Below are 57,671 nucleotides of genomic sequence, written 5' to 3'. Positions count from 1 at the left end.
GAATAGCCGAATGTCGTATGTGCCGAGACGATTTCGCGCGCTTCTTCGCGTGTGAGGCGAATCGGTTGTGGCGTAATGTTCGCATATAAGCCGTGATCGAGTACACATCGAATCATGACAGCACGTTCGCGATGAAAGTCGAGCGTTGACCGTTCACCGACGCGATACCCGTCGACGAGACGCTCCACCGTAACACGAATTTCGTCTCGCTCTTCTCCTTCCGTCACACTCACCGTGCGAAGTTCAATCAGACCGATGAGTTCGTGAAGGAGAGCTTCTGCTCGGTCTGCCCACTGTGCCCAGTCATCTACGGAAATGCTCGTGTCCTCTGTAACGTACGTGTACGACTCATTAAACGTCCCGTCCGGTTCCACAAAAGGCATCCCTTCTAATGCATCGTAAATGAGATGATACGTTCCATCTCCTCCGACATATTGCTCATCGCCTTCAAAACGAGCGTAACGGAGCGGAAGAGAAAGTGCTTGGAGATATCTTTCTTTCACTTCCTCTACTGAATACGTATAGTCAATCGTTTCAAACGAATACGTACCGCTCGGAGCGATGACATGGCTGATCGTTCCCGTTTCATATAAACCGACACTCCACTCATAACGAACGAGCGGCTTGCCTGTTTGTTCATCGATCGGTGTTACCGTCACCATATGTTCGTCCCCGATGGCACTGCGTGACAGCTCATAATGAGCCGGCCACACTTCGTGAAAAACATCTCGTAAAATTGCTTCCCCTTTCGCATAAAGCTCACTTTTCGATAAGGAAGGACCGCTAAACGGATTAGCATAACAAATGTACCGCTGAAACTGGCCACATTCGCTTTCCATATACGCGATTTCTTCCCCGTCTTGTTCATATGTCACGATATTTCCTTCTACTTTTTCAACGATATCGGACGGAAGCTCTTTCCTAATCCATCGTGTCATGCGCTCTGTCATCGAATCAATCCCTCCTGTAAAAAACGTTTTTTCGGATGAACGATTCGTCCTGTTTGTCCATCGATCGCAATCGGCGGTACAATGGACCAATCTCGAACGAGCGCATCCTCATCTCCATACTTCCAAGTCAACTTCACACGCGTCGCTCTCTCCAATTTTTCGCGAATATCGCTTTCTGGCAATAGCGACGCCGTTGACAAACTACCGGCCGACATATAGACCGCTTCATCAATTGTCGCTTCTTGTACGACCGCATCTCGTCGATTCACTTCGACTTCAATATGTCCGATGACGGGATAGCCATCGACAAGACGTACGAACATCCACTGTTCATATTGCTCACTCACCCAAACATCCTCTACCGCAAACGTCGCCTCTGGTAAAAGCGTCTGCAATAAATGACGCGCAACGGCCTCGTGCTCGCCTTTCTGCTCGTCTTCAAACTCATGCCACGGCTCACTCCATTGAATCTCTCCCGCATCGACGAGCGGTACATCTGTCAAATCGTACCCGACGCACGCCTGTCCTTCCACTGTGACGATGCGCGGTAAAAGAGGAACCTCTTCTACGTACAGCCGCTTCACTTCATCTGCTGTAAGGGGTGGCGCCGTTTCATCCAATATTGCCGAATCTGGGCAATCGAGTTGTTCAATCAAACCGTCCGCATTGAAATGAATCATGAAACAAACCGGCTTAACCGGAATCCCACAACGGACCGGCATATATTGCACGAACCATCCTCCTTCGTAACGCGTCTCAATCGTCCGATACGTGAACGTCTCATCAAGCAAAGGTAAAAGACTCGTCTCGAACAGACGCAATCGCTCCAACAATTGATTGAACGAAATCACCTGCTCGCTCTCTATTGATTCCCGCGTATAACTCGCGACCGAACCATCCTCACGTCGAAACAATACTCCCGCTTCTACAAAGCGTACCGTCGACGGCTCTTCTATAATCTCGCCCTCTCCTGAAGGAAAAACAAACGCCTTCCACAACTGCCAATCCATCGCATTCACTCCTTTTCGTATAATCTGTATACGCTTCATGAAAGAAAAAGATTCTCAAAAACATCATTTTATTCTATGTATCTTGCGAATTTGGCTAAAATGAAGGATTTTATATGATAGTATAGTAACAAGATATTGTATCATTCATCTCATTTTAGTAGAAGTTCGGAGGGATCAATCGATGGTTTTTCGATTTTTTAAAAAAGAAGACAAAGAACAACAAACACATTCCACTTCCTTAACCCATATTTTCCAACCGGAAGGGAGTGCTCAAACAGATGCCAAACTCGTTCAAATTATCGCTCATTTAGACGAATGCAAATCAAATGACTTTAATTATCTCGTAGAGAAACTCGTGCAACGATTAGGATTCGATACACAAATTATCGACGGAATTCATGATAGCGGCATCGATATTATCGGATTCCAACAACAGAAGAAAGTTCTGGCGGTTCAATGCAAAGCGTGGAATCCAAAAAGAAATACGAATCCTTTAGACAAAAAAGAAGTGCTTGCGTTCAAAGGAAAAACAATGTCAGATGGGTATGAAAATAGCCTGTTTGTCACGACGCATTACTTTACAAAGCCCGCGTTAGATGAAGCAAGTGACAATTTCTTTTTAATCGATCGACGCATTTTACATGATTTGCTCGCTACATATTTCCCGAAAGAATTTTCGGAAGCGTTTTACTACGAAACGTTAAAAGAATTAAAAGCATGTCCGACATGTCAAAAAGGAAAACTTATTCGCTTGTACAGCAAAAACAAAAGAACGTATTATACGCTTTGCGAAAGATGCCAAGGATACCACCCTTGCTCTTAAAATAAAAACCCGAAAAACTTACACGACGTAAAGTTTTTCGGGTTTCTTAGTTTAATTAAATGAATTACATCGCGAAATAGAAATTTGCATTTCATCGCCCCTCCATCACCTTAAATTTTTAAGATTTAAGGTCACTTAATTAAAAATGGTCGATGCAAAGGAATAGCATGGAAGCGATGAAGTGTAAACCTAGCTGTCGGTGGTTGTACTTTATTTACAATACAACAAAAAGCTTAAGAAGTATGGTAACATATAAAAAATGGGAAATATTTGAAGGTTTAAAGTGAGTAATTCAAGGAGGATAGAATATGAGTGTTAAGGATGAAATAAGTTCAATACTACCAAGAAAGATTATTTCTGCTTCAATTTCTAGTTTTCTATTTGCGATATTGTTAGCTTTATTTATACCTGATCCTTTTGATGCAGGCATTAAATATATTGGTGAATATATCAAAACTTTCATGCTGGCAGTTCCTGGATATTTGATGTATAGTTTTCCCGTTATTTTGCTATACGGTACAATCACTTCGATAATAAGTGAGTATCTCGCTCGTTTTATTGCCAATCGCACTAAAAAAAGTATGGAATTTTATCTTTCATTCGGATTCCACATGCTTTTTGGTTTAGTCTTCCTTTGGTTGAGTTTATTAGCAGCTTTATTATACTTTGTAACTGATTATATATTAAAGAAGAAAAATATTTATAATGGGAAGCAAGCGTTCATGAGCTTAGGGATTCCGTTTTTAGTTTTCATTATATTTATGGGGACTATAAGCATCGTAGAAATGTTTAGATAAACATTTGAATCAACGTGATACAATATATGATAGAATGATATCGCTTTCAAATAAAAGATTGGAGAGGAGAAATTATATGGAACGAAGAGATTATTTAGTAAAAACTTTTTCAAGAACGAAACGTAAAGAGTTCTTTACCTCTATTATAAAATAAAACAGCGCCTCAACAAGAGACACTGTTTTATTCATACTTCGCCCTCAAACAACGACTATTTTCTCTGATTTGGAGCAGTTGCAGTGTGAATCAATTCAAAACGTTCACAAACAAGGAGCATGTCTTCAGAGAATTCACGTCCAATTGTTTTCAACTCATTTTTAAAGAAATGCTCATGTGCGTCCCACCAATACTGGTATGTTCTATCGCCTTCTCCTTCAGCAATTGCAAATTCTTCGCTGACTTCATTCATCGGCACAATCGTTACTTCTACCGTTTTCGTAATCGCTACGGGTTGATCCTCACTATTTAGGATAATGTTGTAATCTTCCGTTGTTGGAAGAGGTTCATTTTCAATTTCATAAAAAAGATGTCCTGAACAAGTTGCGGTTTTAATGCCATCCACGACTAATTGTGCAAGATAGTCAGGCTCACCTCCAAATTGCCACGCACTGACTGATTGCGGCTTGTCTTTATTCTTCCAATAGTCATTCCAGAAAATTTCACTTGCTTGATTCATTATTTATCTCCCCTTGTTGATAGCATCCATTCCAAACCGCTTCTCTTGTCAAATGAGGTTACAGATTTAAAATTTCTTCAATTATTTTTGAGCTATTCGGCGATAATAAGAAAATTGATACAGCGATCAAACCTCCACCCATCACGAGTGGAACAAACCCTGTAAGTCCCCTTCTCGTCTTAATTTGAATGACTCCAACAATAAAAACGACAAGACCTAGAAGTAGTAAAAGTAAATACCAAAACCCATCCAATCACCCTTTCTATCCATTTTGCATCAAGCTGTCTCCATTGTATTTTCTGGAAACCGTTGTAATGAAAGACAGATGAAAAGGTATGCATGTTCCCTACTTTCTTTCCAATGGGAAAGGCGTGTCATGTAGAAAGTTGACGAAAGAAGTAGGTAGTTCAATCGTTATTTCAAATTAGTTTTGGGCTACTTTATCTCAATAATTTTCGAGACGGGTATTTGAATAGTTGTTCCCACTACATCATCAGGATCCAAGGAAATATCAGCAATGGCTTTAATGCGATAGATGCCTTTTTTAAGATGAAGTTCCTTTAAATGATTAAATGCTACCTGATGAGGTTCATTTCGAATAAGTGTTGTTGTTAACAAGGGTTGATTCATTGCCCCTACATATTCAAAGTCACCATCTTCTTGATGAATATTAAAGTAAAAAATACTTCCGCCGTGATAAATATCAATTTCGTTCGCATCGCCCACATAAGTAATTATAGCATACACATTAAGCTCATCATCATGAGTGATGGATACTTGGAAATCATTGACTTGTTCGGATTCTTTTACATGTTTAGCCTGGTGTTCATCTTTGTTAGCTGTTTGCTGTTCACAGCCAAACATGATGATGAATACTGTGCTCATCAAAATCAATAACCGCTTCACTTGCATCGCCTCCTATCGAAGTAGACGTTCAGTGGGGATATTCGTTACCATACGTTTTGAAATGCATTACTTATCTTCTATCGCAGCATCCAATCCTCTTATATGCATGACTTTTTCGATTTCATTGTGATTGGGGAATAGATAACACTCTCTTTCATGACTACTTGTGGCTAACCATACTTCACCCTTTTTCAGTACATTGAATCGTGGTTCAATCTGAAACGGATTCATGGGCTGTACCTCCTGTATCCAGCATATTGACATAGAACCACATAATGGTAATATTTAAAGGATAAAAACGAACTTAACAAAATTTTAATTTGAGTTTGATTACTCTACATGGAAAGAGGTAAATCATTTGAAGAAGTTAGGAATTGGCCTCTTACTCTCTTGTATTTTATTTGTTTTATATTTTATCGTATATTCTAGTTTCTATAAGATAGAGAACAATAATGAAGCACTCATAAGCTATATCAATGATGTGAATTTTGAAGCGAAAGCTCCGTTTACTCCTATTAAAGATATTGTTTCATTGACCAATATTGGAAACTCTAATAAGTGGGTGGCTAAATTTGAATATGAAGACGGTACTTTTGGCTCCGCAAATTTTAGCAGGGGCTGGAATAAGAAATTTAAGGGTATCGATGTTAGTAATCAACCTCCAATGACTTATTCAATCATTGAAACGAACAAAGGAACATTTGGAATTGTTTCTGGCCTAAATACGGATGGGGAAATTTCAAAAATTAAAATTCTCACAGCCGATCAAACCGAGTACTCCATTGATGTGTCTGAAGAGATACTATTTATGCATATCGAAAAACTTTCAAATGATCCATACGGGATGCAGCCAATTAAATATGTATTTTATGATAGAGATAATGATGTCATATTTAGTTCAAGTTAAGTATTTCATTTCCACTTAATTATTGAGGATGAGTGTATAAAGAAGTAAGGAACTCTAATGGAAGCAAGCGTTCATGAGCTTAAGGAATCCGTTTTTAGTATTCATCCCCGTGAACTTAGAAAAGTTTCATCGATTATAATTGCTTAAAGTTTTGCTAGATTTGTCGTAATATCAATCGAAAAAGGCGATGAGATGAAATACTTGGTCTCATTGCCTTTATTCGTTTAGAATGATGTCATTTCGTTATTTCTTCTTTCCAACAAGGAAGTAGGCGATTGGGCCGAAGAAGTTGATGAATAGGACGATCGGTAACCAGAGCGCTTTGGAGCCTTTGTTGAATTCTTTTTGGCGTGATACGTCGAAGGCGCTGTATAAAGCAAGTGCGATTTGGATGGCGCCGAGTGGCTTTGCCCAAGCTGGCATTTCTTTTTTGTTCATTCGTCTCTCTCCTTTCCGATGCGAGCGAACTGAATGCGCTCGCTCAATTGTCGTTTCCATGAAGCTTTGTCCCACTGAGTGAAAGCAGGGTGCTGCAGTGTCGTTTCGATGCTATCCCAAATGGCCGCTTCCGTACGAGGCGGTGCTGCTCCGAGGTCGAGCGCTTCTTCTAACCATTCGTCTAACGTATCGAAATACGCATCTCCTCGTAAACGAACAGGAAATAAATGAGTTGTGACGACATCGACGAATTGAGTAAGGGCGGACGCGACTTGCTGTTCCGCTTCCCGCCTCGCCGCGTCCATCGCTTTCATGAAGTACCATTGCGCGACACTGTTCGGATGAAGGCGATCGAGTTGCCATGTCGCGATGAGCGTTTCTGCGCGATTAATCGTGTCATCCTGTTTTTCCTGTTCGTGCCATAACATTTTCGTCAAACGTGCAAGCAACTCTAACACGTGTTGATACATCGAGACGTGAAGCAATTGACGCATCTCCGTCGTCCGTCCGAGCGCTTCATACGCTTCGATCAACAGCCCTTCTTCTCCGACATTCGGCTGCATCGCTTGTGCCGTTCGGTCGATTACCTTCTCCGGATGGCCGGTAAATAACGCTAAAACTGCAAGCAGTGCATTCGCTTGACGAAGGCGCCACACGTCCGTTTCGATCCGTTCGACTTGTTCGAGCCATTCCGCCACTGTTTCATACACGTTGGATGCATCATCACTTTGTGGCGCATAGTTCATGAGCAATGTCGCATATTGCAACAATAGAAATGAATCACTGTAATGAAGGCGCGCCTCTTGGACGATGACGTCGTACACATCGGAAAACGGTTCATGTTGGAAGCGGGTTGCATACGCTACGTAAGACGTGCGCACTTCCTCTTTCGACCGCTTCGCTTCATAGCCGATTAAAGTATCAACCGTCGTACCGAAACGTGACGCGAGGAGCGGGAGAAGTTCGACATCGGGCGTACTCAACCCATTTTCCCACTTCGACACCGTCGCCTTCGTCACATAACAAAACGCCGCCACCTCTTGTTGGGTTAAGCGATACTTCTCTCGATACTTCCGTAACTGCGTCGCTAACTGAATCATCTCATCACCTCTACTTATAGTGTACCCTCTTTACTCGTTGATTCAATCAACGTTTACGATACTTTGAAGAGCGATAATCAACAGATTTTTATTAAAATATACTCCACTGCAACGAAATTTATTTTACTTCAAATAGAAAAAAGAGCAGCAACCGCTACCCTCTTCATGTCGTCGATCGCATTCAAATAATAAGCATAGAGCGTAGGTAAGTCGTCAAAGTTTAGTAAATCTCCGATACGAAATCCATGATGTGAAAAAATGCTTCTCTCTATCTCAAGCAAACTGTCATGCATATCGTGATGTTCCTGCTCTTTCACAACAGCTAATCATTGTTGATGGCTCTCTCCACCGATATACAAATGCGAATGCATCATCAATGCGTTTAATCCTTGCATTAGTGTACTCTCTTTTCAGACAAAAAGAGAGCCACCCTGCGCCGTAGGAAGCATAAGGGTGGCTCTCGAAAGACTAAATAAGTTGTTTGATAACCAGCGCCCTAACGGCTGTGGCTGCGTAGAGTAGAATTCATGCTCTTCTCTCTTTTTATTATCTATATCCATTCTAACTGAAACGTATGCTTGTTTCAACGCTCCATCATATCGTTTCGTAATGGAGTATGTATAACTTTTTCTTTGGCTAAATGATGAATAAGACCTTTAATTTTTCTCGCTGAAGTCATATCAACCACTCCAAATATGATTGTAAAATACGGTGGACACGTAATGAAAGTGAATTCATATTCTCACCCCTTTCTCATTCGTGCTTATATTACATAAAAGATAAGTACAGATGTAAAAATAGCGCTTTTAAGCTTAGTAAAATCTGATGCAATTTTTTTCTTTTTATAATAAATTACTTTACATCTCGATTTATCTGTGTCATTATAAAGGTGACAGATTCTGAACCACCTAAACGGTTACAGATTGGAGGAGATCATATGTTCATTCGATTGTATGAGGAGGACGAACGGGATTTGTACGTGCAATTGACCGATGAAATCATTCGACTCATGGCAGAAGGTACGTTGAAAGATGGCGATGAGTTGCCGTCGATTCGGTCGCTCGCCAGCAGCTTACAAGTGAATGTCAAAACCGTGCAAGCGAGTTATCAAAAGCTCGCCGATGAAGGGTATATCGTGCAACGCAAAAAAGCCCGAGCCGTCGTTGATCGTTCGCATTTTGATCAAGCTGCTTGGGAGGCAAAATGGCGCCGTTTGCTTCGTCAATTTCAACACGAATGTCGCGCGACGGGGCAATCCGAGCACGACACATTACAACGCTTACAACGAGACGTCCAAAAGGAGGAAAACTTATGATTGATTTGCTATTTTTCTTCACATTTATTCCAATTTATATCATCCAGATGGCGATGCCCCATATTCAACGCAAAACGCGCGTCTTTGGCGTATCGATTCCAGAACCTTTCATCGATGACGACCAGTTGCGTACATTTAAATGGGACTATACGAAATCAGTTGCGGTCATTCAACTCATCGTCATCCTCGCGACATTTTTCATTTTACGCCCCCTCTCCGAAATGGCCCAAAGCATCGGCGTCATGATCGGTTTAACCGTTTATTTAATCGTTAGTTTGTTGTTATACATTCGGTTTTATGTACGGACGAAACAGTATAAAGAAGCACAGCGATGGACGACACAAGTAGAAGTCGTACGTGTGTCAGCCTTTGAAACAAAGTTTAAAGAACGCGGTGCTTTTCCGCACTTTCTCTTTATTCCACCGCTTCTTATCACAGCGGTACTCATCGGTTGGATCATTTCCATTTATCCGCAACTGCCAGAAACAATCCCGACCCATTGGAACATCCAAGGTGAGCCCGATGCGTGGAGTGATAAATCGATTGGTTCGGTCTTTATGCTGTCGTTTGTTTTAATCGGAATGCAAGTTATGATGTACGCCATCGCGTACGGAATTTTCAATTCAGCTATTCAAGTGAAAGCCCAACAATCGGACATGAGCTTACAGCGCGAACTCGAAGTACGCAAACTGAACGCATCACTTCTCGGCTTCATCAACATCATCACGGTTCTCTTCATCGGAAGCTTGGACGTCGTATCGTTTTGGAACATATTGCGACAAGATGAAACACTAGGAGGCGCTAGTTCGACGATTGTGTACATGGTAGCCATTTTCGGAAGTCTCGCCTACTACATGCGCCGCATGTACACATTGAACGCACAATTTAAAGAAGAAGGCACACCATTTAGCGAGCCAGATCAAGACAAGTATTGGAAAGGTGGGCTGTTCTACTTCAATAAAGACGACCATAACGTATTCGTCGAAAAAAACGTCGGCGTCGGCTGGACGATCAACTTCGCCCGCCCCGCTGCCTGGTTCTTCATTCTTTTCATCCTCTTCACCTCCCTCCTCCCGCTCTTCTTCCTCTAACAAAAACCCCGCCCTTGTCGAACGTGTCGACGAGGAGCGGGGAATTTTTTAAATTTGAACGAAATATTCTTTTGAAAAATAATGAATGGCTTATTAATGTATCAGATGATAAATTGGCATTCGATCTACACTCATTATCGATTGTGTCGACGAGGATCAGGATTTTACGAAATCCTAGCTAAATGTATATTTAAAAATAAATTCAATTCCTCAGAATTTAATTCTAATACTTCTTCTGGCAACTCTCCTTCCTCTATTAGAATACTTATATTTAAATCATATTTTCTCCTGTTAATTTCTAAAGGATTCTTTAAATATTCTAATATTTTACTATAAAAATAATTTAAATCTGTTGCTGGAGAAGGATGTAAAAAATTATACGTTTGAAGTTCATTTATCTCCATTTTCTCTAGATTTGAACGGATCTCTTCTATTACTTTTGTCAAACCTAGAAAATACATCATTGCTTCAACCTTAAAAGATAAATTAGAGTGATATCCCTTTAATAAGTGATTCATTTTTTTAACTCCATATGATAACCATATTTCCCATAGCGCTTTTTATTTTCTTCTAGTAAAATTTGCACTTCTTCATTTAACGTTTTTCCTTTTCTTATTTCAATATTCTTTTTTTCTGCTCTAAAATCTTTATACCTTTTATTTATCTCAACTATAATTTTTTCTAACAATCGATATCTTTTTTCTGTATAAGCAAATAACTCTTCAATTTCAATATTCATCTCATAACTTTCAATCTCTAAAGAGTTTGAATACATAATTACAGTAAAATCCTTTCCCATTTTATCAGTAGACCAACTAGCATAATATTTTATCTCACTAGAAGGATTTAAATCTTTTAAATTAACTGGATGTGTACCAAAAGCAGCTCTAATATGTTTAAAATATATATCATCTGACCATTCCGTCTGAAATATTTCTTTATTATTTGTATATAAGTATTTTATTTGAAACACTCGACATAACTGCTTAATCCCTTCAATAATTATATCTAACGCACAAATAAATTGCATTACATTAAGCGAACGCATATGTTGAGATGGGTGTTTAAAATCTATATATTGAATCCCATTAACCGAAACTTCTATCCAATCCATTGCTGAACAAATAACATTCCACTTATTTTTCCCTTCATGATTTTTATACATATTAATTACATAAGAGTTATTGCCTAACATTACATTTCTAAATCGAGTTATCAAATTAGAATCTAAATACATTTGTTATCCACCTCTCTTCAAAAAGATGAAAATCGATTAAATATCGAAAATATCTAGTTGTATATCCACTTTTTCTGCACCGATTGTTTTTAATTTTTCGCCTATTTTCGTGACGAGGGCGTTGACGCTCTATTAAAAGACTGTCCTTTCAATCCCCGTGCATATTCATAAATTGAGTTTTTATCTGTTTTATCGTAAAGCATAAGACAACACCCTCCTCATTTGGAATGTTTTGAATAATAAGGTACACTTCTTTTACATGATTCTATTATACCATGACTTGAAAAGGAGGAATTTTTTTGACTAACCTTTCACCATTTCGGAAAATTTATGCTAAAGAAGAAATTTTTAAAGAAACCCGTCAACGATTCGAACGAGAACTTGAACAGTTTGAACAATATGCAGACTATTTAACAGTAAAACGGGGACAAGCTCAGAAGAAAAGTGGAAAAGCTCGGTCTTATGCTAGTTACATCGTGCGAGGAATTATTTTTTATGAGGAAACTTTCGCCACTCCTTTCCCTCCATTACATACGCGTGAAGCATTTATCGGGCTCGATCGATTAAGACAACTACCCAATTATGCTGAGTTTAATCAAACGGAATCTCGCTTTCCCAATGCAGCTATTAACTGTTTAGACTCTTACACTGTACATCTCTCAACATTACAAGATCATGAAATTGATCAAGCAATCGATACGTATGATGAACTCTCACGATCTCCTATTCTGTATCAAGATAATGTGATACAGAATGCACGTCCACGTCCTGAAAAAGTGAGTTTTAAAGGGAGCGAAGTGTATCCACGTAATGTCTCGGAGAGCCTACGTGCAAAAGAGCAAAATCATTGGCAATGTGAAATCGATTCGAGCCATCGCACATTTACCGATTTAAAAGGTATGCCCTATGTTGAAGGTCACCATCTCGTCCCGATGGCAACTCAAGATTTATTTGAATATACGATTGATTTTTCGGCAAATATCGCCTGTCTCTGTCCTACGTGTCATCGACAAATCCACTTTGCCGTTCCGGAAGAAAAATTACCACTCGTTGAAACATTGTATGACAAACGACGTAACGTTTATTCCGATTATGGCATCGACATGAACAAAGATCGTTTAATGCAATGGTACGGCATTTTTTAAATGTCCTGAAGCTGCCGCACATTCTTTTTATTCATTTTTTATAATGGGGAAAAGGAGGTGTGAAGTATGTTATTGCACGATGATATCTTGTGGATTCAACACGTTTTGCGTAAGGCAATTCAAAGCGATGTTTTAAGCGACGACGAAAAACAACGTGTCGCTCCTCTCTTGGATCAATTGCATTACGCTACGTATGAAGGATGGATCATGTCAGAAATCGAAGAATGGTTAGACCGACACGACCTTCCATTGCCAGACCAAACTACGATGGACGGGTGGGTCAGAAGAGTTCAGGAGCAATACAGTGGGGCAGAAATCGAGAATTGCATTAGTCAGACAATGCCTTAAACGAAACATCGCGTAGTGCTCATGATAGACACTACGCGATTCGTCCTTAAATTACTGCATATCACATCACACATCTTATTTAAACGATGTTTATAATATTTAAAACACCTTTACTAGACTATCTGCTAACGATTCTACACGTTGATCAATCACGTAAGGAGTCCACTGTTCATTTTGGGCAATTTCTTGATTTTGTGGAATTTGACTCTTTGCTAAAATTACCCTTTTTTCGTCGAACTCTTTATTTCCAATTGATGAGTTCGCTTTACTTAAGACGAGAGTCATATTCCCTAAACTTCCGACATAATTCTCAATAGTTTCTTGTAAGAAAAGATCTTTCCAAAGGCTATCTTCTCTTGGATTTTGAGGTAAAATATGCTCTAAATTGACGTGCATCGAATTATCATTAATTAAAATTTCTTCACTATTTTCATACGTGTAAATTTGCTGTAGTAAATAACGAACTCTTTTCACTTCAGTCTTTTTAAATATTCGTTCTTGTAGAGCCGCTTTTACAGATTGATCAGAGAGTGTCATTTCTTGAATTTTATGAATAATATTTTGAGATTCATACGCTTTAGCCATAATTTCTTGTGCTATTCGAGGGAAAAATGCTTCAACTGTATTATTTTTCCGCTCTCCTATAAAGAAGTTACGCACTTGCAAATGTAGAATCGATTCTAAAACATTATTCACCTCTTCTAACGTATAAGCATTTGTTACTTCCATTGCCATGATGACAGGGCGATATTGTGTCGCTTTAAACAATTGTACAGCCTCTATTAAATCACCGAATCGCTTTTGTTCTTTTACACTTTCTTCTTTTCCTTGATTACGACGCTGTGCAGGTTGATGTAATGTTAGGAAAGTAAAAGATGCTTCTACCATATGCTTCAACATCTTCTCTACTGCTTCGGGTGTTTTAAAATGTCCGTGTAATTCCAAGGCGTCTATTGTTTTAGCATCACTTGTTTTACCATTATACAATGAAACAAACTGAGTGAAGAATTGATTTTTATTTAAGCCGTCTGTGTTTTGTTCGATTTCTTCCCAATACTTCGATGTCTTTTCTTCCCCAATCATTTTTACACAGTTATTTTTCAATACATAAAAGTTGGCAAGTTTTTTTCCAGTGTTATTCAATGTTTCAAACATTTGATTTGCCACTTCTTCATTAATCGTTTGTAACACTATTATGTGCATATTATTTAAAATTTGAGATAAATAACGACGTATTTCTTTTACATCAAGATTTTGTTCAACTATGTATCTTCTTAATTCTTTCGCAATCCAATCATAATTTTGCTTAATATGTTTTTCATGATCAGTCATTTGAAATTCTGCTAGTTGCTCACGGTCAATCACATATTGCTCAAAAAATATCGTCGTATCTTCATTATCAAACACTAAGTTTGGTTCTTCTTTTTTATCAATTTCCCAGCCTTCCTTACGTAAAAATTCAGATCGAATCTTAGAAGCAGAATTATCGCTGCCTTCCATTTCATCGATTAGTTCAACAAACGCAGCCACTATTAAAAATAATGTGACGGTACGTTGTTGACCATCATAAATATTACGATAAGATTGACCATCTATTTCTTCTTTATATATAGTTACGAAATTTAAAATATGTTGATGATTTTTACGTTCTGCTACGCCCATTGCGTCATAAAACAATCGACTTACTTGCTTTTTAGTCCATTCATAAGGTCTTTGCGTAAAAGGTATACGAAAACGACCGTCTACTACGTTTAAATACTTTTGCACTGTAATACTATCAGCTTTCAATAAGTTTTCCATCGATATCTACTCCTTTTTACCCTTATATAGATCTTAACTGACAAATATCATCTAGATCAACTATAAAGTAAAGACTTCCTCTTTGTTACGTTGCAATTTTTATCTTTATTTATCGTTCTAAATTGTGCGATGGATTGGTCGGAGCTCTAGCCATTTCAATCTACTCCCTCTATGCAAAAGAAGACTGCGAGGGGGGGGAGTTGACTCCCTCAATTACTACATATTTCGCCGCATCTCTTATTTTATTTCAAGTTCCTTTTCGTTTTTATTTTTTCTTCCCAAAAGCAAGAAGTAGTGTTTGACTACGTTTCGCTTCTTCTTATCAAGTATTTACATTTCAATATATTCGTATAACGCTTTATCTAACTCTTCGATATAGCGTGAAGGTTCTCCGTCGTATACGATGTAGAGGCGGCCTCTCGCTCGTGTCATCGAAACGTAGAGTAAACGTCGATCCGTTTCAACTCGATTTTCCTCTTCTCCTTCAACGACTCCCCACATCATTGGGAATCGTTTGTTTAATTCTGTGACGATGACGACGTCAAATTCTAATCCTTTCGCTCCGTGCATCGTGACTATTTTAACACCTGACTTTAAAACGTCTCCTAATTTTCTCACAACTAACTCCGTATCTCGTTAAATTCGTATGGCATTTTTCAAAATGCCCTTAAACTGCCGCACATTCTCATTGTTCTTTTTTTATAATGGGGAAAAGGAGGTGTGGTGTATGTTATTGCACGATGATATCTTGTGGATTCAACACGTTTTGCGTAAGGCAATTCAAAGCGATGTTTTAAGTGACGACGAAAAACAACGTGTCGCCCCCCTCTTGGATCAATTGCATTATGCTACATACGAAGGATGGATCATTTCAGAGATCGAAGAATGGTTAGACCGACACGACCTTTCGTTGCCAGATCAAACTACGATGGACGGGTGGGTCAGAAGAGTTCAGGAGGGATACAGTGGTGCAGAAATCGAGAATTGCATTAGTCAGACAAAACCTTAAGCAGTGCATCGCTTAATCACTCTTATGAGTATTATGCGATGCATCGCTTAGAAAAAATTCGTGTGAACATCATTCTAATAACTTATCATAAATTGCTTTTATAAAAGCTTCTGCTAATAATACTGGAACAGCGTTTCCAATTTGTAAAGCTATTTTAGTTTTAGAGCCATAATTAGGTTCACTGTGCAAATCTCCAACAAAAATATAATCTGGTGGAAAGGTTTGTATTAAAGCGGCCTCTCTTAAGCTAATTGCTCGGTTTTCTGTAGGATGTCCAAATCGACCTTTACTATAGCTATTACAACCTCCAGTAATAGTGGGCGCATAATCTTGAAAATTCATTCTCCCATATACATCTCCATACCCTACATTTTTTCTTTTGTGACATTCTAGCATCAGTGATTCATCCCAGTCTAATCTACTCCCTCCATTATGTGGCGTAGCCATTATTCTTCGTAAATTCAATTGATTTAAATCGCTAGCTACATGTAAAGGGTCTAGACTACAACGCTCACCCGCTGTGATAGAAGTAAGGTTATAATGACTTAAAAATTCCCCTAAAAATGGAGCTTTTTTCATTAGAGGGTTTAACCCAATAGAGTGACGATAGACTGGAACTTCTCTTTTAATTGTTGATAAGTAATCATCTTGAGATGTTAAACCATCTATTCTTTCCCCAATCAATATTAATCTTTTTCGTTTTTGAGGTACATTGTAATCAGAAACAGAAACTACTTTAAAATTAATACGGTATGAAGGCTTGTTCAAATTTTTTCTTTCTCCACTTGCTTTCAAGTTATTCAAATCTCTCACCATTTTATGGAATACCTTAAAATAAATAATCCCTGGAACATTTTCAAAAAATATATACCTTGGCTTGATTATATGAGCAAATTTTACTGTTTCTAAAATCAAGTTATTTCTCTCATCTGTAACATCATTGATAGCTTTTCTCGTATGCCTTGAAAAGCCTTGACATGGTGGTGTTGAAACCAACAAATCTATATTTTTCAGATTATAAACCTTTAAGTCATTTATATTTATTTTAGTGGCATCTTTAACGCAAAGATGTTTTTTTCCATGATTCAAAGAATACGTTCGGGCATGTACCGGATCAAATTCAATAGCAAGTTTAATTTCAAAATATTTTTTTAACGCTTCACTTACTCCTCCAGCCCCGCTGAAAAGATCAACTGCTTTAAATTTTATCATTTGATTTTATCCATCCTTATTCAATAATTACTTATAATATACATTTTTTCTTAATTATAGTATATAATTAATTTGAGGTGATAAATTTATGGATATTATAAATAGTATTCAGAAGAAAAAAGAAGCCAATAAATTTGATAATTACATTAACTATCTAGTATTTCCTTTTTACAAAAATTTTGAAAAAGGTACAAAAATTACTTTTGACTTTCCTATAACTGCTTTAGTAGGTCTTAACGGAACTGGAAAAACTTCTATTCTTCATGCTCTGCGCGGAGCAGTAAAAGGAAAAACCCCAGAGCGCTATTGGTTTGACACTCCAGTTGATACTATTAAAGAAAAAGACGCTGGGATAAGGCAAATGTTTTTTTATGAGTATACTAATAATAAAGGGGAAAAGCTAGAAGTTGCTAAAGCACGTCGTCACCGAGATAATAACCCCGATTATTGGGAAACTACTAAACCAGCGGTTACCTTAGGTATGAAGGCTAAACCACGTAATACTCCAGTTGATAAAGAAGTACTCTATTTAGATTTTAAAAGTCAATTGAGTGCTTTTGATAATTACCTTCTTTATAATACTGAGTTTGGTGAACATGGGACAAAAGCTTTTCAGCTCAAAAAAACTTATATTCGGAATAAAAGTAAGCAATTAAAAAATATTATAGATTCTAAAGACTCTAAAAAAATAAATAATCAAGGAGGATCACCTCAAAATAAAGAAATAGAATTATTATCTCAAGATGAATTGGATGATATTTCTTACATACTATATAAAAACACTTCTACTCCATACACCTTTGGAGCTTTATTAAACCATAAATTTTTCAAAAATTGGGGTGATTCCGTTTTCTTAAGTACTGATTTCCATAGTTATTCAGATGCTATGGCTGGAAGTGGAGAAATTGCAGTGACGACACTTGTACATACTATTCATAACGCTAAAAATAATAGTTTAATTCTTCTGGATGAACCAGAAATATCGCTTCACCCAGGGGCTCAAATTAGGTTACAAGAATTTTTGCTTAGAAAGTGTTTGGAAAAAAGTTTACAAATAGTGATTTCTACTCATTCTAAGTATATTTTGAATAGTTTACCAAAAGAAGCAATAAAAAAACTTGTTGTAAATCCCAGCAATGGAAAGATTTCATGCGATACTTTAGAAACAAATGAAGAGGCTTTCAATCTATTAGAGATTCCTGTTGAAAACAAAGTTAACATACATGTAGAAGACTCATTAGCTAAAAAAATTATAGATTCTGTAATCAGTCATTCACTTCCCTCACTTCAAGAACACATAAATGTGATATCTCATCAAGGTGGAGCTCAGACAATGTTCCAACAGTTAGTTCCAGGAATTATGAAAACTAGTAGCACAACAAACTTTATAATTTTTGATGGGGATCAGAATGTATTAAATAATGAAGAATATAAAACCATTGAAGATTTCACCAATAATGAAAGTAAGAATTTAAGTTTTATAGAAAAACAATTCTTAATTCGAACAAATATTAAAGCGAATAATATGAATTGGATGATTGATGGCCATAAAGGGAAAAGCAACAGTGAAAACAAAAAAGAAGCTATACTAGAATATTTATCTTTTTATGAGAAATATATCTATTTTCTTCCAGGTGAAACTCCAGAAGATTTAATTTGGAATGAAAGAGTTTTAGAGAAACTCTATCCTAATATAAAATATATTACTGATAACCGCTCTAACAAAAAAGATATTATAAAAGAAGTTGCTCAAAGTATGAACACTCTTGTTACAAGTGATGAAAAACTAAAATCACAAATTGAGTTTATTGAAAATACACTAATAGAAAATTATGGATATAGTCAAACAGAAAATTTCGAAAAAATAAAAAAATTAATAACTTCAATTTGGGAAAAATCAAAACATTATGTTTAAACATTTGAACTTTATATTTTAAATTTCTACATCTGATTTTTAAATATCCTATTAGGATTTTAATAGATTTTCTAAAGTTTCAGGTGTCTATATCAGCTACTCAAATGTAAGTTGAATCGGTGACTTTTTCTGTTATTGCATCCATAACTAATAACAACAATCTAATGTTTTGGTTCAGTGAAACAACCTTACAAGATTTGTATAAATAATCTCTTCTGACAAGTCGTAAAATACTTCCATACAAAACATCGCGTAGTGCTCATGATAGCAACTACGCGATGTTTCATTTCAAAACCACTCCCTCTATGCAGAGGGAGACTGCGAGGGGTTGTATTTAACTCCCTCAATTACTACATATTGTGCCTCATTTCCCTTTTTCTTTCAAGTTACCTCTTTCAACAATGCTTATCGTAACGTACATCTTGTTTCATATATTCATTACAATCTTTTAATCTTTTTATTTAATATTGCAGTGAGATATATTTTGTTTCTACGTATTCCATTAAGCCTTCCTTTCCTCCCTCACGTCCCATGCCACTTTCTTTAAATCCTCCAAAAGGAGCTTGAGCTGTGGAAGGTTGGCTATCATTTAGACCGACAATTCCATATTCCAAACGATCAGAGATTGTAATGGCTTGACTAAGATTTTGGGTGTATACGTAAGCAGCTAAGCCATAAATAGAATCGTTCGCTTTTTCTACTACTTCATCCATCGTTTCAAATGTTGCGACAGGTATAATCGGTCCGAACGTTTCTTCTGTCATGCAAGACATCGTGTCGTCTGTATGAATTAATAAGGTAGGAGCATAGTAAAAGCCTTCACGTTGCATCGTTTTTCCACCTGTTACTAGTTGAGCTCCTTTCTCTAAAGCATCTTCGAGTTGATGTTGCATCCAATCAATGGCAGATTGATTGATTAAAGGACCTACTTCTGTGTCACTTTCTAATCCATTCCCAACTTTTAATTGTTCTATTCTTTCTCTCAATAAGTTAGTAAATTTCTCCGCTATCGTATGTTGCACGTATACTCGGTTTGTACAAATACACGTTTGACCCGCATTTCTAAATTTAGATTGGACTACTCCTTCTACAGCTTTTTCTAGCTGAGCATCGTCGAAAATGATAAACGGAGCATGTCCCCCTAATTCAAGCGAGACCTTTTTAACCGTTTGAGCGATATCACGCATTAACGTTTTACCAACAGCTGTCGATCCGGTGAATGTCAATTTTCTTACTCTAGCATCGTCTGTCCAAACTTTAACAATTTCTCGACTAGTGCCTGTCAAAACATTAATGACTCCTTTTGGTATACCTGCTTCGTCTGCTAATTCTACCAATTTTAGAGCAGTCAATGGTGTCAATTCTGAAGGCTTCAACAAGACTGTACATCCTGCTGCCAAAGCAGGCGCTACTTTTCTTGTAATCATTGCAGCGGGGAAATTCCAAGGGGTAATAGCAGCTACGACACCAACCGCTTCATACTGTACAATTAATTTCTTATCGTCTACAGATGCCGGAATCGTTTGTCCATATAATCGCTTCGCTTCTTCTGCATACCAAAGTACGTAACTGTTAGCATAATGAATTTCGGCTAATGCTTCTTGTATCGGTTTCCCTTGTTCTAGTGTCATAGTTCTAGCTAATTGTTCTGCATCCCGTTTAATTAAAGTATGCCATTGATATAAATAAGCACTTCTTTGTTTTGCATTCATAAATTTCCATGTCTTTAAAGCTTGATGTGCATGTTCTACAGTTATTGTTGCTTCTGTCTTCCCGTGTCGCGGTACATGCCCTACTTTTTCTCCAGTTGCTGGATTGATGACATCGATTTGTTCTTTCGAATGATCAATCCATTGTCCATTGATATAATTTTTGTACACTTCCACTCTTTTCACACCTTTAAAATTATACGTTGACTAAATTATATGGTTTTTTTCCTTGATGATATTGAATAATAGTATCGGCTAAAATTTGTGCAGATACCATTTTTGATTGTTCAGTTACTCCAGCAATATGGGGTGTTAATATGATGCGTTCATTTGTCCTTAACTCTTCTCTATATGATGGTTCATTTTCTGAAACATCTAGTACAGCCTGCGATATGATATCTTTATCGATTGCTCGTAATAATGCTTCTTCGTCTACTACTCCCCCACGACTTGCATGGATTAAAACTGCGCCTTTTTTAAAGTGATTAAACTCTTGATCGGACAATAGGTGATGAGTTTGTTCAGTAAGGGGGACATGGATTGAAACATAATCCATGTCCGCTAACACTTCATGTATTTGATTCACACGCTTTACATTGTAAAAAGACATTTTCGCTTCACTTACGTAAGGGTCAAAAGCATATACCTGCAGATGGAACAAGAACAATTTCTCAGCAAGCTTCTGTGCAATATTACCAAATCCAATAAGTAGTATTTTTTTGTTGGCTACTTCTTCTGTTAATTGAATATCTCTTTGTTGCCATTGCTTTGTTCTTACATTTTTATCATGTTGTATCGCTTTTTTAGCTGTTAAGAAAATCGCTCCTAATACATATTCGACTACTGCATTAATATTCCCATCTGGCACATTTAAAATATCAATTCCGTATTCAGCTGCTAAAGGTGAAATGTTATCAATTCCAATACCATTTTTAGCAATGACTTTTAATGTCGATGTGTCGGTAATCATTCGATCTGTTACAACTTCCATTCTTGTAATGATAGTTGTAATATTATGCTCATTTATATAATCAATCACTTGCTGTTCATTTACGTAATCGATAAAGTGCAAAGTAGCATATTTTTTTAATTGTGTAATCCCTGCTAAATGGATAGAAGGATTAAACAATAATATTTGCTCCATATCCTATGTCTCCTTGCTTTTAAATCACAATGTTATACTTTTCAATAAGTTGATTTAATTTTTGCTTAGAATCCTCGCTAATTTCAAGTAATGGTAATTTCGTTGGTCCAACATCTAATCCAACCTCATTCATGACATATTTCAATGGTCCTGGATTACTTTCAATAAAGATATCTTGATACAGCGGGAAGTATTCCGCATTTTTTTGACGTGCCTCTTCTAATTTTCCTTCTTTCACTAACTGTAATAGCTTCACCCAATGTTCTGGAACGACGTTAGAGCTTGCCATGACGGCCCCTTTAACTCCTAGAGCAAACGCTGCAAAAGCACTGTATTCCTCTCCAGCCATTACTGTAATTCGCTCACCCACTCGAGCAATGAGTTCCGTTACTTGGCCTACATCATACGTACACTCTTTAATTCCAATTACATTCGGCACATCATTCACCAACTTCTCTACTGTTTCTGGCAAAATATTAGAATTTGTCTTGCTCGGATAATTGTAGAGCAACATTGGCATATCGACTTTTCGATCTAGCTCCTTATAATAATCGATAAATCCTTGTTGACTCACTGTTAAATAATAAGGAGTTACCGGTAAAATAACGTCCGCTCCTGATTCTTTAGCGTATTTAGCAATTTTTATATTGTCTTCTATTCCTGGAGAAATTAATCCTACGACAACTGGAACTCTTTTGTTCGTATGCTGAACAGCGACGTCAATAACTTCTTTACGTTGCTCATCAGAAAAAGCTAAATATTCACCTGTTCCCCCTAACACTAAAATAGAACCGATGCCCTTTTTAATCTGCACATCAATTAACTTTTTTAACGCCCCATGGTTTACCGTATAATCTGCATTCAATGGCGTAATTAACGCAGACATTACATTTTCTAATTGTTCTTTTTTCATTCGTCTTCTTCCTTTCTATTTAACACATTCAGATTTATTAAGTTTCTCGGTATTTTATTTTGAAAATAATCTTTTATATTTTCAAAAACAAAATGTGCACATCTTACTTTCGCTTCTCTTGTATCTCCCGCTACATGTGGAGATAACAATGCTTTTTCGTTTTTTAAAATAGGATCATCTATCGCAGGTGGCTCGCTTTCTAATACATCGAGGGCTGCACCAGCAATTTTCCCTTGCTTGAGTGCTTGATCTATTTCATTTTGATCGACTACTCCTCCTCTAGAGGTGTTCACAATAATTGCTGATTCCTTTAAGGAGTCCAAAAATGTCCGATTGATAAAGTGATGAGTATGCTCGGTCAAGGGTAAATGGACTGAAATAATATCAAATGCCTTTAGTTCCGAATATTCAATCTTCTTTAAGTGTGAAACACCTTCCGCTTGTACAAATGAAGATAATAAATAAGGATCATACGCTGTAACGTGAATCCCCAATATTTTAAACATACGTGCTACCGTTTGACCGATTTGCCCATATCCTAAAATCAACGCTCGTTGATTAACTACTTCTGTGCCAACAATTCTTTCTCTCACATCATAATCATCATGTTTCATCGCTTGATGATATGGTAAAAATTTCTTATTCAAGACTAACACACTCATGACAACTTGTTCTGCAACTGCCGTATAATTAGAATTAGGTACATTTAATACTTGTACACCATATTTCGTTGCAGCATCCACATCAATATTGTCAACTCCTACCCCATTTTGTGCTATAAACTTCAAACTAGGGGTAGAAGCTAATAACTTCTCGGTAATCTTTTCTGTTCTTGTCACTATTCCTACAATTTGATGACGATTAATTGCATCAATTACTGGATTTTCTGAGAACGCACCGAGCTCAATGACATGAAAATGGCTTTTAATTAAGTCTAAACCACTCTTTTCGATACTAGGTTGAAAAGTCAAAATACTTCCCATATTATTCTCCTCAATTAATTAAACAAATTTGGTAAAAACATAACGAGCGAAGGTACATACGTAATTAAAAACAGTACCGCAATCGACACTAATAAAAATGGAAATGCTTCTTTAACGATAGTTGACAACTTAGAGTCACTTATAGCTGCTGCTAAATATAAAGCCATACCATAAGGTGGTGTAATCATACTAATCATAACGTTAACTACCATCACCACTCCGAAATGTACGGGATCCACACCCATTCCTGCAAAGATTGGTGTAAAAATTGGAGCGAATAATAATAATTGCGCTACATCAGATATCCACATTCCATTCAACAAGAAAAATATATTGACAATAAACAACAAAAGATAAGGTGATACATTAGAAGCTACGACTAGATCATTAATCAAAGAAGGAATACGTTCAATTGCTAAAATATAGCTAATGACAGACGTAAATCCAATGATTAAATAAATACTGGCACTCAATCTAATAGTGTTATTCAATGCCCTCATCGTAGCTCTTAAGTCAATTTTTTTCATAGTGACAGCATTAATAATAAATGCATATGCCACTGCTATTGCAGCTGCCTCTGTAGGTGTGAAAAACCCACCTAAAATTCCACCAATAATGATAACTGGCAACATTAAAGCAGTTATGGCAGATGAGGTTACTTTAATAATATTTTTTAAAGTAAAATCTTGTTTTTCTTTCGGAAAACCTTTTCTCTTAGCCATAATAACGATTAAAATCATTTGAGCTAATCCAATTAAAATTCCTGGAATAATACCACCTAAAAATAAAGCTCCGACAGAAACGTTTGTTAGTCCCGCAAAGATGACCAATGGGATACTCGGTGGAATAATTGGCCCTTGAATAGCCGATGTAGCCGTTAAAGCAGCTGCGAATTCTTTTTTATATCCTGCTTTGTGCATCATTTTTACTTGAATTGGTCCTAACGCTGAGACGTCCGCCAATCCAGACCCTGATACTCCTCCGAACAACATACTTCCAAAAACGTTGACATGGGCTAATCCACCACGAAATCGGCCAACAATTAACTGAGAAAACTGCACAAGTTGATCCATCATTTTTCCTTGTGATAACAATTCACCAACTAGTATAAATAGAGGAATTGCTAAGAAAACAAAGCTGTCCATCCCTGTGTAAAACTTATGCACATACATCGTTAAAGATCCTAGCATGTCGGGTTTAATTAAAAAATAACTAATTCCCGCAGTAGCAATCGCTAACACAACTGGTGATCCTAAAACTAACATGGCTATTAAAATAACTAACACAGCAATTAGAGCACTAGACATCCTCTATCACCTCATTCTTTTTATTGAAGACTTGTAAAATTTTCAGTAAATACTGTAAAAGAATGAGTGCCATACCTACTGGAATAGCTAAATAAGGAATCAACCAAGAAATCTGCAATCCAGCTGTTTTAATATGCACGCTCTCCATTGCTTGCTTCCATCCTGTCCAGAACAACAGGGCAAGAATGAATAAAAAGACTACTTGATAAATAACATCTCTCCATTTTACAAATCGTTCTGGCCAAAAATGATCAAAAAAATCAACCGCAATCAATTCATCATTTCGGACAACTGCATTTGATACAATTAAAACTGCCCAAATGACTACATATCTTGCAAATTCATCAGCCCAAGCAATCCCACCATCGAAAAAAACTCTCAGTAGAACTTGAGTTAATAGTACAATGACAACACTTCCAAAAAGTATCGATGCGATTACTTCTGATACTCTAGCGATTCGTTCACCAATAGAATGAAGCATTTACTATCACCTCAGTTCATGTCTATTTTACTCAGCAATAAGTCAATCCATTTTTGATCAACTTCTTTTTCTAAAAGTTCTAGTACTGCTGGCATACTTAAGTTTTTGAACTTTTCTCGTTCTTCCTTCGTCAACTCGGTAATTTGAATACCACGTTCTTTAAACGTTTCTAAATCTTCTTCTGTTCTTTTATCTAAAATATCAATCATTGTAGTTTGCGCTTCAAGAGCCGCATCCATAATAATTTCTTGTAACTCGGAATCCAAGCTATTCAATACATCATGATTCATCATAATTGTTGCAGTATTTACAAGATGACCGTCCATCGTATAGTAATCTTGCACTTCATGTAGATTCGAGTTAATCATCGTGTAAGGTGCATTCTCTTGACCATCCGCGACTCCCGTTTGTAATGCAGAATAAACTTCTTCAAATGGGATGGCAGTAGGGTTGGCTCCTAACGATCGCACCATCGCCTGGTGTACTGGTATTTCTTGTGTGCGGATTTTCATACCTTTCATGTCGTCTGGAGTTCGAATTTCATGTTTACTATTACTAAAATGTCTTAAAGCAGTAGGCAAGTAAGATAAAACATGTAAGTTACTCTTGTCTACAATTTCTTCTGTCAATTCATCTCCTAATTCTCCATTAAGAAGTTCGACAACTTCATGATGAGAATTGAAAGCATAAGGAACAGATAAAATGTCAACAGCTTTTGTATAAGATGAAAGTAAACCTACATCTGCACCGCCAACGATGTCTAGCTCGCCCCTTGCAGCTTGTTCAACCATCGATCGTAAATCACCTAGTTGAGAATTCGGATACAAATCTACTTTTACTTTCCCATCTGTTCGTTCTTCAACTAACTTTTTAAATGTATCAGCGTATGCATGGTAAGGGTTTTGAGTATAGCTCACTTCAGCATCATGATGTCCAAACTTAAGAGTAATAACATCCCCCTGTTCAGTCGACGTTTCCCCTTCCTCACTTCCGCATGCCACTAACACCAATGCCATTAACATTACCAAAGCAAATCGCATAATCGATTTCATACATTTCCCTCCACTTTTCCTTTATAATTATTTGGTTCAGTAACCCTCAAAATGCAGAGCTATCAAACCTCCCTTTCGTTACTCTTAAGCGTACCATCGAATGCAAAAAAAAATGATATTTTATGATAAGGGGGTAATTCAATTGAAAGTTAAAGTTAAGATAAAAGAATTGCTTATACAACACAACATTAGTTTGCGAGAATTATCTAGATTAACAGACATACGTCACGCAGCCTTATCAGAACTCTCGAATCAAAAAAGAGAAAATATCAATTTTTCACATATTGAGCGCATCGCACAAGCTCTCCATATAACAGACATCCGAGAAATCATTGATCTTGTGGAAATCAATGATTGATTGGTACGCTTATAAGTAACACTAGAAACAACTTAAATGATTCCGCTTTCATTGTCAAGTGGTTTTTCGAATTTTCTATTTATTTTAGTGGAAGTGTGTGTAAGGAGACAGAAGACAGTAAACAACAATCGCATAGCTGCTCCATAAAAAATTGATTGAGGAGGAGAGATAAGCGAATAATTATATACCAGCTATAATTACAGCATCAATGGCCTTGTTTGCAGCAGTTGGAGCTCAATTTTTATCGCATTACCTTCAGAGTCGAAGAATAAAAAAAGAAGAATATAATTCGATCTACCAAGAACTAGTCTTTCCTTTTCTACCAGAGGTATTAATTTATTATGAAACTCATACTAATTTTAGAAAAGGTCATGATGTTACTAAAGATTTAAATGCTGATGAATTAATAGAAAGTATTAGAAAAAAGAGTCAACTCGGAAATATTAAATTATTAATCCGATATAATGAATTAATAAGAACAGATTATTTTTATGATGGACGCGGAGATGCCAAAAACATAGGAGTTTTGAGATTTTTTTATGAATATTTATCTGACGTTTTAATGATTTTGAAAAGAATGAAAAAAGATAACGATTTAACTAAGAGTGTTGAAATGATCCATAAAAAATACGGGATTTGGATTCTAGTTTCTGAAGAAATGGGGTATGAGGATGCAACAAATGTAATGAGTTACGATTTTTTACTAGATGATAACTTCTACAAAGAAATTTCACAAAGGAAATTGAACAATCTTATTGCAGATTCTACAGATTCTACAGATTCTACAGAATCTCATTCCAAAAATCGAAAAGTCATACTTAAAATACTTTTAAATGAATTTTCTAAGGATGGAGAGTTGGATGTTGAAGTCATCCGTAAATTGAAAGAAAGTTTAGTAAGTAATAGCGAATACTAAGTAAAGTAAAATAAAACAAGACAGAAAATACTTTTAGTACTTTTCGTCTTGTTTTATTTTACTATATTTGACTTTTTTAATTACAATCTACTCCCTCTATGTAGAGGGAGACATTTAGCGCATCCAATCAGCACAACAAGAGAGTTATTTCAATCCACTCCCTCTCTGCAGAGGGAGACCCTGAGATTCCAAAAGATAAAGATTTGGTATTTTTATTTCAATCCACTCCCTCTATGTAGAGGGAGACCTGTCGCTGCATCGAATGCTTTATCTAAAAGCGCATTTCAATCCACTCCCTCTATGTAGAGGGAGACAATCGTTTTTCAAAACAAACTGTCGCATTGTTCCATTTCAATCCACTCCCTCTATGTAGAGGGAGACTTCAGACGGATGAAATGCACATGGAGGAGACGAGTATTTCAATCCACTCCCTCTATGTAGAGGGAGACCTAAATGTCATCTGATCTACCTCTAACCTAATTTCATTTCAATCCACTCCCTCTATGTAGAGGGAGACCATCACTCACCTTCTTTTCTTCGAAATATAATTTATTTCAATCCACTCCCTCTATGTAGAGGGAGACACATCGAGTCATGCGAATGGTGTGAGGGATAACATATTTCAATCCACTCCCTCTATGTAGAGGGAGACTCCAATACAATGGACTAGGAACGGAAGACATCATCGTGATTTCAATCCACTCCCTCTATGTAGAGGGAGACTATTTTAGGAAGTGAAGACCGCGCCGAGTTTGTTATTTCAATCCACTCCCTCTATGTAGAGGGAGACTATGATTTTCAATTCGACGTGAGATTCGTTTCTATTTCAATCCACTCCCTCTATGTAGAGGGAGACTAGCAAGTGGACGTTTATAAGATTCCAGATTTTTTATTTCAATCCACTCCCTCTATGTAGAGGGAGACCGTTTTTATGACCGTCTTTCGCACGTCGATCTACATATTTCAATCCACTCCCTCTATGTAGAGGGAGACTGCGAGGGGTTGTGTTTACATCCCTCGATTACTACATATTGTGCCTCATTTCCCTTTTTCTTTCAAGCAATGTTTATAACTTCACGAAAACTTCATAAAAGGTTCCGTTTTCTTTGCGAAGGTCCTGGGGTTTTCATGGGCACTTCAGGTTCGCAGCTATTTTTACCCTTCCAGACCATTGAACATTTGAGCGTATGCGTAATGTGGAAACAGTGGCGGGTTGTTAATGAGCATCAATAACTGATTCAATTTCAAATTGAGCGATAAAATGGACACTTCTTCCCCGCCATAATTCACCGATAAGTCTTCCACCATTCTTTCTTCGACTCCACTTGCATGGTCTCTTTCACGACGCGAGCCTCCGTGATTCAACGCTCGATAATAATCATCTAATGTCCGTCGATCTGTATTCATTCGCACGTGTAGTTTTTCTTTTGGCTTTTCAGATGCGTGAATTTCCATGTCAAAATATTCACGAACGCTTCCACTAACTGCACCGTCCAAATGACAGTAGATTAAAATAGGACGAAGTGCTGTTTGAGTAGGCGCCGCTCCTGCGCCTGGAACAATATGTGTATGCATTCTTGCAATACCTTCATGGCTCATTTGAAGGTCAGTAATTGAGTTGGCCCAATCTTCCAATCCTTCTTTTGTAGCCGACGTACTTTTGCATTCAATCGCTGCACTTACCGCTTCAATCGGAACGAATTTCAATTGATCTTGTTGAAAAATGTACGGTGTGTACATTTGATCGATTATTGCTAAGTCCACTTCATTCGAAACATCTCCCTCTGAATCGACGATAAAAATCGATCGTTCGACGACAAATTTTTTCGGTACGACTGATTCAAACAATTTTTTCCATACATTTTCACGAAACGTGCCGATCGTTGTTCCATGAGGATCGTATTGGAAATACAATTGTTGGACGATTGATTTTTCTTTCTGTTGATAATTCGTTAATATGTTCTGAAATGCTTTCGTCTTATTCATAATGTTGCCCCACTCTTTTCTTTGAACTTCACTTTTCCTAATCCATACCCGATCGATGTTTTTGCACCGATGCCGTACTCTTCAAATGCGAGGCGGATAAGGTTTTGTAATGTTTTGGTCTGTTCTTTCGTTAATGCGTCACTCATTACAATGGAAAATTGCACGCTCACCTTTTTTAACGAACTCATTTGGATGATGTTTGGAGATTGATCGTCCGTTGGTGCGTTTTTCCCAAACTTAGTATAGTAATCCACATAGTGAGGGGTAATGACGTCTTTGTGCACGTTGCTGCCTTCGATCACACCATCTAAAAAGATGAGCGATCCTTGTTGGCCTGTCTCTTTAATTGTACCGCTCCCGATTCCGAACCAGTCGACGTAACATTGACGCGTTTCAGCAGATACGTTCTTTAAAACCGCCTCGACAAATTGTTCATCCGTTTGCGGTTCGTCCTTTTTTTCCTGCATCACTTTCGCTAATGCTTCTCCACACATTTCATGTAAAAAGACGTGCCGCAACAATCCTTTGATCGATGGACTCGGAACGTAAGGAACGCCATACAAAGGATGCAATGTCATCCCTACATTACTGCTGTATGCTTGATGGCCACCTGTCCCGATGACGAGTTTATCATACATCTTTACAGACACGTCTAGAGCGAAAGGATATCCCTTTCGGACAATCGAAAGGTTGTTCTTCAAACATTGATTCGCTTTAGCATGGAGGAATGGTTGTTGAAAAGGACCAAATGTTTGATCTCGTTTACCATATTGGTAAAAAGCTAAGTAGGCATTATCTATCCTTTTTTCTATCAAATCAGCTGTTTCTATCGGAATGCACATCTTCTTCAACCTTAATCATCCCCTCTGCCAGTTCTTTCATCCAGATCGCCAGTTCGATTACTTCTTCTGTTGCTAATCGGTACATCGGTGTCGGCAAGGTGAAAAGGTGTTCTAAAGAAGTTTCGGCTATTATGCCTTGCTTCTTCATCCATTGCATCATTGTCATGTAAAGGGATCGATGCGAAGCGGAATTTTTAGAATGTAAAAAAGTGAGCGCATTCCCTAACCCTTGCGTTTGAACGAGTGCTGGAAATTTAATGACGATCGTTCGGTACTCTTTCACCTGTTCTTTTTTCTTTTCACAAAATGTCTGAATGCTTTGAAGTGCAAAGGACGCTCGCTCATTATGTACTGTGCTCATCGTGACTCCTCCCCTTTAATCACTTGCAACATCCCTTTTCCGAGCGTTGCATTCCCGCCGACTTGAACGATTGGTTCAATATGATCTAAAAGTTCTGCACCATTTAACAAAGCCGTATAGAAAAAGGCTTCAACCGGAACGTACTCCTCTGTAAATAAAGCACCGTCTTCTACCGTTCCCGTCTCTGCTGAAATGCGAATGCGTGTTGAAATTTCGGTCGAATGTTTGACGAAATAGGTGAAATCGTCATTCGGTACACAAATGACGCGCCCCTTTACTTCTTCTTGAATCGTCTGGGGCAACAATGTTAACCAATCTTTGAAATCTTTCTGTTTCGTCACTTCGTACCTTAATTCTTCTAACACGACGAAATGCTTGTTATCTTTTGAAAACACTAAGTGAGAATCCTCAGTGACTACCGCTTGATTTTGTATTTCTTGTAAGTTGAGCTGTTTTTTCTCCGCTCCTCCTATCGCGCGATAATCACGGTAATAACGCTCCATCACAAACGGACATGTCACGTATGCAAAAATTCCTTGCGGTGACCGGACGGGGAAAAATAAAATGCGAGCGTCGGTAAACACGACTTCCCCTTTCTTCCCACCAGCCTCCTCTCCATTCGTTTCTTTTCCTTTTTCCTCACCGAACCAAGTGGCAATATCAGTTTCTGAAGCACCCTTCTTGTTTTTCCATACGTGATGACGCAAACTCCCTTTCAAACTCGATGCCTCAATTTTAGGAAATTGTGTCGGTTTCTCACGTTGAATCGGTAAGTCAACGATGCTTCGCTCAAAACTTCCGCCAACGTGTAAAGGAGTAATTGTTTTTAAATGAATCAGTTGCTGATTAGTCATACTTCTCACCTTTCTCTTTTTGTAATTGTTGTACTTGTTCTGCAGATAACGCTGCTACGTAACTATGACCGAACCCTCTATCACAATACGTCGTTCGCTTATACCATGGGTAGTCATAGCCGAGACGCTCTCGATAGTCACTCATATTCTTCTCATGCATTAAATAAACTGCATCTTCAAATGTTCCTTCCAACAGCTTAAAATAGATGACCGATCCAGCAGGCACTGCCAATTGTGGAGCAACTGGTCGATTTTCTTTCGGATTAAAACTACCGATGACTTCAGGTTTTCCAATGGCCGCAGCGATTGCTTCCACTCTTATTTTCCGTTTTTTATAACTAAAAGTACCGGTTAACGTTGCTGGGTCAATCCAACGTGGCAAAGTGCCATGTTTCCATATCGCAGGGGTAGCGAGATACAGTTTAAAATAGTTTGTTCCTTCTGCTTTTTGCACTTGCTTTTTATCATACTTACTTAACTTCGCGCGTCGTTGATCGCCACCGATTTTAACGATGACCGGAGATTGCTTTTTAAAGCCTTTCGTTACTTCGACACCTAACAACAACTGCTCTTCTTTCTGTTTAGGTGCTCCACCTAAGGGCACTTGTTCGTTAAGGACGACACTTTCACGTGTGTACCACTTTCCTGTTTCCGTCACTCCATCGGCGAGGTCTACACTAATGCCTGTCTGTTGCTCAAAAGTAATGCTCTCATTAAACGTCGTTAAAGCCAATGCTTCTCCTGTCGCACGGACATAATCGCTGAACGTCTTTTGGTCTAACCCGTTCCAACTTCCCGCCTTCCGTTTCAACCGCTTCCGTTCTTCACTTTCTACTTGTCTCGTAGGCGGCGCCGTTAAAACATATGGGAACGGCAAGTTGTTAGAGGGATCACGCTTCAACTGAAGAAGAACGAGTTGCAACGATTCTTCTCCATTCGAGTGTTCTGCTACTAACATCGTATCGAGAGGTGCAGGATAAATCGGTTTATTGTTTAACAAAATCCCGCTCCAACCGATTGAAAGTTCCCGTGCATCGACGTTCCAAAGCTCTCGAAACATCCCTGCATATGTAGAAGGATACGGCGGAAAAATCGTTGACGTATGAAAGTTAATTCCGGCATCGCTCGGAGAAGCTCCTTTGAAAAACAAACGATCCAATGGTTTCAGTTTATACATTTGCTGTTTCATCATTGTTTACCGCTCCTATCTTTTGCATGAATGCAATAACGTTCAATTGGTCGACGAGATGAACGACCTTCCCTTCATTCGATGATGAATCATTGAACAAATCTAAAATAAGTTCGGTCATTTCTTGTTGTTCATCGCTCGCATGACCTTCTAACGAACGGTGCCCTACTCTTCGAATTAAAGCATGAATGATGGCACTGTCGTATGAATCGTCGAGAGGATTCAATGTCTCTAATAAATTCGCGATGTACGAGCGACTGAACGGCTCTCGTCCTAACTGTTCTAGCAACTGTTCGAACGTATCGAGTTTCTCAAATTTATCGCGGTAGATCACTTGCTTCCCACCACGATGTTGGACTTCGATCGCATACGCATCTTTTCCTGGCATATCTTTCGCATATCCTTCAAGCTCTTCTACGCGTTCCAATAATGGAGCAAGCGGAGACATTAAATGCGCAAATACAATTCCTGCAGACAAAGTAAAGGGGTTACCTGCTTCATCTTTTATTTTCTCTTGAAACAGTGCTCGCAGTTTCTTCAAGAGTGGCATCGTTTGATCAATCGGCGCAAATGCGAGAACGTCTTCGCCACCTGCGAAAATACAAATCCCGCCATCTTCTGTCACCATCTTGTCCGCTTCGTTAGCGAATGTAGCAATCGATTCACTTAACCGTTCGTGAACATCGAATCGACCACTTTTTTGATATTCACTTCCGACACCATCACCGTCTAACTTAATCAATGCGTAATAAGGCGATGGTTTTTTCAAAGGACCCGCATGGGTGTTTTTCAACTCACGGAACTCCTCGAGAACACCTTGAGGATAGATGTCTTCAATCGGATGACCATTCATCCAATCGTGCAGCACTTCGGACCCTTCGTCCTCTAGCTCCTCGTAACGCTTCCAATCGCCAATGTGTCGATTGGCATGTTTCAATAACATCATCGCCACTGAACGAAACGATTTTTGGTTACCTTTATCTTTGAGTTTTAACAAAGAAGGATCGAACAGGCGTTTAAACATTGCGATGCCGCTTAAACACTCGCCTTCTTTCAAAAGAGGCTGATTTACCTCCTTGAGGTCTGAAGCAAAAGGTGGGAATCTATCGTTTCGCTTTCTTCCGTAAAGCGCTCGATACGCTGGAAACAATGAACAACGGCGCCCTTCACCGAGAGGAAGTTGTTCAAACATCCTCGTGTTTTTCACATCGTGCATCGCTTGAACGACTTCGTTATAACTTTTTCCATAGTCTCCACCGTAAGGAACAAACGTCCAATGAATCGATAAAAAGTGAGACAACTGTGCTTTCGCTTCATCCGTTAATTCGATTTTCTCCTTCTCAAAAGTTTTTTCTACTATTTCAAGCCACGTTCGTTTCAAATCACTTTCGATTGATTCACAATACTTTTTCGTATTTTCAGAGGAATCCCGAATCGTAAATAGTAGACGGTTCGGTAAACTAGGCAACTCCATTTTCGGGAAAATGATTTGAGTTTTTGCACCAGCATCGGATGAATCGATGCGCTCGATAGCACAACGCGTTAAATGAGACAGTAAGAAACTTCCTGCTGCCAAATCTTTCATTTTCCGTGAGGACTGAATCAGTTCACCGACTGGTCCAATCGTTAACAACACTAATTGTTTTTCCAAGTCGACTTTCTCCCTTCCAATTGATTGATAAATTCGATTCGATTATCTCGCTCAGGAGAAGCATTCAAAACTCTGTTTCCTTTGACTGCCCTTAACTGTACATATAGCGGATATATGTTCATTCCGCTTCGAACGAGTGTAACAACCAATGAAGAAGAAAATCGCGACGTTCCGCCTTCACCGGTTAAAAATCCACAATTTCCTGGCAGCCCATTCTTTTCCGCATGTTTTTTCACATGATGAGATGTTTGATCAACTCGCTTTAAAAAAGAAGTAACGTCATCACCAATTGGTTGTCCTACTTCTATTTTTTCGAGCACGGGGTATTTTACACGGCTCGCATCGTTGACCGTTCGATAAATGATCGTTTCGTTTCTCGCAAACGGTGCGTTCTGATCAATTCGTATTATTTTTTGAAAAATTTCTTCTGCGACTTCTTCTGCCGTCTCTCCAATAAGAACGTCTCGCTCTTTGCCTTCTACAATTCGCTTCGGTGATACGGCCCCTCTGCCACGCCTACTTCTTAAACCGATTCCACCGAGCAGTAGAGAAAGCTCGAACAGTTCAACATATGTATCAACGACGGATAAATCAACCATATGCGGTTGGTAACGAAACACGTATTCAAATGACGTTCCGTATGAATACGCCTTTTTCTTAAAGCTTCTCTCTCGATGAAGCAACATCACTTCTCTTTTTTCATTTACAAGTTCTTTTAATTTCGCTTGAAAACGAATAGGCGCAGCAACTGAATGACTTGCTAGCACCCCGCCAAAGTACGCGACCTCTCGCTTATACAATTTTTCTGTACTCGGGTCCCGTTGAAGAGAACGCCACGTACTTCTCATCAACGCTTTCCATTCGGATGGTCGTAAATCAAGCATTTGAGAACCGTCTTGACTGACAATCGGGCTAATCGCTTCTCCAATTACTATTTTCTTCTTCACACCTCGCTCCTCCTCTTTCACGACTGTTCATTTTTATTTTCAGAATTCAACTCTTTACGAAAGCGTTCTACATACGCAAGGTGCGGGAAAAACATTGGATTGTTAATGAGCATCAACGCTTGGTTCAGCATAAAATTGAGCGTCAATAAAGAAACTTCTTCGACCCCTTTTCGAATGCGATAATTATCTAACGACAGTCCATCTAAGTTCGCATTTTTAATGATCGCATCTTCATACTCCGCTTCATGATAAGGGTGATGATTCAACCGCTTGTAAACATCAGACAACTCTTTGAATCGATCGTTCACAGCCACTCGAATGGAACGGTTATCCTCTTTTTCTTGTGCCCAAAGCGTAATGTCAAATTCCTTTTCTAAATCGACCGTAGCGTTTTCACAATCCTTGGATTGCTTCGACATATGACAAAGAATTAAGATTGGACGGGTTCCTGTCTGTGTCAGTTTTCGCGGACCTCGTTTTTGTATTAAACACTCGGGTACTCCACACTCTTTCGACTGGCCTTCTTTCTTAGTTTGTTGTGAAGGTTCTTTGGATTGCACATGTCCAAAAAGACGCGCGATTCCTCGATCGCTCGTTTTTAATTTTTCAATAGATTTTCTCCACGTTGAAATGACTTCACCATCTAAATTTTCACTTTTACATTCAATGGCTACTGCGACCGCTTCAATCGGTATAAACTTCAAATGCCCTTGTCTAAAAATATAAGGCGTATACATTTCGTCCAAAATAACAAGATCTACTTCTTTGGAAACGCTGCCATGAGAATCTAAAATAAAAACGGACTGTTCCACAACGAATTTCTTCGGAACGATTTGCTCAAACAATTCTTTCCATATGGCTTCCCGAAATGTATCAGAAATAAAGCTCTTGAACGATAGACTGTTCCAATCGTAAATAGTTCTGAGCAATCATGTTAAAAATCGGATGGCCATCTATCGTTTGATGAACTTCAGACTTCGCCTCTTTTTTCTCACACATTTTCCATCACTCCCATCTTTTAGGTATATAATATCATTAAAAAACTAATAAAGCTCATAAATACATTCCAAAGAACTAAAAAAGAGCCCGTTTTAATAAACGAACTCTTCTTTAATGACACTTTTATAACAATCATCTTATTTTAAACTAAGAAGGATTTCCAATATAGACTTTAATCCACTCCCTCTATGCAGAGGGAAACACTTCCGCGTATGTTTTGGTCTCTGCCTTTGACTTATTTCAATCCACTCCCTCTAAGTAGAGGGAGACATTGCACTCCTTGATTAACTTTAGTGTGTTTTCAATTTCAATCCACTCCCTCTAAGTAGAGGGAGACGAATACATTTAATGAATCAGTAAGCATATTAACATCATTTCAATCCACTCCCTCTAAGTAGAGGGAGACTGCGAGGGATTGTATTTAACTCCCCCTATTACTACATATTGTGCCTCATTTCCCTTTTTCTTGCAAGTAATGTTTAGGACTTCACTAAAACTTCATAAAAGGCGCCATTTTCTTTGCGAAGGTCCCGGGGTTTTCATGGGCACTTTAGGTTCGCGCGTGACTTAAATGTTTATTTAATCAAATTTTTTTATGAATTGTACTGCCTTATCTCTCTTAAAGAGATTATATTTTATTTGTAGAAGATGATCATGGAACATTACTTGAAATGTTTGGAAAAGATGTCTTGTCTTATGCTATATATTGAGTGTTATGTATCAAATTAAAACGAAATGGAGAGGCGATGCTTCTTCTCCTGACTTCGCACAATCCACAGAAAAACCCCCTCTATGTGAAAAGATTTTTGGTATGTTTATTCAGTCTATTTTCCATTTTTTATTAAACTTCACCTTAAAAAAACAGCAAAGGCCTCTGCTGTTTTTTAGCTTGTTCTCTTGCTTTTATTTAATCTACTTGCTTCATCATTACATAATCTTCAATGGCAAAAAGTACTGCCTCAAAAGCCTGTGTCGATTGTCGATTCGTTAGCTCACCTCTAAAAATATGTAGGATTTTCTTACAAGGTGGCTCAGTTTTAGATTAACACTATCATTACTACTCTTCCTTATTATGTGAATATCACTTATATTAATACTGTTAAAACATTTTTTCATTATATTTTTACTTTTTAACAGAGTTATGGTAGGTTAAATGGTAATTTAAACTAAATTTAGGAGGTATTGAAATGACTACTTTTATTGAAACAGAATCCATCGAAATGGCTGGCAAAAAAGACGAGCAACGCGTATGGGAAGCGTTGAAACGTGCTTATGCTAAAGATGATGGAATCGGCTACTGGCGTTATCCCGTTTTCTCTCCTTCCGATGGTCCGAGACGCGAACCCGATTTACTACTACTTACTCGTGGGGGCGGTCTCGTCATCATTGAAGTGAAAGGACTTACTATTGACCAAATTGCGTCCATCCAAGGACCCCTTTGGACATACAATAACTTTTATGTCGAAGAAGGCGCACCGTACCAACAAGCCGAAGACCAAGTGTTTTCCTTACTTCATTACTTTGACAGCGATCAACGGACACGTCGAAAAATTAAGGCTCGTGCAATCGTTGCACTTCCCCGTATTACTAGAGCAGAATGGGAAGAAAAAGGGTTTGCCCACTTGCCTTCATCACCGCCGATTCTTTTTTCCGAAGATCTCGGACCGAAAACAATGCGCTCACGAATTGAAGAAGCTCCGACTGTACAACGCGGACGAATGCCGCTTGACGACGAAGCTTGGAACGCCGCTCTTTCTGTACTAGGTGGAGCTCCAGTACATAAGAAAAAAGAAATCGTACCTACAACTACGATGACGAAAAATTACTTGTTACACCAATTGAATGCGGAAACGAGTCAATTTGACGAAAAACAAGAAACGATTGGAAAGGTCATTCCACCAGGTCCACAACGAATCCGTGGCATCGCTGGTTCTGGAAAAACAGTTATGCTCTGTCAAAAAGCTGCACATATGCATTTAAAGTATCCGGATTGGGACATCGCGATTGTTTTTTCAACACAAAGCTTGTACGACTCAATACGAGGGCAAGTCGATCATTGGTTACGCTTCTTCAGTAAGGACACGGTCTCACTTACACCTGAAGTCGAACGACGCATTCGAATTTTTCACGCATGGGGAGGGAAACGTCAACCTGGTTTTTACAGCACGCTTGCTAGAGAACATGGCGTTCGGCCGCTGATTGTCAACGACTTAAAAGAAGCCCCTCACCTTCCGAAATACATGTCACCAAGCGATAGCGTCGCCTACTGTTGCCAACAACTATTACACGAAACTCGCGGACATATCACACCTCAGTTCGACGCCATTTTAATCGATGAAGGACAAGACTTAGTCGTAGAGAATAAGACCTTCCACTACGAAGGAAAACAACCCATTTATTGGCTCGCTTTTCAAGCGTTACGCCCAGCTATAACAAACAATCCAACGAGTCGACGGCTCATTTGGGGCTATGATGAAAGTCAAAGCTTAGATGCGCTCATCGTCCCGACGGCCAAAGAACTTTTTGGACCAGATTATACGAAACTCGTCCAAGGCATTTATCCAGGTGGAGCTCGAAAAAGTGAAGTGATGTACAGGTGTTACCGTACACCAGGACCTTTACTAACCGCAGCTCACGCAATCGGCATGGGGCTTCTACGACCAGACGGCATGTTGCGTGGTATTACGAATAAAAGCGATTGGGAACGAATTGGTTATGAAGTTGTACAAGGTAACTTCCGATCGGGAGAAGAAATTACACTTCACCGACCACCTGCTCATTCTCCGAATCCTGTTCCATCGTTGTGGAAAAATCCAGTCATTCATTTTCAAACGTACTCCTCGACGACTGAAGAGTTACAACACGTCGCACATGCGATTGTGCACGACATTACGAAAGAAGGAATCGAGCCGGAAGATATTTTAGTAATCTTTTTAGGCCCTTCTTGGATAACTAAGACAAAACAAAATCAACTCGGCCATCTATTAAATAATCATTCAATCGACTATTACGTTGCAGCTGCAAAAACACCAAATATGACCGGCACAAGTGGTGGCGATCCGACCCGTTTCGTATTCGATGGAGCAGTCACTTTTAGCCAAGTGACACGCGCTAAAGGAAACGAAGCAAATATGGTATATGTCGTTGGCCTCGATGAAGTAGCGAAAAAAGAAAGTTCACCAAAAGCGCGCAACGAATTATTCGTCGCACTTACCCGATCACGAGCATGGGCACATATTTCCGGAACAAATACATATCCATTTTACGAGGAATTTCAACGCGTCCTTCAAAGTGGAGATACCTTTACATTTTCTTTTAAACAACCGCCTCCGTACTCACTCGACCAAGACGAATCCGAATAAAACGCTCCTCTTTTTTCTGAAAATGAACTGACTCCTGAAATGTGGACACTTTAAAAAAGTACCCTTTTCAGGGTTTTTCTATGAAAAATCCTCTGTACTATTCTTAACTAAAAGGAGCTTGTCTATACGAGTAAAATCTATTTCAACAAGCATCAACGAAAATCAGTTTTACATAGTGATAATTGGTAAAGAGCGAAGAAAAAAGAAGTACTTATAAGCTGAAAAGAACTTGCAGAAAACTGAAGCACGTATTATTAAATATTTAGAAACAGAAAATGAGCTATTAAAAATAGCTAGAGGAACCAGAGAGAAAGGCGATTAAGGGCAAGTAAGCTACTCACATAAAATATGAAGTCCTCCGAAAATACAACTTTCAAAAGATTATTGAGATACAAGGGAGACTGGTCTATTAGAAAAAAGCTTAACGATGTTCGAATTTCAATCCACTCCCTCTAAGCAGAGGGAGACATTTTGTTTCGGTTTTTTGGGAGTGCTGCAATTGTATTTCAATCCACTCCCTCTAAGCAGAGGGAGACTAGAAGAATTGAATCAAAAAAATGAGCAGACCAATATTTCAATCCACTCCCTCTAAGCAGAGGGAGACCGCGAGGGGTTGTGGTTGAATCCCCCGATTACTACATATTGTGCCTCATTTCCCTTTTTCTTTCAAGCGATGTTTAGAACTTCACTAAAACCTCATGAAAAGAGCTGTTTTCTTTGCGAAGGTCCTGGGGTTTTCATGGGCGCTTCAGGTTCGCAGACACTTTTTACTCTTCCACTTTATTGAACATCCTAGCATATGCATAATATAAAAACAGCAGTGGGTTGTTAATGGTTAATATGTTTTGAAATATTTTCGTCTTATCCATCTGATTGCCTCTTCTTTTCTTTAACATCACTTTCCCTAATCCATATCCAATCGATGTTTTGGCATCGATTCCGTATGTTTCAAACGCGAGGTAGATAAGGTTTTGTAATATTTTGACACGTTCTTTTGTTAATTGTTCACTCGTTGCAATGTAAAATTAAGTACTACTATCACAAACGTATGAAAGCGAAATTAAAAGACCTAAGCCCGGTAGAATACCGAACTTAAGTCTTAGGACTTGCTTGAAATGATTTGTCTAACTTTATTGGGCTAGATTATAATAGGTGGGTTATTTTAAAGAAATAACCAAATTATTTTTTGTCTAAAGGATTTTCAATTTTATAATCTAGCGCTTTCATTTTCCGAATGAAAGCATCGTAGTTATTAACTGTAATTGGAATACCTTGGCCAACTCCTTCTTTTCGAAGAGTTGCTGAGAGCATTTCAAAACGATCTATTTCTTGAGGTTCGACCTGTGATTCCGCCTTTTTATATAACTCCAACTTGCCGAGGACAGAGTCTATAACCTCGATGTCAGATTTATTTACAGCAATAGATGATTTTTCTATTAGTTCAAAAGAGCGTCGCATGATTTTTAAGGATTTATCCAACTGTCTTGTTACTAATTCGGGATTCCTCCATGATAATTGCATCTGTTCACCTATAACGCTTTCCACTTCAATTAATTGATGTTGGATTTCATTCGATGCAATTTCTTTATTACTGTCTAGCCTGGAGTATACAAAGAACACAATAATAATCAACACAATGTTTAAAACGATAGACGTGTAAAAAATTACATTTTTCATATTTAAATGGACACCCCTCTCCTGCAGATAGCCAATCTAGGTGGCCCACGAAAAACTTGATGAAAACTAGACTTGAAACGCCTACTCCGCTAAGATTCTGCCGATTTACTCTCTCTTTCTTGATTACTTAAATATAAAGAATTGCCAGATTATTGTAAAGTGTTTATTATAGTTTTGGGGTTGGGAAAATAAAATAGATTAGAGTACCTACGCTTCAGAAGCAGTTGAGTATTGGTTTATCTATGTAAAAAACAGGGGCCTCATATTTCAAAAATAGAGTCCTTTCACCTGCTTTAGTAGAGTGAAATGCCATTATATAAAAAAGTGTCGCCTCAACATCATCCATTATTGAGAAAGGCGATATTAAATGAATCGATTCCCGCGTCACCGTGTTGCTTTATTTCGGATAAGACGTTTATTTTTTCAATGATATCATCTTCTACGTCCTCACTCAGTGGTATCGATTCGGAAGCATATTGGGATAGTTCCTTATGATGACCTACCATAATCGAATATGCCGCATTCTTAAACATCGATATATCATTCGCATCATTGCCAAAAGCGATATAATTTCCTTTTTCAATTTCTAACTTATTCAAAGCGCTCCATTTATTGATTCCTTGTGGGCTAATATCGATGACATTTTCATTTCCATGTTTATGTACAGTTACATCCAATTTGAGAATAGCATCGAGCACTTGATTCATGTCATCTGCCGTCAAAACTAATATTTTGATAATCGATTGATGATCGGAAAGCTTGATATTTTTTGCTAAGTTTGAGGGGTCCAGATTGTCTAAAATAGCATGATCTACAGGCCCCGTATATGTGTAGTTCCATTCTCCATCCATCAAATAAGTAGCATTGTATTCATCTAATATTTTGTGAATAGAATCTATCTGTGTGTCTGTAAAAGAATGAGAATAGCGAATCGTTCCATTAACCGAGATTAAAGAGCCATTTCCCCCTATCATAGTATATTCATGGAATCGTGCGTCAATGACAGGTAGCATATCTCGAATCGGTCTTGCTGAAGCAAAGATGACATCGTGTCCGTCCATTTGAAGCTTTTCAAGCGAGTTTAAAAGTTTCTCTGAAATGGGTTGTCCTTTAAAGCATATCGTTCCATCTAGATCGAATACAAAATTCATGGGATCTGTCACTCCTAAATTTTATGTGTTACATTTTTTAACAAATCTATCCTTATTCCAGTCTGCTCCTGCAAAGATAGATAGTTTTTGAGATTTCAATCCACTCCCTCTATGTAGAGGGAGACTTCTTTATATGAGTGGGAAATGCCTGATTATCCAATTTCAATCCACTCCCTCTGTGTAGAGGGAGACTACGAGGGAGTGTGTTTGAATCCCTCAATTACTACATATTGTGCCTCGTTTCCCTTTTTCTTGCAAGTGACATCTAGAATTTCATGAAAATTTCATAAAAATCGCTATTTTCTTTGCGAATGTTTGGAAAAGATGTCTTGTCTTATGCTATATATTGAGTGTTATGTATCAAATTAAAACGAAATGGAGAGGCGATGCTTTTTCTCCTGACTTCGCACAATCCACAAAAAAAACCTTCTCCGTGCGAAAAGATTTTTGGCATGTTTATTCAGTCTATTTTACATTTTTTAGCTTGTTCTCTTGCTTTTATTTAATTTACTTGCTTCATCGTTATATAATCTTCAATGGCAAAAAGAACTGCCTCAAAAGCCCGTTTCGATTGTCGATTCGTTAGCTCACCTCTTAAAATAACTTGTAAAGGCCCATTTGTTTCACTCACTTTCATTAAATCCTTTACTTCTGTACCTAATGCTTTTTCAATCGCCACTAAACGCTCTGGCTTCATCACGCGCTCTCCTGATAGCATATAATCGATTGAAGATTTACTAATGCCTGTATCATTACTCAAATCTTGGTAGGATTTCCCTTGCTCCTGTAATAACAACTTGATACGCTCTAATACATATTCATTTGATTTCATACTATCCCTCCATCGTTTACATTTCTATATGAGATGGATTATTTTGCAATATACACATGCTACAAAGATTAAGATTGCTGTGAACATCGGTGTTAAAATTCCCAAGTTTTCACGGATAATCTACTGCATTTCCGATATAATAGGAATCGAATATATTTTTTATTTGGTTAGGTGCTTGATTCAAATATTCACTTTACATCAAAGTCCCTTTCTTTCGAACGTTTCAAAAAATAAGTAATCTCCATAATCCCTGTGTGTAGGATTTTCTTACAAGGTGGCTCAGTTTTCAATTGCGATGTGGCTCACTTTTAGATTAACAGATACACATCATCAAATTCTACACCGTACAAATTCAAATTTTATTATCTACTCTCCCATGTTATAGCATATTTACCTAAGTACATCCATATCATTCAAGGAACACTTCAAATGTCTTCCATCATTTCCCTCTATGCTGAGGGAGACTTAACAAATGCAGACGATGCACAAAAAGGAATGGGAATTTCAATCCACTCCCTCTGTGCAGAGGGAGACGTGAAATTAGATCAATATTTCGCTGCGCCAGCAATTTCAATCCACTCCCTATATGCAGAGGGAGACTATCGATGGTCAGATGACTTAATGAAGAGTGCTATTTCAATCCACTCCCTCTATGCAGAGGGAGACCATCCATCCTAGTGCGACCGTAGATGATTGTAACAGCTATTTCAATCCACTCCCTCTACCGTTAGCACGTTTTCCTCCCAAGCTTGCTCGATATGAATAAGCGCCCATTGTCTCGGGCAAAATACGTAATGTCGAATGCCCGAGATCATGAGCGATACAGAATTAGAGTCCATCGTACACTTGAACGTCAAGCCCTTCTAAAGGTTCGACTTGAATGTCATAATCTTCAAATGAAGTCGCTAGTCCATCGACTGTGCGCTCTATTTTAACAGAGCGGTGCACTTTAGCGGATGAATATTGACCAATTTTATTGTTGTGCTCCCACCAGAACACTTTGTTCACTTCCATCGATCCATCCGGACGCGCGGAAGATGCATCATTTGCAAACAAAGTAATGAGCGCTTGTTTTAACTTTTCAGCATCTTCACTTGTAAAGCCAGTTTTTTCAGCAAGTTGCGGATTAATGCTTCCGTAAAAGATATACGTTCCGAAATCGACGCGGTGCTTCATTCCCATCGTGTCCGATGTTTTTTGACCTGGATTTGTCGTATTTGTCGTCGAGTTTACGCTTTTTGTAATTTGCATGCTCGTGATGTCGACAGGATCGATACTTGTCGCTGTATGTATCGATACAGGACCTCGCACACCGACTGACATTTTCGTACCTTTAAAAGCGAAGACTTGACCGAATGCGCGAACATCGTACCATTCATCTGAAGCAATTTTAATTGCTAATTCTTCATCTGCTTTCGCGTCACTCAGTAATTTTTTTAATTCCTCGACAGAATCCGCACGGTCTTTCAAACTACGAAATGCGTCATTACGACGTTCATCCGATTGCACAAAAATGTTTTCACCTTCATCTTGGAGACGATTGCGTAACTTACGCTTGATCGCAACATCTGACATTTCACCATGTCCGTTATAATCTTGGCGCGGACGGTTTCCGTTCAACGGGTCACCGTTCGGGTTTGCTTTATTCACTGTAAATACAACCGCAAAATCAATTTTATTTTGTAGTGTCATGTTCCTCATCCTTTTCTTCTTTTTTCTTGTACATCTCTTGGACTTGACTGCTATAACCTGTTAAAAAAATCGGTTGCAACGCAATATCTGTCATACCCTCTGGTCCGATTGCATCCTCAATTTCTTGAATCAGTTTACTATACATTGTCGCTGTTATAATTGATTGAGCGTAAAGTCGATCGAAGTAGGGTTGTAATTGCTTGCGAATGACAAGCCATGTGCGAGCAGGACGATTTGAAAATGCTGTGAAATATCGCATAGCATTTGTTGAACGACTATCTTTCCCTTGTTTATCACGTTCATTTAAAATACGACGTTCCATAACTTCCGCTACTCCTAACAAACGTCCAAATAAATAGTCGCGGTTCATATTCTCTTTTTGCAAAGTCATATCAGGTACCTCCTTTTTATCATTGTATGAAATCATGGCACATGCGATATGTAACGTTTGATCCCATGACTCCATCGTTCCTTTAAACGATTCCGGACGAATGACACGTTGGTAAATGCTTCGAATCATGTCTTTCGGAATCGGACGACGTTCTAGAATAGACGGTAAAATTCGCGTATAAAATTCTTTTTTAACCGCTGGATTCGTCTTGTCCCCATAAATGGCTTTCGCTAAATCAAATGTAGATGGCGTACCGATTGCCGTTTTCACCTTTTTATTTTCGTCTCTGTAAAATAGCATCCATCTACAATGTGTATGCCAATGCGTCAACGCATCTAAAAAGAGCTTCGGGTCCGTTTCTTGATAATAAACAATCGCCAAACGCCCTGACGTTGCCGCATCAAGTGCCATCGTAATGAGACGGTTGTCGTAAAACCCTTCGATATTATTAGCGAGACCATGTATCGCTTTCGTGATTTCTTTACTCGCCAACTCTTCTGTCACCGCTTCTGTTGCCGAAGAAGATGCGCCGATCAAATCAAATGACCCCGCAAACGTATTAATCGTCTCTGGCATGATATGTCCAAACGTAACGAAATATCGAGTATCTACATATGTTCCTTGTCTTTGCACGAGCCAACGCAATGCTTGATGCGACTTTTGCGATACATCGTATCCAATTTGTGCAGCTTCCGTCGGTTCTTTAAAACGCCCACGGTACGTATAGCCTTTATCGTCATTAGATGAAATGATTTTGGACATGTCACCGGCATTGCGCAATTTCGAACCGTGCTGCGTCGTCAACAATCCTTCTTCTCCCGTGACGTAACAGATTCCCTTTTTAAACGTATCTGGATCACTTTTGATTAATTTTCGGTCGTTCATCATCCGATCACGTATATACGCAATAAAGTTTTCAAAAAGTGCAGGGTCTCGCCAAAAACTAGTCGCATTTGATACTTCATTTAAAACATCGAAGCGTACTGTCGCATCAAATACCGTTCCTGTCGTTTCTTTATACAGTGGCGGTTTTTCAATCCCATATTTTTTATCATCTTGGCTCGTCCACTTTTCAATCACTTGGCCCTCTGTATCTAAATAAATGATGCCTGCCTTAATTAAATCTTGGATGAGCGTACCTTTTTGAATGTACGACGTAATAACTTTCACTTTTTCAGGAGCATTCGGCTGACTCGCCCAATCGAGCATTTGAGTCTCATAAGCGTCAAAGTTCTCATCGCGTTTTCGATTGCTTCCGAATTTTTTATAGTCTTTCGCTACGTAAAACAGCTTATCGTGCACGTAATGTGGCGCAATCTTTGACCCTGAACGGTTTGCAGAATCGAGTGTCGCTGGAATGATAGTAGACGATTCCTCTTTGGGAATGACACGTGCACGATGGAAGGTTGCATCTTCCTTCAATATCACTTCCAATTGCACGTTTTGTGAAACATGAGCGATCGGCATTAACGTGAATTCTCGATTGTAACGTGTTTCAAACTCTCCGACTCGATGTATATTATTGTCGTACACATCTGCTAATCGTTGCATCCAACTCATTTATAAGTCCTCCTTTCCAAATAATTGTTCATACTCCTCATCTACTGACTGCATATTTTCTTGTAAAATAAATGCTTTTCGGTCATATTTTTTAATGTTTCGAACGATGGGACATTCTTCAGGACGTACAAATTTGATAATCCCATCTTTCATCGTCGGTGACCAGAGACGAGCTTGTAAAATATCCTCTCCACTTTCATCAGGATACGTAAAGCCATGAAACATAGGTCCAAATGATAGTTCTCCATATTGATTATAAAAACTTTTTCCGCTACCGAATTCACAAGCTTCCACATAACCTTGACATTCACGCGCTCCTAAGAAAATGTCGCGACGTCCCCCCCGCTCTACGGATCGTTTCGCAATATTATGATGCTTATGTTCATTCCAATCTTGTTTTAAATCTGGACGGTGCTCATTAAATTCAAAATGCGCTCGCACTTGATAACATGGTTCTCGTAAATACGTATAATATGCTAATTCATTCGCTGGATTTTGGTATTTCATCGGTCGCATACTTTTAACCTCTGTCTGTATAGCGTTCATCACACGTACTTCGTCGATGTACCATGTGATCGATGGCTTCCAATAAATGCTTTCTACAATGCCTTTCAACGCTTGATATGTCGGGACTTGATACGTAAATTTTTCTCCTCCGATTTTTGTGACAGGATCTGTAAATAAACCGTACTTTCCATACACTACAAACTCAATTTGATTTCGCATTGCTTTCACCTCCTTAAAAAATGAAACTTGATTTTTGTCCGTCTCCCTCAATGGAGATTCCATAATTTTCGTGGTATCCACCTTCTAGCAATACATAAAGCGAATCATGATAAAGCACATCGATTAAATCTTCACGAATCAGTGCTTGTAACGTATAGTCATAAACGTTCACGACATATTGTTGTGCACGTTTCATCAGTGCATTTAAATGTTCTAATGGTAGTTCTTCATTCAACGCTGCAATGAGTTCCTTTGCTTCGTCATTATAAGGAACGATAATTCCCGTCGTCGGTGAATCGATTGCTTGAAAGTGTCGCTCCACCGTCTTATACATCGTAACCATCGCTGTTTTCCGATAAGGTAAATATAGTTCTGGCTTGTTTAAAAAATAAATGAGCGGGCGATTCACTTCTTTTGGATGAGGTTTTATTGCTCGTTTTGCCGTTTCATAATAAAAGCTATAAAAACGTTCAATCATCGAAGGCTTCACGAGTGATTGTAAATAATCATCCTCTGTGCGGACATAATCTAATGTCGTTTCTGCACCTACTCTTATTTCTGGCAAACGATCGAGGGCTTCAGAATTTAATTTCACGAGATAAACATCCCCATACGCTCTTTCTGCATTCCGATTACAACGTCCTGCTGCCTGAGCGATAGAATCAAGCCCTGCTAAAGACCTGACAACCGCTTCAAAACTAATGTCAACGCCCGCTTCGATTAATTGAGTACTAATACAAATCGTCGGAAGTTGATTGTCTAACCGTTCTCTTATTTCACTCAAAATATCATGACGGTGAGCTGCACACATCGACGTGCTTAAATGATAAAGCGTATGTGTTTTTAGATGCTGTAACGCTTCGTAAAGTTGTAAAACCGCACTTTTCGTATTCAGTACAATTAATAAGGAAGCATAGTCGGTACTTTTTTGTTCGATAAAAGTAGCGAGCTGTTCGGTATCCCACCCTTTTGGATCGATTTCATCGTGGAAACGGACACGCTCAAAAGCTTCAGCAACTTGCTCAAGTTGTGGAACCATTTCCGCATTCTCTTTTAAATAAATGGGGTAATCCATTTTATGTACAGTCGGTTGTGTCGCTGTACATAATAAAATACTAGACTTCCCGTAATCCGCTAAAAAATTGATCGCTGTATTAAATAAATCTTGGTGCTGGAGCGGGACGGATTGCACTTCATCAAATACGATGACCGCTTCCGTAAGACGATGCATTCTTCTCCCTTTTCGAGTCCCTCTCGCATAAAACGCATCTAAAAATTGAACCATCGTCGTAAAAATGACAGGGTGGTCCCAATTATCTCGTCCAAGTTGCATTTTTTTATGAATCGGGCGACCATAATAATCTTCTGCTGCATCCCAATTTTCATCATCAATCACATTCGCATGATGTTCTAATACATCACTCGGGTCGTCAAAATACTTTCTCACCGCTTGTGCGTTTTGCTCTAAAATCGTCGTGTAGGGGACGACGTAAATAATTCGATTCTTATCGTGTAGCATGGCATGTTTAAGTGCATAACGTAAACTTGCCAACGTCTTTCCTCCACCAGTTGGGATCGACAATGTCCATATTTGCGATGGTTGTTCAGCAAGCACATCACAACGATCCGACATATTAGCTCGTAGTTGATCTAAAGGAGAAGGCTCTCGTTGTGCCCATTTTTGTAACTGTTCATTTAAATTGTGATAAGCGCTTTCAAAAATCTTTTTTTCATCATATTTTTCTTCAATTATCGCTTCTTCAAATCGTCTCGTATCTGTACGATCTGCATCAATCAAGATACTAAATACGAGCTTTTGTAAATGACTTAGCGTAATTAAAGCTGCGTCGCCTGCATTTCGTGCGTCGTTTAACGTTTTAGCCTTTTCTAAAAAATGAGTGAGTTCTTTTTTTGATTGTTTCATTAACTGAATCACTCGTTCTGTATTTCCTTCATATGATTCAAAATTTTGAACGACTTCTTCGTAATATGGAAGGTCTTTCTCATCGACGCGCCTCATATAATCTCCAACACTTCCATCGGTCGCTAAAAAGTTTTGGAGGCCTGAATGATGAGACAATATCGCCATGCCGACAATTTCAACAACATAGCATTGCAACATATCTTGAGTGTCCCAAAAGTTTTCATACAAATATTTTGCGCCTGCTGTCGAATGATCAATATGAGGGCGTATTCGTTCTCCTTTTAAGACAACAGATTGCAAATAATCTGTAAAAGCAGATGTATATTTTCCCATATCATGCAAAAATCCCGCCAATTCAGCGATAGAAGAAATGTGTAAAGCGCTTCCATATTCTCTTGCTAATTGAGACACACTGAGCAAATGTTCCTGTACAGTCTGGACTTTAGAATCAGATTCTCGTATATGAGCAATGAACAATTTATATCACCTCTTCGATTTTATAATATCACATTACCTAGAATATACAATTAGATTCCATGGGATTTTTATACATGTTTATGCTCTTTTACTATGTTATAGAGATTTATCTTTTTAACATAATTCGCTCATTTTCGTTATCCCATGTACTTAAAACTACTGCTCCTATTAAGTTTTTCTCACTGAGCAGTAGTTTTAAGTTTTTGATTCACTTAATTAGCCCGTATGACAAGCAGTAGCGCAGTAGTAACAACCGTCAAAATTAGTTTTTCCAGATTGTCTTTTAGCCGCTTGAATTGCACTGCGACAATCGCTATGGAAGCCAGAAATAAAAACTCGATTGCTTGTGATCGGTAAACGTGAACACGTCGAAACATGCACTTCATGATTACCGCGTTGATCCTGATTTTTATTATAAAGATATGTTTTCATTCTCTTCACCTCCTTCTATTTACATTATAAATTAAGTGAACTTTATTTTCAAATAAAAAAAAGAGAGTGAGTTTTCTCACTCTCGAAAACACTCTAAAAAAGTTGTGTTTTCACGACACATAATAAAATAAGTTTTTCAATCCACTTTCTTGCCAATCAAGGGGAGAGACAAGAAAGACAAAGTCCCCTTGCAAAAATATATCATGGCACATGAAAAAATGTCAACAAGCACCCCTCTATACAAATTTCAATGCACTCTCTCTATGTAGAGGGAGACAAAAATCTCGATGACCCTGGTCTACCACCAGAGCGATTTCAATCCACTCCCTCTGTGTAGAGGGAGACGGAGCATAACCCTTTTTAGGCTTGCGCATCTTACCATTTCAATCCACTCCCTCTGTGTAGAGGGAGACTACGAGGGGGTGTGTTTGGATCCCTCAATTACTACATATTGTGCCTCATGTTCCTTTTTCTTGCAAGTGACATTTAAAACTTCACGAAATCTTCATAAAAGAGGCCGTTTTCTTTGCGAAGGTCCCGGGTTTTTCATGGGCACTTCAGGTTCGCAGTAAAGTGACATTAAATTTTCCGCTTTCTATAAATGTCGCTTATCCTTTTTATTTTGTCTCACTCTGTGGGGTCACTACCAAAAGGTGGGGTTTTTGTGAGCACTTCGGGTTCGTAGTTTGGAAGCGAGCATTCTATTTGCCTTTGTTTCAAGACATATCGCATGATAGGCATTCACTATTTTTTAGGGAGAGATGAACAATGTCATTACAAGGAAAAATTGCAATCATTACAGGAGCGGGGAAAGGGATTGGACGCGCTACCGCTTTAACATTAGCGAAGCAAGGTGTTTCACTCGGTCTCATCGCACGTACGAAAGCTGATTTACAAGCAGTTGCTGAAGAAGTTTCAGCACACGGAGTTCGCGTAGAAATTGCAACAGCGGATATTACAGATAACGCACAAGTCGAACAAGCGATCGATCAATTATATAAAGCATTGGGCAAGTTTGATATTTTAATTAACAATGCGGGAATCGCTAAATTTGGCGGCTTTTTAGATTTAACGATCGAAGAATGGGAACGCATCATTCGCGTAAACTTATTCGGAATGTACTACGTCACACGTGCCGTCTTACCGAAATTAATTGAACAAAAATCAGGAGATATTATTAATATTTCATCCACTGCTGGAGAAAAAGGCGGTGCTGCGATGAGTGCTTACAGCGCATCTAAATTTGGCGTCATGGGCTTAACAGAATCGCTCGCGATGGAAGCTCGTAAACACGATATTCGCGTTACCGCATTAACACCAAGCACAGTCGTTACTGACTTAGCGATCAACGAAGGATTAGTGAAAGGCGATGAAGAAAACATGCTACAACCAGAAGATGTAGCTGATCTCGTCCTCGCATCCCTTCAACTCAACCGCCGCGTCTTTATGAAATCAGCAGGCGTTTGGACAACAAATCCATAAGCTCATGTAAAAAAGAGGTAAGTCAAATTTGGCTTACCTCTTTTTCTTTTCATCTTACATCACAACGTAATATGCGGTTTCATTTTTTCGTATGTTTTCGGTCCTAGTTGTTTCACTTGGAGTAGTTGTGTTGTACTCGTATAAGGACGCCCTGCGATAATGCGTGCCGATAATGTTTTTCCAAGCATTCCCTAAATCTTCATGACATAACAAAACCCTGTCTCACTCGTCTAATTGATGAGTGAGACAGGGAAAAATGTGGATTAACGTTCACATGCCCATCCGTCTTTATCCCGGTCGTGTTTTGCTTGATAAGAAGGATGAGTCGATGGTACGCCATTTGGATATACTTTGCGCATTTCTGTACAGTTCGCAAAGAGGTGTGGTGTTTGATCTTTCGGTGCAGGTGTGTTGTGAATATTATTTTGCACCGTTCCTGAGACACCACCTCCGCCTCCTTTTGAACGAGGTGCCTGTTTCGGTTGTTGTGCTGCTACCCATTGTTGACGCTTTTGCTCTGTTTGTTGTTGAAGGGCACGTTTTCGATCATCTGATAACACTGTGTTTGTTCCGATATTTTGTTTGAAGATTTCTAGTTCAGAACCTGTAGTTTTATTTGCTAACAATGTCTGAAGTCGTTGAACTTCTGCTTCTTGCGTTGCAATCCACTCTTCTTTTTTATTTGTAATCTTTTGTTGAAGGGCACGTTTTCGATCATCTGTTAATACGAGATTTGCTCCTACATTCGTATAAAATGTATCTAATTCTCCTGCTGTATTCTTTTGTGCAAGTATTCCTTCTAAACGTTCAACTTCAGCGAGCTGTTCTTGCTCCAACAAGTCCGCACGTTTCGTTTCTGCTGCTTCTTTTAATTCCTCTAAATCTTTTTCAGACAACATTTCATTACCTTCAATATTTTTAACAAAAGTTGCAATCGTAGATGCTGTTGTAAGTTCTTCTAATTTTGTTGTTAAACGGGCCATTTCTGCTTCAGCTTCTGCAGACGCTAACTTATCTTTTTTAGATTGTGTCATTTTCTTTATTTTCTTCAAATCTTTCTCAAGTAACTGATCATTGTGATCGAGATTGAGAAGAAATACATCAATAGATACTATGTTCTCTAGACTTTCTAATTCTTCTGTTAAGCGATGTAACTCTTCTTTAGATATTTCTTTTTCTGTCGGTAGTTGAGCGACTGCTTCTGTTTCTTCTTGCTCCAACTTTTCATTTTCTTCACTGCATGCTACAAGACCTAATAAAGTTGCTGTCAAAACAGCCGATACAATTAAACGCTTCATCCATTCATCGACTCCTTTTCATATACTATAATATAACCATAATAGTATTATAGGAGGATTTGTTTGTATAAAATTAACAATGTGTTCATTTTTACACTTCGTTAATAGTCCATATTACTTAAATATATTTCTCGCTTGATTCGTGTCTTCAAACTCCTTGTCTCTATTAGACGATGTAACATTTGATATCCCTTCCCACTCAACGACGATTTCTTCCTCGATTCTAGCCATTTGAGGAGCGGATGAAATAATTGTTAATCTTTGTTCTCCTACTCGCACGGTGTAATACATTTCTCTTCCTTGAAACGATACGTTTTCCACGATTCCACGCAGTCCTTCTCCGCTCCGCTTCAAATGAAGTTGCTCGGGACGAATCGGACATTGCCCCGCTTCTTTAAAAGCGTCTGAGATGTCAGGGACAACCCAGTAAAAAGAAGGATGCCCATACGGATAAAAATGCTCCCCCCTCCAAACACCGTTCAAAATATTAGCTTTTCCGACAAATGTCGCGACGAAAGGTGTAGCGGGATGATAATAAATGCTTGTAGGGTCTCCCATTTGTTCGATGTGTCCGTCTTTCATGACGACGATTTTATCAGCCATGGCGAGTGCTTCGCTTTGATCGTGGGTGACATAGACGACGGATGGCTGTAGCGTACGATGAATCGTTTGAATTTCATCGCGCAATTCGATGCGTAACGCTGCGTCTAAACTACTTAACGGCTCATCCATCAATAATAATTGAGGTGAGGCTGCTAAAGCGCGCGCGATGGCGACCCTTTGTTGCTGTCCGCCTGATAATTCGTGAGGCATACGCTTTTCATATCCTGATAAGCCGACAAGTTGCAACATACTTTCTACTTTAGCGTCCATCGATGAAAATGCTCGTTTTTGATGCAAAAAGCGATGATGTTTTAAAGGAAATGCGATTTGTTCAGCGACTGTCATATGTGGCCAAAGAGCAAACTTTTGAAAGACGAGTCCGATATCTCTTTTTTCTGGCGGGACGACCTTTGAAGCATTTGCGAGGATTGTCTCGTCCATCCGAATTTCTCCAGAAGTCGGTGAAGTGAAACCGGCCAGCAAACGAAGAAGTGTCGTCTTTCCGCATCCACTCGGCCCAACAATTGCGACAAACTCACCCTCCTCAATTGTTAAGTCAATGTCTCGAAGTGCCGTCGTTTCGTCAAATTTTTTCGTCACGCGTTGCAGTTGAATCATCGAATCATTCCTCCTCGTTTTTTATTTTTCATCCGAAGTAATAGTGCCACGAACAAAGCAACACTTGCCATTAAACTAAGAACGATGACAGAAAATGCCGTCGTATAAGTCGTATATCCAGCTTGTTCATAGTTAAAAATCATAACACCAACGGTTTCTGTTCCACTCGACCATAAAAGAGAAGATACGGTCAATTCCGTAAACGTCGTCAAGGCGACAAATAAGGCCCCGATACTTACTCCTGTCGCCACTAACGGCCACAAAATTTCCTTCCATTTCGCAAATGGCGAAGCACCGCTCACTTGTGCCGCTTCTTCTAAATCAATACTCACTTGCGCAAATGCCACCGCACTCCCTTTCACTTGTAAAATGAGGAAGCGTGTAAAGTAAGCGAGAATTAAAATTTTTCCTGTTCCGTATATGTTTGGGTTCCACCCAGGCAAGGGTTCCATCCATGCTAAAATCATCGACAAAGCCAATACGATACCAGGAAGTGCGTAAGGAATCGTAATCATTCCTTCCATCCACCGACTCGTCAACGTATTCGAACGAGATCGAACGTAAGCGAGCGCTGTACCGATGATGATCGTGAGTGCGACTGTAATGACAGCAAACATACCGCTCGTTTGTAAACTGTTCCACACTTTATCCGTATCCTGGAGTAAAAATTGATAATGGCTCAACGTTAAATTTTCAAAACGGAACGGAAGTCCATACACTTTAATTACCGATGTTTTGACTAAAACGAGAAGCGGGACAATCGTCAGTAAAAGAACACTGCTCCACAATATAAGTTCTACATAAATTTTCTTTTTCCCTAATGGAATACGCGGTGTCGTAACGACGGGTGCCGTCTCCGAAATATGTTGCTTATTTTTTAAAATGAGATTTTGCAACGTGTAGCCGACTAAAGCGATCCCAGCGAGAATCGCAGATAACGCGGCCGCTCGGCTAAATGCTCCTGGACCAAACCCGACCACTTCTTGATAAATCGCTGTGCTCAAGACTGTAATATGCGCAGGAATTCCAAGAAAAGCAGGAATTCCGAAGTTATCTAAATTCGTTAAAAAGGCGAGTAATCCGCCTCCTACTAATCCTGGCAAAGCGAGCGGAAACGTAACTTGTTTTAATACCGTCCATTGATTACCGCCGGATACGCGTACCGCTTGTTCTAACTCTAAAGGGATACGTTGTAACATCGTTAACGTAAATAAAAAAACGAGGGGAAAATGACTGATCATTAATACGAAAATAATACCGCCGATACTGTACAAGTTAATTTGAAAAAGTTGAGCAAACTGCGTCCAACCGATCGTCAAAATATAAGAAGGGACGATGAACGGCATCATTAACAACAGTTGCATCACCTTTTTTCCACGCACGTCTGTATAGGCAATTACATACGCGTAAACGAAACCGAGTAGTAATGCACCGAGCGTTGCCCAAACGACAATCCACAATGTACGTCGAAACATTTTCCAAAATTGAGCATCTTGAAAAATTTGACTGAAATGCGCAAGCGTAAATGAACCGTCCGCTGTGACACTCATCCAAATTAATCGTACGAAAGGCCAGACAAATAAAATGAAAATAAATAAAATAGCACTCAGCGTAAACCATTGATTCGAGGAGATAAAGCGCTCTCGTAATCGCACCTCTCCTTTTCCTTTCATCGCCATCGTCGACATGGACATCCTCCTTAGAAAAAAGAGATAGGTGACGATTTCTCCCTATCTCCGTTTTTGCTTATTCACCAAATAATTGTGAAAACTGACGTTTATCTTCTTCTCGTTCTTGCACCAATTGTTTCAAATCAGCTTCCATCACATTCATGTCTTGAATACTTTTTAATCCTTCTGGCGCTTCTAAGTCTTCACGAATTGGTGTGTAACCTAACGAGCGTGCTAATTCTTGTCCTTCTTTTGATAATACGAAATCGATAAAGTGTTTGGCAGCTTCTTCATTTTTCGCATCTTTCATTAATGCGATCGGCTCTGTGATAACAGGTACACCTTCTTCAGGATACGTTAACGTAAGTGGAGAACCTTCTTGAATGGCACGTGCAACGATGAAATCTACAACGAGCGCATGAGCACGTTGACCGCTTTGCACTTCTTTCAATGCCGCTCCATTTCCTTGTACGACCATTAAATCGTTTTGTTTTAACTGTTCAAACATTTCCCAACCGAGAGATTGACGTGTAAACACTCCAACATTATACGCAGCAGCACCTGAGTAAAGCGGACTCGGCATAACAGCTTGTCCTTTTTCACTTTCTTTCAACAAATCTGCCCATTTTGTCGGCACAGTTGAAGCGACATCATGATTCGTTGCGATCACCGTCGCCATCGCTTTCGTCCCTGCATACATAAAGTCTGAATCGATAAAGGCTTCTGGAATTTCTGCCATTTCTTTTGATTCATATGCCTGTAGTAAATCTTCTTCTTTCAATCGTTCGAACGTGACTGCATCCGCTACAAGTAAAACATCTGCTTGTACAGCTCCTGCTTCTTTTTCAGCTAAAACTTTACCGATAACTTCTTCTGTGCCTGAACGGAATGTTTGCACATCGATGTCTGGATACTTTTCTTTGAACGCTTTCACTAATGCTTCCGCGTCACTATCTGGCTGAGAAGTGTAAAATTGAATCGTACCACTCACTCGTTCTTCTCCTTCTGTTTGCTCCGTCGGTTCTTTTTCGTCATTTGCTCCACATGCTACGACAAAAGTCATCATCGCTACGATCAGCGCCATCCACATTTTTTTCATTTTAATATCCTCCTCGTTTGATTAACGCATGGTGTTCCATTTTTTCTAACCATTGTTGTTTCGCTTCCACTTCATAATGTAAGCGGAGGGGGTGCCATGTACTCGTCGTTAAAAAATGCGCATTCAATAAATACAAATCACTTTGTTCATCGAGCGATTGCACATCTTGACGGTAATCCGTCAACCAATAAATCGTACGTTGGTGAGGCCCTTTCGAAACCATATGGCGATAGCGCTGAATGTTTAAATCAATCGTCGCCCATCGCATCCCTCGATACTGTTCATCATCGCTCGCTGGAATATTCACA

The 57,671-nt window shown here is 38.8% G+C and carries 58 protein-coding genes, 1 pseudogene and 1 CRISPR repeat array (2 of these 60 cut by a window edge); of the genes and pseudogenes, 15 read left to right on the top strand and 44 right to left on the bottom strand.

All coding sequences use genetic code 11. From position 1 onward, the window contains the following. Both IRY55_RS03820 and IRY55_RS03815 read right to left on the bottom strand, forming a co-directional pair. Nucleotides 1-950: the 5' portion of a hypothetical protein gene (locus IRY55_RS03820; protein ID WP_194561922.1), read on the bottom strand. 151 nt of this gene lie to the left of the window's left edge; 950 of the gene's 1,101 nt are visible here — the first part of the coding sequence; its start codon is at nucleotides 948-950; its stop codon lies beyond the left edge, outside the window. Continuing rightward, the gene (locus tag IRY55_RS03815; RefSeq protein ID WP_194561921.1) at nucleotides 947-1,960 is read right to left on the bottom strand and encodes a hypothetical protein; all 1,014 of its coding nucleotides are present in this window, start codon (nucleotides 1,958-1,960) and stop codon (nucleotides 947-949) included. The genes IRY55_RS03820 and IRY55_RS03815 overlap by 4 nt, the downstream gene beginning before the upstream one ends. Nucleotides 1,961-2,141: 181 nt before the next feature. Between IRY55_RS03815 and IRY55_RS03810 the strand changes: the two genes are divergently transcribed. Both IRY55_RS03810 and IRY55_RS03805 read left to right on the top strand, forming a co-directional pair. Further along, nucleotides 2,142-2,783 carry a restriction endonuclease gene (locus IRY55_RS03810; protein WP_194561920.1) on the top strand — a complete coding sequence of 214 codons (642 nt, stop codon included), beginning with the start codon at nucleotides 2,142-2,144 and terminating at the stop codon, nucleotides 2,781-2,783. Between the two features lie 308 nt (nucleotides 2,784-3,091). After that, nucleotides 3,092-3,580, top strand: a complete 489-nt coding sequence (locus IRY55_RS03805) for a hypothetical protein (RefSeq protein WP_194561919.1) — start codon at nucleotides 3,092-3,094, stop codon at nucleotides 3,578-3,580. A gap of 209 nt (nucleotides 3,581-3,789) precedes the next feature. Here IRY55_RS03805 and IRY55_RS03800 read toward each other — a convergent pair whose 3' ends face one another. From IRY55_RS03800 to IRY55_RS03785, 4 genes are all read right to left on the bottom strand, one after another. After that, nucleotides 3,790-4,254: an ASCH domain-containing protein gene (locus IRY55_RS03800; RefSeq protein WP_194561918.1), complete on the bottom strand. Its 465-nt coding sequence runs from the start codon at nucleotides 4,252-4,254 to the stop codon at nucleotides 3,790-3,792. 58 nt (nucleotides 4,255-4,312) lie between these two features. Continuing rightward, on the bottom strand, nucleotides 4,313-4,507 hold the full coding sequence (locus IRY55_RS03795; protein ID WP_194561917.1) for a DUF3953 domain-containing protein: 195 nt from the start codon (nucleotides 4,505-4,507) through the stop codon (nucleotides 4,313-4,315). 182 nt (nucleotides 4,508-4,689) lie between these two features. Next, nucleotides 4,690-5,160 (bottom strand): hypothetical protein, encoded by a 471-nt coding sequence (locus tag IRY55_RS03790; protein WP_194561916.1) that lies wholly within the window; start codon nucleotides 5,158-5,160, stop codon nucleotides 4,690-4,692. 66 nt (nucleotides 5,161-5,226) lie between these two features. Continuing rightward, nucleotides 5,227-5,391 carry a hypothetical protein gene (locus IRY55_RS03785; protein WP_194561915.1) on the bottom strand — a complete coding sequence of 55 codons (165 nt, stop codon included), beginning with the start codon at nucleotides 5,389-5,391 and terminating at the stop codon, nucleotides 5,227-5,229. Nucleotides 5,392-5,518: 127 nt separating this feature from the next. Here IRY55_RS03785 and IRY55_RS03780 point away from each other — a divergent pair, with 127 nt between their 5' ends. Next, nucleotides 5,519-6,067, top strand: coding sequence for a hypothetical protein (locus IRY55_RS03780; RefSeq protein ID WP_194561914.1), 549 nt, complete (start codon nucleotides 5,519-5,521; stop codon nucleotides 6,065-6,067). Between the two features lie 243 nt (nucleotides 6,068-6,310). On the opposite strand, the gene IRY55_RS03775 is transcribed toward IRY55_RS03780, so the two are convergent. Together IRY55_RS03775 and IRY55_RS03770 are read right to left on the bottom strand one after the other, a co-directional pair. Continuing rightward, the gene (locus IRY55_RS03775) at nucleotides 6,311-6,505 is read right to left on the bottom strand and encodes a PLD nuclease N-terminal domain-containing protein (protein ID WP_194561913.1); all 195 of its coding nucleotides are present in this window, start codon (nucleotides 6,503-6,505) and stop codon (nucleotides 6,311-6,313) included. Further along, entirely contained in the window at nucleotides 6,502-7,605 is a 1,104-nt protein-coding gene (locus IRY55_RS03770) for a helix-turn-helix domain-containing protein (protein WP_194561912.1), read from the bottom strand. The genes IRY55_RS03775 and IRY55_RS03770 overlap by 4 nt, the downstream gene beginning before the upstream one ends. Before the next feature lie 937 nt (nucleotides 7,606-8,542). Here IRY55_RS03770 and IRY55_RS03765 point away from each other — a divergent pair. Both IRY55_RS03765 and IRY55_RS03760 read left to right on the top strand, forming a co-directional pair. Then, on the top strand, nucleotides 8,543-8,920 hold the full coding sequence (locus IRY55_RS03765; RefSeq protein WP_194561911.1) for a GntR family transcriptional regulator: 378 nt from the start codon (nucleotides 8,543-8,545) through the stop codon (nucleotides 8,918-8,920). Next, complete coding sequence (locus tag IRY55_RS03760) at nucleotides 8,917-10,011, top strand: DUF1648 domain-containing protein (protein WP_194561910.1); 1,095 nt, start codon at nucleotides 8,917-8,919, stop codon at nucleotides 10,009-10,011. The genes IRY55_RS03765 and IRY55_RS03760 overlap by 4 nt, the downstream gene beginning before the upstream one ends. Nucleotides 10,012-10,175: 164 nt before the next feature. On the opposite strand, the gene IRY55_RS03755 is transcribed toward IRY55_RS03760, so the two are convergent. Together IRY55_RS03755 and IRY55_RS03750 are read right to left on the bottom strand one after the other, a co-directional pair. Next, nucleotides 10,176-10,529: a hypothetical protein gene (locus IRY55_RS03755; protein ID WP_194561909.1), complete on the bottom strand. Its 354-nt coding sequence runs from the start codon at nucleotides 10,527-10,529 to the stop codon at nucleotides 10,176-10,178. Further along, a complete protein-coding gene (locus IRY55_RS03750; protein ID WP_194561908.1) occupies nucleotides 10,526-11,248 on the bottom strand; it encodes a hypothetical protein in 723 nt (240 codons plus the stop codon). The genes IRY55_RS03755 and IRY55_RS03750 overlap by 4 nt, the downstream gene beginning before the upstream one ends. Before the next feature lie 299 nt (nucleotides 11,249-11,547). Between IRY55_RS03750 and IRY55_RS03745 the strand changes: the two genes are divergently transcribed. Both IRY55_RS03745 and IRY55_RS03740 read left to right on the top strand, forming a co-directional pair. Beyond that, a complete protein-coding gene (locus IRY55_RS03745; protein ID WP_194561907.1) occupies nucleotides 11,548-12,393 on the top strand; it encodes an HNH endonuclease in 846 nt (281 codons plus the stop codon). Nucleotides 12,394-12,459: 66 nt separating this feature from the next. Further along, on the top strand, nucleotides 12,460-12,741 hold the full coding sequence (locus IRY55_RS03740; protein ID WP_194561906.1) for a hypothetical protein: 282 nt from the start codon (nucleotides 12,460-12,462) through the stop codon (nucleotides 12,739-12,741). Between the two features lie 99 nt (nucleotides 12,742-12,840). On the opposite strand, the gene IRY55_RS03735 is transcribed toward IRY55_RS03740, so the two are convergent. Beyond that, nucleotides 12,841-14,541, bottom strand: coding sequence for a DUF262 domain-containing protein (locus IRY55_RS03735; protein ID WP_194561905.1), 1,701 nt, complete (start codon nucleotides 14,539-14,541; stop codon nucleotides 12,841-12,843). A 330-nt stretch (nucleotides 14,542-14,871) separates the two neighbouring features. Beyond that, entirely contained in the window at nucleotides 14,872-15,159 is a 288-nt protein-coding gene (locus tag IRY55_RS03730) for a 3'-5' exonuclease (RefSeq protein WP_194561904.1), read from the bottom strand. A 109-nt stretch (nucleotides 15,160-15,268) separates the two neighbouring features. Here IRY55_RS03730 and IRY55_RS03725 point away from each other — a divergent pair, with 109 nt between their 5' ends. Beyond that, complete coding sequence (locus IRY55_RS03725; RefSeq protein WP_194561903.1) at nucleotides 15,269-15,550, top strand: hypothetical protein; 282 nt, start codon at nucleotides 15,269-15,271, stop codon at nucleotides 15,548-15,550. A gap of 69 nt (nucleotides 15,551-15,619) precedes the next feature. Here IRY55_RS03725 and IRY55_RS03720 read toward each other — a convergent pair whose 3' ends face one another. After that, nucleotides 15,620-16,762 carry a DNA cytosine methyltransferase gene (locus tag IRY55_RS03720; RefSeq protein WP_194561902.1) on the bottom strand — a complete coding sequence of 381 codons (1,143 nt, stop codon included), beginning with the start codon at nucleotides 16,760-16,762 and terminating at the stop codon, nucleotides 15,620-15,622. An 88-nt stretch (nucleotides 16,763-16,850) separates the two neighbouring features. On the opposite strand from IRY55_RS03720, the gene IRY55_RS03715 reads away from it, so the two are divergent. Further along, entirely contained in the window at nucleotides 16,851-18,677 is a 1,827-nt protein-coding gene (locus tag IRY55_RS03715) for an ATP-dependent nuclease (protein WP_194561901.1), read from the top strand. Between the two features lie 461 nt (nucleotides 18,678-19,138). On the opposite strand, the gene IRY55_RS03710 is transcribed toward IRY55_RS03715, so the two are convergent. The 7 genes from IRY55_RS03710 to IRY55_RS03680 are packed head-to-tail and all read right to left on the bottom strand — an operon-like array spanning nucleotide 19,139 to nucleotide 26,266. Next, complete coding sequence (locus IRY55_RS03710; RefSeq protein ID WP_194561900.1) at nucleotides 19,139-20,563, bottom strand: NAD-dependent succinate-semialdehyde dehydrogenase; 1,425 nt, start codon at nucleotides 20,561-20,563, stop codon at nucleotides 19,139-19,141. 19 nt (nucleotides 20,564-20,582) lie between these two features. Next, nucleotides 20,583-21,530 carry an NAD(P)-dependent oxidoreductase gene (locus IRY55_RS03705; protein ID WP_194561899.1) on the bottom strand — a complete coding sequence of 316 codons (948 nt, stop codon included), beginning with the start codon at nucleotides 21,528-21,530 and terminating at the stop codon, nucleotides 20,583-20,585. Between the two features lie 19 nt (nucleotides 21,531-21,549). Further along, nucleotides 21,550-22,443, bottom strand: coding sequence for a 4-hydroxy-tetrahydrodipicolinate synthase (dapA, locus tag IRY55_RS03700; protein ID WP_194561898.1), 894 nt, complete (start codon nucleotides 22,441-22,443; stop codon nucleotides 21,550-21,552). Then, nucleotides 22,440-23,426, bottom strand: a complete 987-nt coding sequence (locus IRY55_RS03695) for an NAD(P)-dependent oxidoreductase (RefSeq protein WP_194561897.1) — start codon at nucleotides 23,424-23,426, stop codon at nucleotides 22,440-22,442. Before IRY55_RS03695 ends, dapA begins: the two co-directional genes overlap by 4 nt. A gap of 14 nt (nucleotides 23,427-23,440) precedes the next feature. Next, nucleotides 23,441-24,733 carry a TRAP transporter large permease gene (locus IRY55_RS03690; RefSeq protein ID WP_194561896.1) on the bottom strand — a complete coding sequence of 431 codons (1,293 nt, stop codon included), beginning with the start codon at nucleotides 24,731-24,733 and terminating at the stop codon, nucleotides 23,441-23,443. Next, a complete protein-coding gene (locus IRY55_RS03685) occupies nucleotides 24,726-25,214 on the bottom strand; it encodes a TRAP transporter small permease (protein WP_194561895.1) in 489 nt (162 codons plus the stop codon). Before IRY55_RS03685 ends, IRY55_RS03690 begins: the two co-directional genes overlap by 8 nt. A gap of 11 nt (nucleotides 25,215-25,225) precedes the next feature. Beyond that, entirely contained in the window at nucleotides 25,226-26,266 is a 1,041-nt protein-coding gene (locus IRY55_RS03680) for a TRAP transporter substrate-binding protein (protein ID WP_194561894.1), read from the bottom strand. A 136-nt stretch (nucleotides 26,267-26,402) separates the two neighbouring features. Here IRY55_RS03680 and IRY55_RS03675 point away from each other — a divergent pair, with 136 nt between their 5' ends. Beyond that, a complete protein-coding gene (locus IRY55_RS03675; RefSeq protein WP_194562380.1) occupies nucleotides 26,403-26,624 on the top strand; it encodes a helix-turn-helix domain-containing protein in 222 nt (73 codons plus the stop codon). 214 nt (nucleotides 26,625-26,838) lie between these two features. After that, on the top strand, nucleotides 26,839-27,540 hold the full coding sequence (locus IRY55_RS03670) for a hypothetical protein (RefSeq protein WP_194561893.1): 702 nt from the start codon (nucleotides 26,839-26,841) through the stop codon (nucleotides 27,538-27,540). Nucleotides 27,541-27,619: 79 nt separating this feature from the next. Beyond that, a CRISPR array of direct repeats spans nucleotides 27,620-28,533; the repeat unit is 33 nt; unit sequence ATTTCAATCCACTCCCTCTATGTAGAGGGAGAC. Nucleotides 28,534-28,695: 162 nt separating this feature from the next. Here IRY55_RS03670 and IRY55_RS03665 read toward each other — a convergent pair. From IRY55_RS03665 to IRY55_RS13535, 9 genes are read right to left on the bottom strand one after another with little or no spacing between them, the layout of a single operon-like run. Next, nucleotides 28,696-29,526, bottom strand: coding sequence for a DUF6602 domain-containing protein (locus IRY55_RS03665; protein ID WP_194561892.1), 831 nt, complete (start codon nucleotides 29,524-29,526; stop codon nucleotides 28,696-28,698). Then, on the bottom strand, nucleotides 29,523-30,368 hold the full coding sequence (gene cmr6 / locus IRY55_RS03660; RefSeq protein ID WP_235961051.1) for a type III-B CRISPR module RAMP protein Cmr6: 846 nt from the start codon (nucleotides 30,366-30,368) through the stop codon (nucleotides 29,523-29,525). The genes IRY55_RS03665 and cmr6 overlap by 4 nt, the downstream gene beginning before the upstream one ends. Beyond that, the gene (gene cmr5 / locus IRY55_RS03655; RefSeq protein WP_194561890.1) at nucleotides 30,343-30,729 is read right to left on the bottom strand and encodes a type III-B CRISPR module-associated protein Cmr5; all 387 of its coding nucleotides are present in this window, start codon (nucleotides 30,727-30,729) and stop codon (nucleotides 30,343-30,345) included. The genes cmr6 and cmr5 overlap by 26 nt, the downstream gene beginning before the upstream one ends. Then, a complete protein-coding gene (gene cmr4, locus IRY55_RS03650) occupies nucleotides 30,726-31,583 on the bottom strand; it encodes a type III-B CRISPR module RAMP protein Cmr4 (RefSeq protein WP_194561889.1) in 858 nt (285 codons plus the stop codon). The genes cmr5 and cmr4 overlap by 4 nt, the downstream gene beginning before the upstream one ends. Further along, nucleotides 31,576-32,775, bottom strand: a complete 1,200-nt coding sequence (locus IRY55_RS03645) for a type III-B CRISPR module-associated Cmr3 family protein (RefSeq protein WP_194561888.1) — start codon at nucleotides 32,773-32,775, stop codon at nucleotides 31,576-31,578. The genes cmr4 and IRY55_RS03645 overlap by 8 nt, the downstream gene beginning before the upstream one ends. Further along, the gene (gene cas10 / locus IRY55_RS03640) at nucleotides 32,753-34,423 is read right to left on the bottom strand and encodes a type III-B CRISPR-associated protein Cas10/Cmr2 (RefSeq protein WP_194561887.1); all 1,671 of its coding nucleotides are present in this window, start codon (nucleotides 34,421-34,423) and stop codon (nucleotides 32,753-32,755) included. The genes IRY55_RS03645 and cas10 overlap by 23 nt, the downstream gene beginning before the upstream one ends. After that, nucleotides 34,408-35,370, bottom strand: coding sequence for a hypothetical protein (locus IRY55_RS03635; RefSeq protein WP_194561886.1), 963 nt, complete (start codon nucleotides 35,368-35,370; stop codon nucleotides 34,408-34,410). The genes cas10 and IRY55_RS03635 overlap by 16 nt, the downstream gene beginning before the upstream one ends. 17 nt (nucleotides 35,371-35,387) lie before the next feature. Continuing rightward, nucleotides 35,388-36,215, bottom strand: a complete 828-nt coding sequence (locus IRY55_RS03630; protein ID WP_194561885.1) for a DUF6602 domain-containing protein — start codon at nucleotides 36,213-36,215, stop codon at nucleotides 35,388-35,390. 28 nt (nucleotides 36,216-36,243) lie between these two features. Then, nucleotides 36,244-36,369: a hypothetical protein gene (locus IRY55_RS13535; RefSeq protein ID WP_268920767.1), complete on the bottom strand. Its 126-nt coding sequence runs from the start codon at nucleotides 36,367-36,369 to the stop codon at nucleotides 36,244-36,246. A gap of 1,187 nt (nucleotides 36,370-37,556) precedes the next feature. On the opposite strand from IRY55_RS13535, the gene IRY55_RS03625 reads away from it, so the two are divergent. Beyond that, entirely contained in the window at nucleotides 37,557-39,731 is a 2,175-nt protein-coding gene (locus IRY55_RS03625; RefSeq protein WP_194561884.1) for a DEAD/DEAH box helicase, read from the top strand. Between the two features lie 994 nt (nucleotides 39,732-40,725). Next, nucleotides 40,726-40,827 (top strand): IS3 family transposase, encoded by a 102-nt coding sequence (locus IRY55_RS13615; RefSeq protein ID WP_408015118.1) that lies wholly within the window; start codon nucleotides 40,726-40,728, stop codon nucleotides 40,825-40,827. 83 nt (nucleotides 40,828-40,910) lie between these two features. Here the strand turns inward: IRY55_RS13615 and IRY55_RS03620 are convergent, their stop codons facing one another. The 3 genes from IRY55_RS03620 to IRY55_RS03610 all read right to left on the bottom strand — a co-directional run bounded on the left by IRY55_RS03620 (nucleotide 40,911) and on the right by IRY55_RS03610 (nucleotide 43,391). Next, on the bottom strand, nucleotides 40,911-41,408 hold the full coding sequence (locus IRY55_RS03620) for a hypothetical protein (RefSeq protein WP_194561883.1): 498 nt from the start codon (nucleotides 41,406-41,408) through the stop codon (nucleotides 40,911-40,913). 338 nt (nucleotides 41,409-41,746) lie between these two features. Beyond that, nucleotides 41,747-42,559: an HAD-IIB family hydrolase gene (locus IRY55_RS03615; RefSeq protein WP_194561882.1), complete on the bottom strand. Its 813-nt coding sequence runs from the start codon at nucleotides 42,557-42,559 to the stop codon at nucleotides 41,747-41,749. 502 nt (nucleotides 42,560-43,061) lie between these two features. Further along, complete coding sequence (locus IRY55_RS03610) at nucleotides 43,062-43,391, bottom strand: helix-turn-helix domain-containing protein (RefSeq protein WP_194561881.1); 330 nt, start codon at nucleotides 43,389-43,391, stop codon at nucleotides 43,062-43,064. Between the two features lie 429 nt (nucleotides 43,392-43,820). Between IRY55_RS03610 and IRY55_RS03605 the strand changes: the two genes are divergently transcribed. Next, complete coding sequence (locus IRY55_RS03605; protein WP_194561880.1) at nucleotides 43,821-44,069, top strand: hypothetical protein; 249 nt, start codon at nucleotides 43,821-43,823, stop codon at nucleotides 44,067-44,069. A 38-nt stretch (nucleotides 44,070-44,107) separates the two neighbouring features. Here the strand turns inward: IRY55_RS03605 and IRY55_RS03600 are convergent. The 6 genes and pseudogenes from IRY55_RS03600 to IRY55_RS03575 form a co-directional block, all read right to left on the bottom strand. Further along, a pseudogene (locus tag IRY55_RS03600) lies at nucleotides 44,108-44,230 on the bottom strand (CRISPR-associated protein Cas4); the annotation flags it as partial. Next, nucleotides 44,220-45,083: a type I-C CRISPR-associated protein Cas7/Csd2 gene (cas7c, locus tag IRY55_RS03595; RefSeq protein ID WP_194561879.1), complete on the bottom strand. Its 864-nt coding sequence runs from the start codon at nucleotides 45,081-45,083 to the stop codon at nucleotides 44,220-44,222. The gene cas7c and the pseudogene IRY55_RS03600, both read right to left, overlap by 11 nt. After that, on the bottom strand, nucleotides 45,067-47,034 hold the full coding sequence (gene cas8c, locus IRY55_RS03590) for a type I-C CRISPR-associated protein Cas8c/Csd1 (RefSeq protein ID WP_194561878.1): 1,968 nt from the start codon (nucleotides 47,032-47,034) through the stop codon (nucleotides 45,067-45,069). Before cas8c ends, cas7c begins: the two co-directional genes overlap by 17 nt. Then, a complete protein-coding gene (cas5c, locus tag IRY55_RS03585; protein WP_194561877.1) occupies nucleotides 47,035-47,760 on the bottom strand; it encodes a type I-C CRISPR-associated protein Cas5c in 726 nt (241 codons plus the stop codon). A 13-nt stretch (nucleotides 47,761-47,773) separates the two neighbouring features. Next, nucleotides 47,774-50,161, bottom strand: coding sequence for a CRISPR-associated helicase Cas3' (cas3, locus tag IRY55_RS03580; RefSeq protein ID WP_194561876.1), 2,388 nt, complete (start codon nucleotides 50,159-50,161; stop codon nucleotides 47,774-47,776). Between the two features lie 216 nt (nucleotides 50,162-50,377). After that, nucleotides 50,378-50,593: a hypothetical protein gene (locus IRY55_RS03575; protein WP_194561875.1), complete on the bottom strand. Its 216-nt coding sequence runs from the start codon at nucleotides 50,591-50,593 to the stop codon at nucleotides 50,378-50,380. A gap of 768 nt (nucleotides 50,594-51,361) precedes the next feature. On the opposite strand from IRY55_RS03575, the gene IRY55_RS03570 reads away from it, so the two are divergent. Then, nucleotides 51,362-52,075 carry a 3-ketoacyl-ACP reductase gene (locus IRY55_RS03570; protein ID WP_194561874.1) on the top strand — a complete coding sequence of 238 codons (714 nt, stop codon included), beginning with the start codon at nucleotides 51,362-51,364 and terminating at the stop codon, nucleotides 52,073-52,075. Between the two features lie 59 nt (nucleotides 52,076-52,134). Here IRY55_RS03570 and IRY55_RS03565 read toward each other — a convergent pair whose 3' ends face one another. The 6 genes from IRY55_RS03565 to surE all read right to left on the bottom strand — a co-directional run. Then, a complete protein-coding gene (locus tag IRY55_RS03565) occupies nucleotides 52,135-52,263 on the bottom strand; it encodes a ComEA family DNA-binding protein (protein ID WP_194561873.1) in 129 nt (42 codons plus the stop codon). Nucleotides 52,264-52,338: 75 nt separating this feature from the next. Next, complete coding sequence (locus IRY55_RS13575; protein ID WP_328799609.1) at nucleotides 52,339-53,373, bottom strand: excalibur calcium-binding domain-containing protein; 1,035 nt, start codon at nucleotides 53,371-53,373, stop codon at nucleotides 52,339-52,341. Nucleotides 53,374-53,487: 114 nt separating this feature from the next. Then, nucleotides 53,488-54,594, bottom strand: coding sequence for an ABC transporter ATP-binding protein (locus IRY55_RS03555; RefSeq protein ID WP_194561872.1), 1,107 nt, complete (start codon nucleotides 54,592-54,594; stop codon nucleotides 53,488-53,490). Further along, nucleotides 54,591-56,282, bottom strand: coding sequence for an ABC transporter permease (locus IRY55_RS03550; protein ID WP_194561871.1), 1,692 nt, complete (start codon nucleotides 56,280-56,282; stop codon nucleotides 54,591-54,593). The genes IRY55_RS03555 and IRY55_RS03550 overlap by 4 nt, the downstream gene beginning before the upstream one ends. 58 nt (nucleotides 56,283-56,340) lie before the next feature. Next, nucleotides 56,341-57,363, bottom strand: a complete 1,023-nt coding sequence (locus IRY55_RS03545; RefSeq protein ID WP_194561870.1) for an ABC transporter substrate-binding protein — start codon at nucleotides 57,361-57,363, stop codon at nucleotides 56,341-56,343. Between the two features lies 1 nt (nucleotide 57,364). After that, nucleotides 57,365-57,671, bottom strand: partial view of a 5'/3'-nucleotidase SurE gene (surE, locus tag IRY55_RS03540; RefSeq protein ID WP_194561869.1) — the 3' portion only. It continues 497 nt past the right edge of the window; only the last 307 of its 804 coding nucleotides appear in the window; its start codon lies off the right edge, out of view; its stop codon occupies nucleotides 57,365-57,367.

The sequence above is a fragment of the Savagea serpentis genome (assembly GCF_015351395.1).
GTDB classification, from domain to species: Bacteria; Bacillota; Bacilli; order Bacillales_A; family Planococcaceae; genus Savagea; species Savagea serpentis.
The sequence above is the reverse complement of the archived record's forward strand: the minus strand, read 5'-3'. Positions and strand labels throughout refer to the sequence as shown.

Coding starts and splice junctions, on each gene's coding strand:
- IRY55_RS03815 (WP_194561921.1), bottom strand. CDS start 1,960: ATGGATTGGCAGTTGTGGAAGGCGTTTGTTTTTCCTTCAGGAGAGGGC.
- IRY55_RS03810 (WP_194561920.1), top strand. CDS start 2,142: ATGGTTTTTCGATTTTTTAAAAAAGAAGACAAAGAACAACAAACACAT.
- IRY55_RS03805 (WP_194561919.1), top strand. CDS start 3,092: ATGAGTGTTAAGGATGAAATAAGTTCAATACTACCAAGAAAGATTATT.
- IRY55_RS03800 (WP_194561918.1), bottom strand. CDS start 4,254: ATGAATCAAGCAAGTGAAATTTTCTGGAATGACTATTGGAAGAATAAA.
- IRY55_RS03785 (WP_194561915.1), bottom strand. CDS start 5,391: ATGAATCCGTTTCAGATTGAACCACGATTCAATGTACTGAAAAAGGGT.
- IRY55_RS03775 (WP_194561913.1), bottom strand. CDS start 6,505: ATGAACAAAAAAGAAATGCCAGCTTGGGCAAAGCCACTCGGCGCCATC.
- IRY55_RS03770 (WP_194561912.1), bottom strand. CDS start 7,605: ATGATTCAGTTAGCGACGCAGTTACGGAAGTATCGAGAGAAGTATCGC.
- IRY55_RS03765 (WP_194561911.1), top strand. CDS start 8,543: ATGTTCATTCGATTGTATGAGGAGGACGAACGGGATTTGTACGTGCAA.
- IRY55_RS03760 (WP_194561910.1), top strand. CDS start 8,917: ATGATTGATTTGCTATTTTTCTTCACATTTATTCCAATTTATATCATC.
- IRY55_RS03755 (WP_194561909.1), bottom strand. CDS start 10,529: ATGAATCACTTATTAAAGGGATATCACTCTAATTTATCTTTTAAGGTT.
- IRY55_RS03750 (WP_194561908.1), bottom strand. CDS start 11,248: ATGTATTTAGATTCTAATTTGATAACTCGATTTAGAAATGTAATGTTA.
- IRY55_RS03740 (WP_194561906.1), top strand. CDS start 12,460: ATGTTATTGCACGATGATATCTTGTGGATTCAACACGTTTTGCGTAAG.
- IRY55_RS03735 (WP_194561905.1), bottom strand. CDS start 14,541: ATGGAAAACTTATTGAAAGCTGATAGTATTACAGTGCAAAAGTATTTA.
- IRY55_RS03725 (WP_194561903.1), top strand. CDS start 15,269: ATGTTATTGCACGATGATATCTTGTGGATTCAACACGTTTTGCGTAAG.
- IRY55_RS03720 (WP_194561902.1), bottom strand. CDS start 16,762: ATGATAAAATTTAAAGCAGTTGATCTTTTCAGCGGGGCTGGAGGAGTA.
- IRY55_RS03715 (WP_194561901.1), top strand. CDS start 16,851: ATGGATATTATAAATAGTATTCAGAAGAAAAAAGAAGCCAATAAATTT.
- IRY55_RS03705 (WP_194561899.1), bottom strand. CDS start 21,530: ATGGAGCAAATATTATTGTTTAATCCTTCTATCCATTTAGCAGGGATT.
- dapA (WP_194561898.1), bottom strand. CDS start 22,443: ATGAAAAAAGAACAATTAGAAAATGTAATGTCTGCGTTAATTACGCCA.
- IRY55_RS03695 (WP_194561897.1), bottom strand. CDS start 23,426: ATGGGAAGTATTTTGACTTTTCAACCTAGTATCGAAAAGAGTGGTTTA.
- IRY55_RS03690 (WP_194561896.1), bottom strand. CDS start 24,733: ATGTCTAGTGCTCTAATTGCTGTGTTAGTTATTTTAATAGCCATGTTA.
- IRY55_RS03685 (WP_194561895.1), bottom strand. CDS start 25,214: ATGCTTCATTCTATTGGTGAACGAATCGCTAGAGTATCAGAAGTAATC.
- IRY55_RS03680 (WP_194561894.1), bottom strand. CDS start 26,266: ATGAAATCGATTATGCGATTTGCTTTGGTAATGTTAATGGCATTGGTG.
- IRY55_RS03665 (WP_194561892.1), bottom strand. CDS start 29,526: ATGAATAAGACGAAAGCATTTCAGAACATATTAACGAATTATCAACAG.
- cmr6 (WP_235961051.1), bottom strand. CDS start 30,368: ATGTGCATTCCGATAGAAACAGCTGATTTGATAGAAAAAAGGATAGAT.
- cmr5 (WP_194561890.1), bottom strand. CDS start 30,729: ATGAGCACAGTACATAATGAGCGAGCGTCCTTTGCACTTCAAAGCATT.
- cmr4 (WP_194561889.1), bottom strand. CDS start 31,583: ATGACTAATCAGCAACTGATTCATTTAAAAACAATTACTCCTTTACAC.
- IRY55_RS03645 (WP_194561888.1), bottom strand. CDS start 32,775: ATGATGAAACAGCAAATGTATAAACTGAAACCATTGGATCGTTTGTTT.
- IRY55_RS13535 (WP_268920767.1), bottom strand. CDS start 36,369: ATGTGTGAGAAAAAAGAGGCGAAGTCTGAAGTTCATCAAACGATAGAT.
- IRY55_RS03625 (WP_194561884.1), top strand. CDS start 37,557: ATGACTACTTTTATTGAAACAGAATCCATCGAAATGGCTGGCAAAAAA.
- IRY55_RS03620 (WP_194561883.1), bottom strand. CDS start 41,408: ATGAAAAATGTAATTTTTTACACGTCTATCGTTTTAAACATTGTGTTG.
- IRY55_RS03615 (WP_194561882.1), bottom strand. CDS start 42,559: ATGAATTTTGTATTCGATCTAGATGGAACGATATGCTTTAAAGGACAA.
- IRY55_RS03610 (WP_194561881.1), bottom strand. CDS start 43,391: ATGAAATCAAATGAATATGTATTAGAGCGTATCAAGTTGTTATTACAG.
- IRY55_RS03605 (WP_194561880.1), top strand. CDS start 43,821: ATGTCTTCCATCATTTCCCTCTATGCTGAGGGAGACTTAACAAATGCA.
- cas7c (WP_194561879.1), bottom strand. CDS start 45,083: ATGACACTACAAAATAAAATTGATTTTGCGGTTGTATTTACAGTGAAT.
- cas8c (WP_194561878.1), bottom strand. CDS start 47,034: ATGAGTTGGATGCAACGATTAGCAGATGTGTACGACAATAATATACAT.
- cas5c (WP_194561877.1), bottom strand. CDS start 47,760: ATGCGAAATCAAATTGAGTTTGTAGTGTATGGAAAGTACGGTTTATTT.
- IRY55_RS03575 (WP_194561875.1), bottom strand. CDS start 50,593: ATGAAAACATATCTTTATAATAAAAATCAGGATCAACGCGGTAATCAT.
- IRY55_RS03570 (WP_194561874.1), top strand. CDS start 51,362: ATGTCATTACAAGGAAAAATTGCAATCATTACAGGAGCGGGGAAAGGG.
- IRY55_RS03565 (WP_194561873.1), bottom strand. CDS start 52,263: ATGCTTGGAAAAACATTATCGGCACGCATTATCGCAGGGCGTCCTTAT.
- IRY55_RS13575 (WP_328799609.1), bottom strand. CDS start 53,373: ATGAAGCGTTTAATTGTATCGGCTGTTTTGACAGCAACTTTATTAGGT.
- IRY55_RS03555 (WP_194561872.1), bottom strand. CDS start 54,594: ATGATTCAACTGCAACGCGTGACGAAAAAATTTGACGAAACGACGGCA.
- IRY55_RS03550 (WP_194561871.1), bottom strand. CDS start 56,282: ATGTCGACGATGGCGATGAAAGGAAAAGGAGAGGTGCGATTACGAGAG.
- IRY55_RS03545 (WP_194561870.1), bottom strand. CDS start 57,363: ATGAAAAAAATGTGGATGGCGCTGATCGTAGCGATGATGACTTTTGTC.